We start from the raw sequence: 57,449 nt of genomic DNA on the forward strand, positions 1-57,449 counted from the left end.
CTCCCCTCCCCTCCCCTCCCCTCCCCTCCCCTCCCTCTGGAGAGCCGAATGTCGCACACCGCTGCCCGAAGATGGATCAGACGCGTCACCGCTCAGGTCCTTGCTGCCGGGCTTGCCGTCGCCGGTCTGGCGTCCCTGGACCGGCAGGAGCCGTCGGCGCCCCTGGCCGCCGAACCGGCAGCCGTCAGCACCAACCAAATAGGCGTCACCCCGCCGCCGATGGGCTGGGCGTCCTGGAACAGCTTCTTCAGCAGCATCGACCACAACGTGATCAAGCAGCAGGCCGACGCTCTGGTCTCTTCCGGGATGGCGGCGGCAGGCTACAAGTACGTCAACCTGGACGACGGCTGGTGGCAGGGCGACCGGGACGCGAACGGCAACATCGTCGTCGACGAGAACCTGTGGCCCGGCGGCATGAAGGCGATCGCCGACTACATCCACAGCAAGGGCCTGAAGGCCGGCATCTACACCGATGTCGGCAAGCAGGGCTGCGGCTACTACTTCCCCACCACCCGGCCCGCGGCCCCCAACACCGGTATGGAGGGCCACTACCAGCAGGATCTGGAGACGTTCCAGCGCTGGGGCTTCGACTACGTCAAGCTCGACTTCTGCGGCGGCCGGGTCGAGAAGCTGGACCAGGAGTCGACGTACAAGGCGATCTCCGCCGCGAACGAAGCCGCCTCGGCGGTCACCGGCCGCAAGCTGGTGCTGTCCTTCTGCGAGTGGGGCACCGGACTGCCCTGGAACTGGGCGACCGGCTACGGCGACCTGTGGCGCACCAGCGACGACATCCTCTTCTTCCAGCAGACGCCGGACCTGGCCAAGATGTACCGCAACTTCGACCAGGCCCTCCAGCCCGCGGCCCAGCACACCGGCTACGTCAACGACCCCGACATGATGATGGTCGGCCTGAACGGCATGACAGCCCAGCGCAACCGGCTGCACATGAGCCTGTGGTCGATCCTGGGCGCCCCCCTGCTCGCCGGGAACAACATGGCCACGATGACCACCGAGACCCGCGACATCCTCACCAACCCCGAGGTCCTCGCCATCAACCAGGACCCGCGCGGCCTGCAGGGCGTCAAGGTCGCAGAAGACACCCGGAACCTGCAGGTGTACGGCAAGGTGCTCTCCGGTACCGGCAAGCGCGCCGTGATGCTGCTCAACCGCACCGGCTCCGCCGCGAACATCACCGTCCGCTGGGCCGACCTCGGCCTGACCACCGCCTCCGCCACCGTGCGCAACGCCTGGACCCGCACCGACGCCGGATCGTTCGCCACGAGCTACACCACCTCCGTCCCCGCCAATGACGCGGTGCTCCTGACCGTCTCCGGCACCGAGGCCACCGGCTCCACGTACGAGGACACCACCACCGCCACCACCCCGACCTTCACCGGCGTCACCGGCGCCTCGGCAGGCACCAAGCTGGTTGATATCACCTACGCCAACGGCGGCAGCACCGCGCGCAAGGCCACCATCCAGGTCAACGGCCAGTACTTCTACCGCGTGGACTTCCCGCCGACCGGCTCGGCCACCACCTACCGCACCGTGTCCGTGCTCGCGCACCTGGCCAAGGGCGCAAACACGGTGAAGTTCGCGACGGTCTCCGGCAGCACCGCCCCCGACATCGACGCCCTGCGCGTCCAGAACATCCCCGGCACCGATGGTGTGGCCCTGAAGGGCACCGCCTCCAACCGTTGTGTGGACATCGACAAGAACACCTACGTCAACGGCACACAGGCCCAGATCTGGGACTGCTCCGGCGGACGCAACGAGACCTTCACCCAGACCTCGCGCGGCGAGCTCGTCGTGTACGGCAACAAGTGCCTCGACGCCGACAACAGCGGCACCACCAACGGCACCAAGGTCATCATCTGGGACTGCACCAACGGCACCAACCAGAAGTGGACCGTCAACTCCAACGGCACCATCACCAACAACCTCTCCGGGCTCTGCCTGGACGCCTCGAACGCGGCAACCGCCAACGGCACCAAACTGATCCTGTGGACCTGCAACGGCCAGAACAACCAGAAGTGGACCCTCACCTGACACCCGTCGCAGCATGACGTACCACCGGCGAGGACAGCCTGGAAGCGCCCTCGCCGGTCGGCGTCACCGCGACCTACCGACCGGATCGGCCGATCCACCGGGACCTCCCCCGCTCAGAGTGCAGAGAGCCGACCGTTCCGATGAGGGAGCTGAGGCTTCCACCCCTGCGCCAGCCGGCCGTCGCCGCGGCGCTGCAGCCGTCGCCCCCAACCCGGCTGCAGAGAAGGATCAGGCGTAGGGAGCCGGCGACGGCTCGGCGCGACAAGCATCAACGCCGGACACCACGTCTCTCCTCACGCCATCGGGTCGCCCGGGCGACTGCCCTGGCCGACAGGTCTTGGTCGGGCGGTGGTCCGCGTGTCTGACGGTGATGTCCGGGTGGTCGAGGGTGTTCGTGATCTCGGCCTCGCCCGATCCATTGACGGCGCTCTTGGCCCGCCTCTAGCTTCCCTCCACCATTCCGCACAATGTTCGCAATATCGAATGCTTGGTGACGTGAGTCCCCTGGACGCGCCGCCGCTGGAAGGGACTACCCGTGCTCCTCACCCCGCACCGCCGACGGTCGAGTCACCGCTGGACGATTCTCGGGGCAGCCCTGCTGTCTCTGGTCACGTCCCTGTCCGTCGTCGCCACACAGCCCACCGCCGCGGCCGATGGCAAGCCGTTCACCAACCCGGTCAAGACGCAGAAGGGCGCCGACCCGTGGCTGGAGTACTACAACGGCAACTACTACCTGGTGACGACCACGTTCACCAACAAGCTGCTCATGCGGAAGTCGCCCACCCTTGCGGGGCTGAGCACCGCCCCGAGCGTGGAGATCTGGTCGGACACCACCGCGGGCCGCAACGCCAACATCTGGGCACCGGAGATCCACTTCCTCGACGGCAGGTGGTACCTGTACTACTCGGCCGCACAGGCCGGTGCCACATGCTGTGACACCCAGCGCACGCACGTGCTGGAAAGCTCGGGCACCGACCCGATGGGCACGTACACCTACAAGAACATCCTCACAGACGACAGCCTCACCCCCGGCCCGGCCGCCGCCCAAGGCTGGCTGATCGACGCCAGTGTCCTCAAGCACGACAACAAGCTGTACCTGGTGGGCAGCGGAAAGATCAACGGGAGTACGCAGAGTCTGGCCATCGCCCCGATGAGCAACCCGTTCACGCTCAGCGGCCCCTTCACGATCATCTCCAGCCCGACTCTGAGCTGGGAGACCTCCGGCGGCCCGGTCAACGAGGGGCCCGAGCCGCTCTACCGCGACGGGCGGACCTTCCTCACCTTCTCCGCCTCCCACTGCCAGACCGCCGACTACAAACTGGGCCAGCTGGAACTCACCGGCAGCAACCCGCTCCTGGCCTCCTCCTGGACCAAGAAGCAGACGCCGGTCTTCCAGCGCAATGACGCCGCCGGGGTCTACGGACCCGGCCACAACGGGTTCTTCACCTCACCCGACGGCACCGAGAACTGGATCGTCTACCACGCCAACAACGCGGCCAACGCCGGCTGCGGCAACGCCCGTACCACCCGCGCGCAGAAATTCACGTGGAACGCCGACGGGACACCCGACTTCGGCACGCCGGTCGCCACGGGAACAACGCTGGCCGGCCCGTCCGGGGAGACCGCGACCACGCCGACCGCGTACACCATCGTCAACCGCAACAGCGGCAAGTGCCTCGACGTCGAAGGCGGCAACACCGCCGACGGCGCGAACATCTTCCAGTGGTCCTGCACCGGCGGCGCCAACCAGAAGTGGCGCATCGAGGACATGGCCGACGACACCAGCCGTCTGATCAACGTGGCCACCGGCAAGGTCGTGGACGTCGCCGGCTGTGCCTCCGCCGACGGCACCGACATCCGGCAGTGGTCCTGGCTGAACAACAACTGCCAGAAGTTCCGCCTGGTCTACACCGGCGGCGACTACGTGCGGATCGTCAACGCCGGCACGGGCAAGGTGGCCGACGTGACCAACTGCGGTACGGCCAACGGCGTCGACGTACGCCAGTGGTCGTGGCTGAACAACAACTGCCAGCAGTGGCGACTCGTGCCCACGACCGCCTGACCGCCCGGCGGCCCCGGGCACCCCAGGGCCGCCGGACCGCAGCACGGCCAGGGCTTCGGATCGGCCTGGTCAAGCCGGACTGGGACACTCTGGTCGTCGACGCGGAGGGCCTCGACACAAGTCGAGCGTTCACGGCTTCTGATGGTTTCCCCGGCAGGCCACGAACGTGACCGATGGCTCCCGGCTACGGGCACTTCCCCATCGTGACGGGCGTTGTGCTGGGCGCGCTGGGCCTGGCGGGCGTCGTCGCGGAGTCGGCAGTCGGGCACGGTCTCGGCTGGTCTCGGCGTTGTCCCTGTGCGGCGGGGCGACGCTGTACGTGGCCGGGCTGGCCGTGTTCAGCCGTATCACCGTCGGTCAATGGGGGCGTCTTCCGCCCCGCCGCGTCTGTGCCTGCTGCTCGCCTGGGCACCTGCAGCCTCTGCCCTCCCGCCCTGGCCGCGCTGGGCGGTGTGGTGGTGCTCCTGGCCAGCCTGGCTGCAGCTGAGATCTGGTGGTACGGATACGCGCCGGCGCGTCCGCCGCTGAGGGGAGCGCGCCACCTTGCGCTGTGCGGCAGGATGACAATGCCGGCTCCCGCATGCCGACTTGGAGCGGTAGCCGTCCCCGCGGAACCGGACCCCGCCGGGTCCGGTCTGCCACCGCAGTACGGGGCCATGAGCGGGCCACGGACGCCCCGACCTACCCGGAATCTCCCTGTTTCGCGCACGTGCTGTCGGCGCCGGGCGTCGGCTGTCGAATGGGGGAGTGTCTAATCAACGGCGGATCTGCTGATCAAGGAGAGACGCCAAGTGGGAGATACGACGATCGAGCACGAGTCCTTCGAGGAGTCGGCCGGTAGTGCGATGCCGTCGGCCGCGTCGGACGAACAGCTCTTCGCGATGCTGGTCGACCGGGCTCGCAGCGAGGGCCTGCAGCTGACCGGCGAGGGCGGGCTGTTGCAGATGCTGACCAAGCGTGTGCTGGAATCCGCCCTGGAAGGCGAGATCACCGACCATGGCGGCTACGAAAAGCACGATCCGTCCGGGAAGAACAACGGCAACAGCCGCAACGGCACACGGTCCAAGACCGTGCTGACCGATGTCGGGCCGGTCGAGGTGAGGGTGCCCCGAGACACCGCCGGCAGCTTCGAGCCGCAGATCGTCAAGAAGCGGCAGCGGCGCCTGGAGGGAAGGGCCGCAAGCGGTGGACCATGCGCTGGAAGGCCCCACTCAATGCCTTCCAGATCGCCTTCGAGGGCCGCCTGACCCCGAGCAACAACTGACCACTCAACAACCAAGACAGCCGTTGAATTGACACACCCGAGCCAGAACGAGTGCCCTGCCGGATCCGGGAAGATGCGTTAACTTCGCTGTCCGTCATCCGAGTCAAGCAGTGTGGCGCCCCGCTTGAGAACGTCGGTCTGACCTTGTTCCAGGTCCTTGACCTCCAGGTCGAGGTGGAACTGCTGAGGGTGAGCGGAGTCAGGCCATCGCGGCGGCTGATAGTTGTCCACGCGCTGGAAGGCCAGCACGAACCCGCCGTCGGTGTGGAGTGTCGCCCAGCCTTCCCCGAGCGACCACCGTGGATCCGGCTGGTTCACCACGCCCCCGAGAAGCGACCGGTGGAGGATCAGCGACCTCGGATGCCAAGCCAGTCTCTCCCCGACGTTGGTACGTCTCCTCCGCGTGCACGTCGAACGGTTCGGTGTGGCACCGGACGGCCGGCTGTTTCGGAAGCAGGCTGGACCAGCGGCCCCACTGGGGGAGTGGGACCGCTGGTCATCTCACTCGGGGGCGCGGGCCTGTGATGCGCGCCGAGTCTCGGCTGCGAGGTGCCGAATGGTCAGTTGTCGACCCAGAAGTGGCTGATCGTGCGGTTGTTGACTTCGACGGCCGTGTCCGCACGAGTCATTTTGAGGCACACGTCGTCGCCGTACTTGGCGCTCAGCAGTTCCTGGGAGTACGACTCGCAGGACCAGCCCGATATCCGCTGCCGGCTCCCCCACTTCAGGTCCTTGAAGTTCTTGATGCGCTGCGGCAAGGTCGTGGTGCCGACCTTGTCGGTCCTGTCGATCGCGCGCTGGCAGGCGATGCCGTCGGTCTTGGGCACCTCGATCACTCTGGACCAGATGACCTCTTGAGTGCCGCCGTTGTAGGTGCCGGCCCACCAGTTGCCGCAGATGCGTGACCCTGACTGGGCTTCAGCCATCCCGGGAGCCATGACCGTGAACATCGCCCCGGATGTCATGGCAATTGCCGCGAGCGTCGCTGTGCGGCGCTTCGTACGCTTCGTCTGCATGGGGTGCCTCCTTGCTCTTTCGAAAGCAGGTCAGATGCGGCCGTTGATGGCCCAGCCGACCTTCTTCTCCACGAACACGTTTCTGCTCCAGTTGCCGAACCTGGCGTTGCCGTTCCACTCGTAGGTGGTACCGGACTGGCAGCCCCGGTTCGTGCGGACCCAGCCGCCGGCCCAGTTGCCCTGGGTCCAGCGGCGGACCGCGATCATGACCGGCTGCGCGGTCTGCCCGGGCTTGGCGGTGACGCCGATGCTGACGTTCTTGGAGATCTCGGTGGTCTTCTGGTAGCCGACGACCAGGGGGAGCACGACGTTGTACCACTTCTTGCTCGGTGAACTGCTGTTACCGAGATCGGTGCCGCCGCCGATGGCCCAACCGGTGTTCACCGTCTCCGATTCCGACCACGAGTAGGGGCAGGGGTTGCCGTCGCGGGCGCACTGGGCCTTCGTGCCGCGCCATACCCAGTCGTCCCAGGTGTTGCGGGCCTTCTGGAGGGTGATCGCGCGGGTCACGTGCCCGCCTCCCGTGCCGGGGACGATCTTCGCGCCGTCGGAGTAGCTCTGGCTGAAGCAGGCGGTCGTCGCCGCGTTCGCCGTACCGGTCATGCAGACCGCCGTCGCGGCGACGAGAGTCCCGCACATCACAACGCGCTGCCAGATGGTCTTGCCGTTCACGTGAATCCCTTTCTGTGGCTGAAGTCAACTGCTGGTCAGATGCGGCCGTTGATGGCCCAGCCGACCTTCTTCTCCACGAACACGTTTCTGCTCCAGTTGCCGAACCTGGCGTTGCCGTTCCACTCGTAAGTGGTTCCGGACTGGCAGCCCCGGTTCGTGCGGACCCAGCCGCCGGCCCAGTTGCCCTGGGTCCAGCGGCGGACCGCGACCATGACCGGCTGCGCGGTCTGCCCGGGCTTGGCGGTGACGCCGATGCTGACGTTCTTGGAGACCGTGGTGGTCTTCTGGTAGCCGACGGTCAGAGGAAGCACGACGTTGAGCCACTTGCCGGTCGGCGAGGAGGCGTTACCGAGGGACGTACCGCCGCCCACGGACCAACTGACGGTCTTGCTCTCCGATTCGTCCCACGAGTAGGGGCAGGGGTTGCCGTCGCGGGCGCACTGGGCCTTCGTGCCGCGCCATACCCAGTCGTCCCAGGTGTTGCGGGCCTTCTGGAGGGTGATCGCGCGGGTCACGTGCCCGCCTCCCGTGCCGGGGACGATCTTCGCGCCGTCGGAGTAGCTCTGGCTGAAGCAGGCGGTCGTCGCCGCGTTCGCCGTACCGGTCATGCAGACCGCCGTCGCGGCGACGAGGGCCCCGCACATCACAACGCGTTGCCCGATACCTTTACCGTGCATTACTTTTCTCTTTTCTTCGCCCTATTACTGGAGGGTGACGTCCGAGTGTGTGCGGGATACGTGCCGCCCTCAGTACACCTGCGACCACACGGCGGCGTGACGGCCGTTCACCTGGCCGATGAGGTCCACCCTGTTCATCTTGTTGCAGGGGTCGGCCCCGTACTTCTGGTTGAACAGGTTGCCGGCCTCCTCACAGGTGTAGGCCCGGATAACCTGCCGAGGGTTCCAGGTCACCTTTCCCTTGTAGCCCGGCAGCTGCATATTGCCGATGCTGTTCGTGTGGTCGATGACGCGCAGGCAGATATTGAAGTCGACCTTGGGTACTTCCAGGACCTTGGCAACCCGTCCGACCGTCTTCCCGTTGACCCTCGCGTCCCAGTAATTCCCGCAGATCCGGGAGCCGGACTGCGCCTGGGCAGTGCCGGGCAGCGTGATCACCGCAGCCGCAACCGCAAGGCCCAGAATCGCCACGCGGGTGCCGGGGCGTACATTCGCCATTGTGCTTCCCTTTCGGTTCATGGAGCGGTCAGGGTCGAAGCGCGAACCCTCATGAAGCCGATGTCCCATCGCACTGCTCTCACAGTGGTTCCGTGCCGGACATCCGGCCTTGCCGCCCCAGGCTTTCCGGGCCGAAGTTGATTGGCACCCCCTGCGCCTACGGCAATCAACCCGGTTTTCAAGGCCTCGTTGTCCGGCACCACGCCCAGCCGCCGCGGCCAACCGAAAACGCCCGATTCGCCCCACAATAGGATGGTCGTATCGCAGAGCACCGCGTCAGGGAGACCACCGGATCCGGCGGCCGGAGGGTGATGGCGGCGGCCGGATTCACTAGGCATACGCAGATGACCGGCAGGGTGAGAGGCCGGGCGTATGTGAAATCCACGGCGCAGGGACGCCTTTACCCCGGCACAGTGCCGGGGTAAAGGCGTCCCTCAGTGGGCCGGGATGGAAGGAGCGCGCGAAGGAGTGCGCCGCCACGCTCACTTTTGCTTCTCTGATCCACGCCGGAGGGACGCGCGAATCAGCGCGTCCCGAAGCGGCCCGGGGCGGGGGTTACACGCGCCCCGACATGCTGCTCCACGCGGCGAAATCCCTGCCGGCGCTCCTCCCCGGAAAGCCGCCGTGCGCCGTTCTCACCGGGGAGGGAATCCAGGCCGGACCGAACTCGGCAGGCCCTACTCCAATTCCACGGGCTACGCCTTGACCGGCGCTTTCACCGGGGCCCGACAGGGGCTGGAAGGTGTGGCACTCGCCGTCTGCATACGTGGGCCGGCTTCGGTCACCTGGCGTCGGTCAGGGGGAATCCGGGCGGTGCCGACGTCTGCTGGAAGAGCCTCGTGGGGACCGCGTCGGCGAGGGTCTGATAACCGGCGGGGTTGAGGTGGAGGTGGTCGCCGACGTCGTAGGCGGGGGCGAGCCGACGGGGGTTCTGGGGGTCGCGGACCACCTGGTCGAAGTCGACGACGGCGTCGAAGCGGCCGCTGGTGCGGATCCACTTGTTGACTGCCTGCCGGGAGGACTCGTGGAGGCCGGCGGCATCGTCGTAACCGTTCCCCCCGAAGGGGGTGAGCGTGGCTCCGTAGACACGTATGCCCTGGGCATGCGCTCGGGCGATGATCTGCTGGTAGGCGGCGATGAGGTCGGCCGTGACCCGCTGCGCGGAGGACTCCGTCGTTCCGCCGGGGATGTCGTTGATGCCGTGGAAGACGAACAGCCAGCTGACGCCGCTCTGGGCCAGGACGTCGCGGTCGAGGCGGGCCAGGGCGTTGGGGCCCAGTCCGTCGTTGAGGATCCGGTTGCCTCCCGCCGCTTGGTTGAGGATCGCGATGTGGGAGGTGGCGGGCCGGGACTGGAGCCGGTTCAGGAGCTGGTCGGGCCACCGGTTGTTCATGTTGGTGGTGGACCCGCGTCCGTCGGTGAGGGAGTCACCCAGCATCACGGCCGCGGCGGTGGTGCGCGTGGACCACGCCTCCACGCCGCTGAGGAAGTACCAGTGATCGACCGGGGTGGCCCCCGGCAGGTCGCTGTCGCCGACATGGTCGCCGGCCAGCATGTAGGAGGTCGTTCTGGAGCCGGGGTGCGAGGTGATGGAGCTGGAGGCCTGGCCTTCGGCCAGGTAGAGCGTGACGGTCAGGTTGCTCCCCGGCCGGACCTCGAAGTCCAGCGGGTCGCTGACCCCCTGCGCGCCCTTGGCGATGGTGATGCCCGGGCGCCCGCCGAACGTCAGAGGGCGCGTGCTGCCGGGCACGACGGCGCTGACCCCCGCCCTGCCGTCCACCGGCAGTGCCACAGCGGCGGCGGTGATGGGCAGGTGCGTGCCCCCGAACGCGTTCGAGAGGCGTATCCGGGTGTACCGGCCGCCCACCGACACGCGCACCGTCTGGCGCAGGGTGGCGTCGGCGAGGACCCGGTTGCCCTGGGTGAACGGGGCGGGCGGCATGTTGGCGGGTTCGGTCAGCTGGGGCATGGCGGTCCAGGTGTTGACCCAGTGGGCGCCCTGCGTCGTCGGGGTGGGGTAGCCGGACGAGCGGGGCGCTTCGTCGCGCGCCGCGCCCGCCGCCGCGGGTGCGGCGAGACCCACGGCGGCCACCGTCGGGGTGACGATGGCGCTCAGCAGCGCTGATCTTCTTCTCATGAAGTCCTGCCTCCGTCTGTGCGGGCATGTGCTTCCGGCCGGTCAGGTCAGACGCGTGCTCTCCGGTGGACCGAGGTAGCTGTACTTCAGGCCGCCCGTGTCGATGACGATCTTGTTGAGGACCACGGTGGGGTCGACCATCCAGAACTTCAGGACGTGCCGTCCGGCGGTGTCGATGCGGTGCGTCGTGCTGGTGCGGTTGACGTTGTCCGCGGTGTTGCGGCCCCACTGGTTGTTCATGGTGGCGTCGCTGGAACCGGTGGCGGCGATGATGTCCACGCTCTGAGGCGCCCGGTCGTCGAAGGACACGGCGTAGCGCAGGCCGGGAGGGGACAACGCCGCGTTGCGCGGGGCGAGATGGGCCCAGACGGTGACTGTCCCGGTGGTGAAGAGACTGAGGTCGTACTCGAGTCGGGGCCCGGAGCCCACGGGCTGACGGGCGGTGGTGACGGGAAAAGGCGCCAGGCCGTCGCCGGTGCGGCCGATGCCGGGGATGCGGCGCCAGGAGACGCCGCCTGCGGGGATGGTGCGGGTGAAGTGCGCGGCCTCGATGGAGACGTAGCCGTTCGCCTCGATGAACCCGGACAGCTGAGACCGGGGGATACGGGGGTTGTCCACGGCAGCCTGCACGGTGACCGTCGTGCCCTCCGAACCGGTGATGGTGACCGGGACGCGGCGGGTGCCCTGGGGGACTCGGCGCCAGTCGACACCGAGGACGACCCGCTGCTCCGTGGTGACTGTGCCACGGGGCCGGTCGACGGTCAGCCAGGGCGCGCCGGTCGTGATGGTGTAGCTGAAGGGAGCGGCTCCGCGATTGAAGAGGTCGATGTACTGCTTCGGCTGCGTCTGGTAGGGGCTGAAAACGGGCAGAACCGCCTCGCCCTGCTCCTGTGGCCACCATCGCTCGGAGCCGTCGATTGCCACGCCCATGGCCGCCCCCGCCGGTACGGTGATCCGCCGGACGGCCGGGTAGATCTGGTCGGGCTGCGGAGGGTCGGCCCAGGAGGCGTTGGCCCCGTAGCGCTCCTTGTCGCCGTACCCGATGTGGGTCTGGGTCTGGAAGCCCTTCCATTTCCCGCCGGCGATCCGCTGGTTGAAACGGTCGGCGAGCGCGAAGTCGTCGGCCAGCCGGGCCTCGGCCGCATCGGCCAGGGCGTTGGTGCCGGACCTGCCCTGAGCGGCGTGGAGGAGGTTGGTGAACTGCGCCCGCCGCAGCAGGTACAGGTTCGCCGTGGCCGATACCGCGTATCCCCCCAGCTCGAACCACGCGTCCCGGTTGCTCGCGGGCAGCTTGGACGCGACTGCGTCGGCCCGTTTCGCCAGGTCCTGCCACTCCTGGGTGACCCGCTCGAGCTCCCGGTAGTCGGTCTGGCTGAAGGGGGTGGCCCGGTCGTTCGTGACGACCGCGGACGAACTCGCGGGATCCTTCGCGGGGTCGAGGGTCTGGCGGCGGTTGAGCAGCTCGGGTTTGCGGCGCGCCTGCAGTTGCTCGTAGCCGCGCAGCACCTCGGCGATGTCGCCGGCGAGCCGGCCGTCGAAGTTCTGCCGCACGAACCGCAGATCCCACTCCGCGAGTGTCTCGGGGCTCCACCGGCCGGGATCCCAGGCGTAGTCGAGGAAGAACTGTGTGGGCCGCTCGTTGCCCTTGACGTCGCCCGCGTTGGTCACCCACAGTGCGCGGCCGCCGTAGGCGTACGTTTGGTGGAGCTGGTCCCAGATGTTGGGCAGGGCGTTGGTGTCGATCCACTTGTAGCTGCGGCTGCCGCCCACGTAGTCGAAGTGGTAGTAGAGCCCGTAGCCGCCGGCGCGCGGGTCGGCGGCGGTGTCGGGCAGCTTGCGGACGTTGCCCCAGTTGTCGTCGGTGAAGACGACGGTGACGTCGTCGGGTGCGCGCAGCCCTCTGTCCCAGTAGCGCTGCACCTCTTTGTACATCGTCCAGACCTGGGGGATGGTGGTGACGTCCTTGCCGGTGACCTCGGCGAGGATCTTGCGCTGGGCGGTGATGATCTGCTGCATCAGTTCGATGCCGTCGCCGTCGCTGAGCGCGGTGTCGCCGTTGCCGCGCATGCCGAGGGTCACCACTCCCTCGAAGTCTTCGTCGACCATCCGCCGGATGCCGTCGCGCCAGTACGCCTTGAGGGCTTCGGCGTTGTAGCGGAAGGACCATTCGCCGGTGCCGCCGTAGGGGTCGTGCCCCGGGGTGACGACGGTGCCGTTGCTGTCCCGCACGGCGGCCTTCGCGTGGCGGTTCCATTCCTCGATGCCGCGCATCATCGGCGCCTCGTGGGACGTCCCCATCACGACGCCGTACTTCTTCGCGGTGGCGTGGTTGGCGGGATCGTCCTCGGCGAAGGCCCGGCCCCACACGGCCGGCCACAGGTAGTTGCCCTTCAGGCGCAGCAGCAGCTCGAAGATCTTCTCGTGGAACGCGGCGTTGAATCCGCCCGGGAAGCCCGGGGCCTTGCCGGGCCCGAACGTCGCGGGTGCCCAGGTGCCGAGGGCCGGGTTCTCGTCGTTGATGAAGAAGCCGCGGTACTTCACCGCCGGAGTGCCCTGGGTGTGCGCGCCGGGAAGGACGTACAGCGCGTCCCGGTGGACGGGCACGACGTCGTCCCAGTAGTGCCAGGGGGACACGCCGATGCCGCGTGACACGTCGTAGGCGCCGAAGACGGTGCCGCGCTGGTCGCTGCCGGCGATCACGAAAGCCCGCTCGACCCCCGGCAGCGGCCGGTCCACCACCGTCTGGAGGGACGTTTCCCACTTGCCCCGGACGGCGCTCACATCGAGTTTCCCAGCGGCGATGAGACGGTCGATGAGCGGGCTCCGGCCGATGGTCCCGATAAGGGCGATCTCCGGAGCGTTCGGTGCCTGATCCCGGACGAGGGCCGGCCGCACCCCGGTCACCCGCTGGATGTCGCTCTGCAGATCACCTGCCACGCGGACCACTCCCGGCCAGTCGTTGCCGCTGACCACCAGCGGCACCGCGCGACCGGAACGCACCAGGGGGAAGCTGCCCGAAGCCGACGTGAACGAGATGTACGCCCCGGGGTCGGTGGGACGCCCCGCGGTGCCGGCGGCAAAAGCCTCGCCGGCACACGCCGCCATGGAGGCGAGCGGGCCGGAAAGAGCGGCCGCGCCCGCGGCCCAGCCCAGTACCGCTCGTCTGCTCAGCGGGGATCTGCCGGCGTCGTCCATGCGCACTCCTGACTGCGAAACGTTAGGTGGGCAGTCCGAATCTTTAGAACGATCGAGCCTCGACTAGTTCACATACATAGACAAATGCCATGCCTGCGAACTTCCTCGGGGAATGTAGGGCCGCCCGCTCGCCTGGGTCAAGACGCTGGCGACGTGCGGTTTTACGCACTGTGGAGTCAGGCCTGTGCGCGCTGTGAACGAGGTGGTCAGTCCTGCATGTGTCGATCGGCGTCAGAAATTTTCGCCGCCGACGTGAGCGCTGAAGTGCGGAGCGGTCTTTACCTGTAGGCCACCCACAGTCTGTTCGCGTGAAAGGTTTCATCGCGTAGGGTCTCTCCGCCTGCGTCGGTTTCGTCGGCTGTGTGGAGGTAAGTGCGCATGGGTCGTCCCGAAAGACCCCTGGACCCGGCGGCGGGTCCCCTGGCCCGGTTCGCCCATGAGCTGCGCGAGCTGCGACGAGCGGCGGGCAGTCCTTCATACCGGCGGATGGCGGGGGCGTCCGGCTTTTCGGCGAGCACGTTGTCCGAGGCGGCGGCGGGCGAACGGCTGCCGTCCCTTCCCGTGGTGCGGGAGTACGTGCGCGCCTGCGGCGGCGACCCCGGCGAGTGGGAGGCCCGCTGGAAGGACGCCGAGGCCGAGGCGGCGGGGAAGGCTCGCGAGGACGACGAGGAACTCGTGCCGCCCTACCGGGGCATGGCCCGGTTCGAGACGGCCGACCAGGCGCTGTTCTTCGGCCGGGACCGACTGGTGGACGAGCTGCTGGAACTGGTGTGTGGGCACCGGTTCGCCGCGGTGTTCGGCGCTTCCGGCAGCGGAAAGTCCTCGCTGGTGCGGGCAGGGCTGATACCGCGCCTCCAGCGGCGGATCGAGGAAGAGGACCGGCCGGCACTGCTGCGGGTGGTGACTCCCGGCGACCGGCCGGCCACCACGCATGCCCGTCTACTGGCGCCGACGCAGGACGATCCGGAGAGCTGGTTGGTCGTGGACCAGTTCGAGGAGGTCTTCACCCTCTGCCGCGACCGGGCCGAACGCGCCCGGTTCATCGACTTGCTGCTCGCCGCCCGCAACCCCGGCAGCCGGCTGCGGGTCCTCATCGCCGTACGGGCAGACTTCTACCCGCGGTGCGGCGAGCACCGGGGTTTGGCGGACACGTTGTGCGGTGCCGGGCTGCTGGTCGGCCCGATGACAGCGGACGAGCTGCGGCAGGTGGTCGTCAAGCCGGCGCAGGAGGCCGGTCTCCTGGTGGAGCGTGCGCTGACCGCGCGCATCGTGGAGGAAGTCCTCGACGAGCCCGGCGCGCTGCCGATGCTCTCGCACGCCCTGCTGGAGACCTGGCGGCGCCGCAAGGGCAGGATGCTGGCCCTGGCCGCCTACGAGGCGGCGGGCGGAGTGCGCGGTGCCATCGCGGCCACCGCCGAGGAGACATACGAGCAGCTGACCGCGGACCAGGCGGCGGCCGCGCGGCGTCTGTTGCTGCGCATGGTCGAGCCGGGTCTGGGCACCCCCGACACCGGACGCCCGTTCACGCGGGCCGAACGGGCGGAGTGGACCTGCCCCCACCTGCCCGTCGTGCTGGAGGTACTGACCCGCGCGCGGCTGCTGACCGTCGACGAGAGCGGTGTCCGTCTCGCCCACGAGGCGCTGATCAGCGCGTGGCCGCGGCTGCACGGCTGGGTCGAGGAGGAACGTGAGCGGCTGCGCCGTCATCGCCGGCTGGCCGAGGACGTCCGCGCGTGGCTGGAACACGACCGGGACCCCGGCAGTCTGTACCGGGGCACCCGCCTGAAACGCCTGGAGGAGCTCTTCCCCGACCGCGAGCAGGACCCGTCGTTGACCGTGCCGGAACGGGAGTTCTTCACCGCCTCCCTGGAGGCCCGCGAGGCGGAGCGCAGGGCCGCGGCCCGTTCTGCGCGCCGGGCACGGACCGCGGTGGGCGTGCTGTCGGGCGTCCTCGCGGTGGCGCTGGTCGCCGGTCTGAGTGCCTGGGTACAGCACCAGGACAACCGGCGTCGCCGCACCGACGACGCGGCCCGCCGTGTGGCCGCCGTCGCCGACGCCCTGCGCACGACCGACCCGCGTACCGCGCAGCTGCTGGGTGTCGCCGCCTGGCGGGTGGCCGAGCTGCCGGAGACCCGGCGGGCCCTGCTGGGCTCACTCGGCCAGCAGGAACAGGACATCTTCTCCGATCCGGCACCGGGCGACGGCCCCTTCCGCGCTCTGACGGATTCCGGCCGCAGGCTGCTCAGCGTCGAGGGCCGTACCTGGCGGACCTGGGACGTCGCGCGGCACCGGCGGATCGCCTCGGGGACGCTGCCGCGGGACAGCACGGTGACCGGGGTGAGCCCGGACGGGCGGCTCCTGGCACTCGACACGGGCGACGCCGTACGTCTGTGGGACACGGCGGCGGGAATGTGGTTCGGGGGCCGGCTGCCCGCGTCCTCGTACGTGGTCTTCGCCCAGCACGACTACGTCGTCAGCAGCGCGGACGGCGCGCGGGTGCAGGTGCGCTCGATCTCGGACGGCAAGCTGCGGCGGCAGACGGACTCGGGTGGCACGGTCGTACCGAGCGAGGACGGGCGGCTGGTCGCGGTCTGCCCCGCAGGAGGCGGGCCCGTGCAGGTGCGGGACCTGGCGGGCCGGCGCGCACTGCACGGCGACTGGGAGCACGTCGGCGACGTCTGCCGAGAGGTGGGCTCGCTGCTGACGTTCGACGGCGGGCAGCGGTTCGCCGCCGTGACGGGAAGCGGGGTGCGCGTCTGGGACACCGGGTCGGGCAAGCAACTCGCCGATCTCGCCGACCCAGGGGTTACCCACGTCACCTTCGACAAGGACGGGAAGTTCCTGGCCACCGCCGACAAAGAGGAAGTCCGGGTGTGGCGGCTCGGCGTGGACGCCCCGGTGCACCGGCACTCCCTCAACAACGAACACCTCGACGGTGGCCTGGCGTGGGATTCCGCGCGCCCGGTGCTGCACTACCTCGAAGGCGGCGCCGTCCACTCCATGGACGTCGCGCAGGCCGTGACGTCCGCCTGGCGGGCCGAGCCGCTGGACAAGGTACTGCTCAGCCCGGACGGCCAGACCCTCGCCACAGCGCGGCGCACGGGTGGCTCGTACCGGTTCGAACTGCGCGACGCCCGTGACGGACACCTGCTGAAAACCCTGCCGACCACGCCCCTGCCCGTCTCTCACGACCCCTCCCGGCCGGTGCAACCGCAGGACACCCTCCCCCTCATGGCCTTCGCCCCAGGCGGCAGGACACTCGCCTACACCGTCTCGGCACCGGGCACCGACGCCTCGCCCCAGCCCCTGATGATCTGGGACATCGGCAAGGACCGAGCCCGCACGACCATGGACCTGGCCACAACGACCACGGCAGGCGCGGTGGTCACCATCGCCCTCGGCCCGGAGGCCCGCACGCTCCACCTCACGCGCACCACCGCTGTCGGAGAGACGAGCGACGAGACCTGGGACACCGCCCGCCGGCGCCGTACGAAAGCCGCCGCAGGCGACCTGTCCAGCGGGACCCTCGCCCTGAGCCCCGATGGACGGCTCCTTGTCGGCGACAACCACGTGGTCACTCTGCCGGACGGCGGGAGCACGGGACGAAACCTCATCCAGGGAAGCGACATCGAAGCCCTGGCCTTCTCCGAGGACGGTTCGCTGTTCGCCGCAGGGGACCAGACGGGCCGCGTCGCCCTGTGGGACGGCAAGCTGCGACAACGGACGGGTCTCCTGCCAAATGTCTTTCCCGCCCTCCCGGAAGGACACGCCGACGCGATCACAGACGCCATCACCGACGACGCTTCCGAGGCCGTCAGCGCGCTCGCCATCAGCCCCGACGGCCGCACGATGGCAGTGGGCGGCGAGGCCGGAAGCCTCCAGCTGTGGGACGTCGCAACCCAGCAGCCCCTCGGAGGCCTGCTCACGACCCCGGGCGAGGCGATCGACACCGTGGCGTTCGCAGCGGACAGCTCCGTGCTCTACGCGGGAAGCGCTCACGTGCCCCTCCAGCGCTACACGATCGAGCCGTCGAAGGCGGTCGCGTCGGTGTGCGCACGGTCGGGCGGTGACCGTCTGACGCCGGCGCAGTGGCGGACGTACGTGCCCGACGTGCCGTACCGCAGAGTGTGCGGCGATTGATTGGTCCGGCATTGAATTGCCTGGTGAGAGCGTTTTGATTGCTGTCCCGGAGCGGGTTGCCGGTCAAACGCCGAGCACCTGAGCGTGGTCATCGGGCCGGTCACCGCGGTGGTGCCGGCCAACCACCACAGGAGAAGAACGTCATGCGCAAGACGACGCAGCGCACCAGACGAGCGATCGCTCTGGGGCTCGCGGCCGCCGCCCTCGGCGGTGGCCTCACCCTCGGCAGCTCCGGCGCGGCCGTGGCCCAGCCCATCCCGCCATCGGGCCCGAACCAGAGCAACAACAACCCGCCGGCGGGGGTCTTCGGCAGCCAGGCTCAGCACCAGCCCGCGCCGCACGACATGACCCGGGGGATCGGCTACTGGTACGACCAGCAGTGGCCGAACTGGCACAACATCGGCGACCGGCAGTGGTTCCCCGGTCATCCTGTCCGGGACGCTCGGACCGGCCAGACCGTGCAGACCATCATCTACACCGGAGGTCGGTACCAGGATTACGACGGGCGACTGCGGGCGTTCATGAACGCCGGCCTGGCGGGGACGAGCAGCATCGGCTACCGGGGGACCTTCCAGGAGTACAACACGACTGTCTACACGGGGACGGGGAACAGCAACGTTCCCCGGCGCGACGCACGTCGGATCGTCCGGGCCCTGACCACGGGTGATGTGTGGTGGACGAATGACCACTACAGCACGTTCCACTACCTTGGCCGACTCTGAGCACTGACCCCTGGGCGGGCCGCACGCACGGCCCGCCGGGCAGGGGCCCAGACCATCGGATACGCCTCACGAACGGCTGCGGTGCAGCAGGGTTCCGAGACCGTATGCTCACGGACATGTCGATCGTCGCCACCCTCGCGGTGCTGGCCATAGCAGCGCTGCATTTCTACATCTTGGTCCTGGAGATGTTCCTGTGGACCACGCCCCGAGCCAGAGCCTCCTTCGGCACTACGACGGAGTTCGCCGCCTCCACCAAGGCTCTGGCCGCCAACCAGGGCCTGTACAACGGGTTCCTCGCCGCGGGCCTGGTATGGGGTGCGGTCACCGCCGATCCGGTCGGTTTCCAGGCGAAGGTATTTTTCCTGGTGTGTGTTGCGGTCGCCGGGGCTTATGGGGCGGCGACTTCCAGCCGTCGGATCCTGTTCATTCAGGCGGTGCCGGCGCTGCTGGTCCTGGCGCTGGTGGTCGCGGCCCGCTGAGCTTTCCTCACGGGCTCAGGACGGAGGTAGCCGCCGCCGACCACCCCCGTGGGTGTCCGCTGCGCGACCCTCGGCGAGGCTGCAGGGGGGTGATGCCTGGAGATCAGGGCCGAGCCCGTCGTGCGGCTTCTCATATGGCTGCTCATCGTTTTCCCCGGTGCCTTGGCGCGCCATGGTCCGGAAGGCGATGGGGGACTGGCCGGTGCGTTGCTGGAAGAACTTGCTGAAGTTGGTGGCGCTGGAGAAGCCGAGGTGTGTGGCGATCCGGGAGGCGGGCTGGTCGCCGTGGGCGAGTAGCCGCTTGGCTTCCAGAATGACCCGGCGGTCGATGTACTCCTTGGCGCTGACGCCGGCTGCGGAGAGTGCGGCGCGCGAGAGGGTGCGCGCGGAGTATCCGAGGGCCCGAGCGTAGTCGTCCAGGCGGCGGGGGAGGTGGGCGAGGCGCAGGACGAGGGCGGCCAGAAGGTGGCGCAGTACCGAAACGTGGGCCTCGACCGGCAATTCTCCCAGGGCCCGGAACTCGCCCCTGAGATGGTCGAGGGCCGTGGACAGGGCATCGTCTTCGGTCTCCGAGGTCAGGACGACTGGGGCGTACGGATCGTCCACTCGGGCGAGAGCGGAGGTGGCGGAGTCCAGGAAGCCTGGCTGGAACAAGATCAGGGTGCCCTCCGCCTGTGAGAGGCCGGTTCGTAAGGTGATGTCCGTTTCCAGCTGAGGTTGGAGCAAGGTCGCTGGTGGAGGTTCCGTCGACTATTGCTTCTCTGGGTGAAGTTGCCGCTGTCGGCCTCGGTGAGGATCTCGAGTTTGACCAGGCGTTTCAGCTTGGCGCGGGTTCCTTCGATGTTCTTCGGCAGCAGTTCGTGGCCGAGGGCTTCGCAGACGTCCTTGGCCCGTAGCGGCCCGGTCGCGTGGTTGAAGGCGGCGAGGATGCGGGGGTAGTCCGGGTGCTCTGGCAAGTCCGGCGTGGTGGCGGGGAGCCGGTCGGCGAGGCTGGTGAGGGTCTTGCGGGTGATCGCGAGGTCCCGGTGAGTCCGAGGCGGCTGGCCGGTTCGTCCACGGCGGCGCGCTCCTGGTCGGTCAGGTTCGCGCGTACGCCCAGGGAGATGCCCACGTCGGGGTCGTCGAGTGTCGGTGTCATCATGGCGGCGCCGACGAACGGGGTGGTGTCGGGCAGGCGCCTGCTCTATGGCCCTCGCAGGCGCCTCTACCTGCGTGTTACAGCACCACTCACATGTCGGCAGATCGTTGTGGAGCGTAGCGGGACCGCATGAAGTCCTGGCGGCGCCCATCCCCGCCAATAAGCGTGCCTTTCATCCCATTAGACCCCTTTCTTGTGATCTAGGACTATGTGTGCCGCACAGCCAATCCGACCAGGGGGACGGGGATGACTGAACGGATCGGCTCATGGGCGGAGGGGAGGGCTCGCGCCGCCGGGATCGTTGAACGACTCAATGTTCAGCGCCCTCTCGCCCTGGCTGCGGCGGCCAACCCCATGCTGGCAATCGAGCACCTCGGCTACGCTTTTGAGGCCGAGGCGCGCCACGTGATAGCGGACCGGCTACGGCTGGCCCCGACGACGGCGGACGGTTCACCGGGTGTCGCGATGAGGTAGCTGCCCTCGTGGGGCGGCGAGTTGATCCCGATGGAGTCGGCGATGTGCGCCAGCTCCTTGATGAACTCCCGGCCCTTGGGGCATCGACGTGAGACTGAAAGCCCGTTTCTCTCAGGCGGCTTCGCCGGGGACGTCGTGAGGATTGTCGATCGACCGTTCCAGGTACTCTCGGATGATGGCGGTGGCGGTTGTCAGCACATGCCGGATCTGCTGCTGGTGCGCATCGACGAGCTTGTGACGGTGGTGCACGTCAAGCCGCCGGGGCGGCCCCAGGAAGCGAAGTGCGCTGAGCAGTTGGGCCGGGAGCGGCGCTGTGCCTGCCCGGAGTGCTGGGACTTTCCCTGGAGAGCGGTTGTGCGGCCTTCGACTATTCTGTGCTCCTGGCCGGTCTTGAAGGAGGGTCCGTGGCTGGGAATCGCCCTCCCGCGTGGTTCACCCTCGGCGAGAAGGCGGTCCTGCGGACGGGCTCGGGCCCACTGCCTTGAGTGTCCGTAGAACCGGGGCCGTCTCCAGGCTGCTGATTGCCTTGACCGTGCCCAGGCCGTGGGTGAGGTAGTGGTACAGGGCTGCGGTGTCCCGGCATAGGGCGTGCGCCACGAGATTGGTGGGACCAGTGGTGTGGGCCACGAAAGCCAGCTCGTCATGACGGGCCAGGGATGCGGCCACCTCGTCGAGACGGGCCGGGGCGACCACCATCCACAACAGGACCTTGACACTGCCACCCAGGAGCGCGGGATCGATCTCTATGTCGAAGAAGATCGCCCCGCAGGCGCGCAGGTGATCCAGTCGGCGCGAGACCGTCGCCGGTGACCAGCCGGTGTCGGCGGCGAGTTCGGCGACGGCGGCCCGCCCGTCCCGTCGCAGCGCGTCCATCAGGGCGTGATCGGCGGGGGAAAGCTGCATCTGACGGTAGCGGTCCGGGGTCGGCGTCCCGCCGTACCCGGTGAACCTCGTTCCGCACAGCATCCGTTGCTGCTGCGGGGTCAGCGCGTTGGCGCTCATGCGCCATGGGGTGCGCCAGCCCAGGTAGCTGTGCAGCAGGTGGTGGGCGGAGACGGCCGTGAGTCCCACGCTGGGTGGCAGTTCGTGCAGGAGGAGGGAGTGACCGTGTGCGGTGCCCAGGGGGGTCTCCAGCACGGCGACGATCTCGGTGCCCCCGCCGGTGAGGTACACCCACGAGGTGTCCGGGCGGCGTACCAAGGCGTGCGCGAGGTCCAGGGCGGTCTCGGGGTCGGCGGTCAGTCGCAGCAGCCATTGTTCATGGCCCGTCAGCTGGTGGTCGGGCAGCCCGACGACGCGCAGAGCAGCTTGCTCGCGGAGCCGCTCGTAGCGGCGGGAGACCGTCTGCGGGGACACTGCCAGAACGGTGGCCAGCTGGGTGAAGGAGGCGCGCCCGTCGATGTGCAGCGCGTGGATCAGGGCGCGGTCGAGTCCGTCGAGCATTCGCACACCATCCTTCACGCACCCTGCGGCGCAGGATGAGACACACGGCCGCCGACGGGGAGGTGAAGCCCTTCCCTCGTCGGCGGGGGCGATGGGGATTCATCGCCACGGGCAACGGAATCGGTCAGTCCCTGATCACCGACTTGCAGCGCATCAGGAACTCGGCGAGGTAGCCGTCGTGCGGCAGCCCGGACTCCATCCAGTACGTCCGGTGGTTCCCCACGTACACGTTGCTGATCGACGGCTCCTCCACCAGCTCGGCCACCAGCCGGTCGTCGTGCGTGACCGCCGTCAGGACCAGGCTGTTCCGCAGGGGTGGGAGGCCCGCCTCGCGCGTCCAGGGCGCCACCCACACGCAGGGGAAGGGGAGTTCCACGGCGGCCTGCGGCGCGTCGGGCCGGTCGAGCTGGTGGACCGCGGCGCGCAGTACGGCGCTGCCGTCGCCGAGTTCGTCCAGCATGCCTTCGCCGCCGAGCCATGGCCTGGTGCCGCTCGCCTGGTGCAGCAGATGGGCTTCGAGCGCCTTGGCGGTGGCCAGCGGCTGGACGGGGAAGGCCGCCGCCGGATCTTCCGGGGGCAGGCTCGGGACGGCCGCCAGGCGTTCAGCGAGCGCGGCGCACAGCGGGGCGGGATCACCCTCCACGAAGAGGGCCGTCGTGTTGACGCAGCCCGTGCCGCCATGACCGCTCACCGAGTCGACGATCGTGTCGAGGTGCTCCCGCCAGTCCACCTCCCGGGTCAGCAGGATCTTCGACCGGCCCGGACCCTGGGTCAGCACCGACGGGTCGCTTGCGTACTTGCGCACCACGTCCTCACCGCCGTACACCAGCCCGAGGTCGGCGCCCCGCAACAGCGCGTCCGCGGTGGTGTGGTCGGTCGGCAGCAGCGCCACTTGGTCGTCGCCGAAGCCGGCCGCTCGGAGTGCCGTGACCAGTCGGTGAGGGGTGAATGGTTCGCGTCGGGACGGCCGTACGGCGACGCGGTAGCCCAGCGCGAGTGCCTCCGGCCACAGGCTGTGCGGCCCGGGATGGTTGCCGGCTGCGTGCACCGCGAACACGTTCCCGCTCCGGACCCACACCGCGCGCCCGGTGCGGGTCAGCGGATCGTCCCACCGGTGCACCGCCCCGGTCGGTCGGGCGTGCTCCACGCTGTAGTGGGCCTTGCGCAACCGTGCCGCGATGGCTGTTGCGGTGGCTTGCACCACGGAGATCGGTGTTCCGCCGACGCGGCTGACCCGGTAGGCGTACGCGTCGGGTGTCAGGCCGTTCAGGGTGGCGGTGGCGAAGAGTTCGGCGGCCCGGCCGATCATGCCGATCCGCTCGTCTGGCGCGGGGGTGGCGGCCCGGTGCATGGCCTTCATCGTCTGATCGACGAACAGGGGAGGTACGAGGCTGAGTTCGGCACTCTCCTGGCCCGCGACGTCGGTCACCGCCAGGCGGTTGTGGGCTCGGTACGGTCCTCGGGCGCCCAGGGCGTCGAGCGGGACCACGTCGGATCGGGGCGCGTTCATCAGTACACGCCCTCGATCACGTTCTCGTTCTCGAAGGTTGTCACCGCGGCGATGTCGGCCACCGCGTCGCCTGTGTGTCCGGCGAGCGGTTCGATCCGGGTCGCCGTGTCCCGCTCCAGGTTGTTGGGCAGGAAGAACGACTTGCTGACGTGGTGGACGAGGACGCGGCCTCGGTCCCCGTACCCGACGGGGCGCAGTGTTTCAGGATTGACAACGGAGAACGTGACGTACGGGCTGTACGGGTCGAAGACGCAGCCGGCGTCGTCCGGCAGGCCCGGGCGTTCGCCGGCGAAGCCGAGGATCATGGTGCTGCCGTAGTTCCCGCACAGGACGACGTCGGGAAAGATCTCGGTCTTGTAGAGGTAGCGGGAGTCGGGGTCCAGCTGTGTTCCACCCCAGCGGATCGCCCGCACCTTCTCGTTGACCAGCTCGGTCAAGTCGTCGCGCCGGGCGATGCGTTCGAGCAGCGGGGGAGTGATCGTCAGGACGCCGATGTCCTGTGTGCGCAGCACGAACGCGGCCTGGTCGACGAGGTGTTCGGCGTAGGCGTCCGCGTCGGCCCGGCGTCCGGCGGCGATCAGTTTCTTCACCCACCGCGGGTCGAGGTCGAGGGTGAACCCGTGCCGTCCGTGTGTGGCCGCGGACCTGCGGAAGTACTCGCCGACGATGTGCGGGCCGCTCGGCACAAGGCCGAGCCAGTCGACGCCCCGCTCGAAGCCGTGGGCGTCGAGGTTGAGGTTGCTCCAGTGGAGCATCCGCTCCAGCCAGTCCCGCAGCAGGACGACGCGCTTCGGTGCCCCGGTGGTGCCGCCGCTCTCGAACACTCCTACGACGTCGGGGGTTTGGCCGTACCCACGCGGTATGAGGTCCTGCGTGCGTACGTCCCGCAGCTCGGCCGCCACGTTGGGGAACAGGGTGAGGTCGTCGTGGGTCCTGATGTCGGTCAAGGGATCGAAGGGCAGGCTCTTGGCCCGTTCCAGCCAGAACGGCGATCCCGTCGGACCGAAGTGCCATGCCATGGCGGCACGGATCAGCTCGTCCGGCTCCGGCGGGATGTCGAGGGGGAGGTCGAGGACCTCGGTTGCAGCTCGCGACACTGGGACTCCTGACTCGGTGCGGAAGTGGGGCGGTTACGGAGCTACAGCTCGACGACGACGGCACCGATGTGCCGTCCCTCGATCACCTCCAGCAGGGTCCGCGGCGCGTTTTCGATGCCCCTGACGCGCACATGGGGGAAGGTGATCTCTCCCGCCCTGAGCCAGGCACCGAAGCGCTCGGTCCATTCGTCCCTGTCGTCGTAGTCGTCGGAGCTGAAGCCGCGCATCTCGATGCGCTTGTGGATGAGCGGCAGCGAGTCCAGCTCGACGGGCGCCGTGGTCCCGGTGCCGTCCGGGGCCAGCTGCCCCGACAGCGCGCCGATGAGCACGAACCGGGCGCCCGGGCGCGCCGCGTCCACGGCCGCCCGCAGCTGCTCGCCGCCGACGTTGTCGAAGTAGACGTCGATGCCGTCGGGTGCCGCCTTCGTCAACTGTTCGGCGAGCGGTCCCTCTCCGCGGACCACCACGTCGTCGTAGCCGAGTTCGGTGCGCAGCCGCTCGGCCTTCTCCCGCGAACCGGTACTGGCGATGACCCGCTCGGCCCCCAACTGCCGGGCGATGAGTCCGGCCATCGAACCGATGCCGCTGCCTCCGGCGGAGACGAACACCGTGTCCCCGGACCGGAGTTCGACCCCTCGGGTCAGCGCCGCGTACGCCGTCCACCCCTGCTGGAGGTGAGCGACCGGATCCGGCAGCACGGTACGGTCCAGCAGGGTGCACTCGGCTACCGGTACGAGGGCGTACTCGCGCCAGCCGAGCCAGTGGGAGACCAGGTCGCCCGGTCCGAAGCCGCTGTCCGCGGGGGCTTCGACGACTTCGCCGATCGCCGCGCCGACCAGGGTGTCGCCGGCGGTGAGCACCGGGAACGGGGTGTCCTGGGTCGCGCCCGCGATGAGGATGCGCAGGGTGGCGAAGACGTGGAAGAAGAGGTTGCGTACCAGCACCTCGCCCTCGCCGGGCGGCACGACGGGGGTCTCGACCACGCCGAAATGCTCCGGGCGGGGCAGCCCGGTCGGCTTGGCGAGAAGGCGGACTTCTCTCTGGGTGGCGGGCAGAACTGCCATGCACGCTCCTGAACTGGATGGACGTAGGGGAATCAAGCCCCGGAGCGCCGGTGGGACCCGGGGGGACTCCAGCGTGAAGTGATCACGCACGGCCGCTCCAGTCGCGACGGCGGACTGGAGCATTTCTTCCATCGAGGGCGCCCTGTTGAAGGAACCTCACACCGCGCGCCCGGCCTCATGCGCGGACGACGGTGTCGCCGACGACGTACGCGCACTCGGCGTGGTGTGGGAAATCGACACCAGGAGTGACCCCGATGGAAGGAATCCGCCATCTCCCGGCTCTGGCTGGAGCACCCCGTTTCCCCGCCCCACGCTGAGTCGTGGTCGGCCCCGAGGCCCTGCTCGCCGGGGCCGGGCCGGCGTGTCGACAACGGTGGAGAGGAACCCTCGATGACTGCTGAGCGTGTGCTGACGCCGACTCCCGCGGCGTACCGATGGCGGTGGCTGGCGCTCACCGCCCTGCTGCTCGGTGAGGCGATGAACCTGTTGGACGCGACCATCGTGCAGGTCGCCGCACCGAAGATCCACGCTGATCTGGGCGGGTCGGTGTCCGACATCCAGTGGTTCACAACCGCCTACACCCTGCCGTTCGCGGTGCTCTTGATCACCGGCGGTCGGCTGGGTGACATCGCCGGACGCAAGCGACTGTTCGTAATCGGTGTCACCGGATTCATGGTCGCGTCCGCCGCCTGTGCCGCAGCGCCCACGGTAGGGCTTCTGATCACCTTCCGGGCGGTGCAGGGAGCCGCGGCGGCCGTGATCATCCCTCAGACCATCGGCCTGATCAAGACGATGTTCTCCGGGCCCGAGATGTCCAAGGCCCTCGGCAGCATCGGGCCGGTGATGGGCCTCGCCGCCGTCTGCGGGCCGGTGCTGGGCGGCGTGCTCACCCACGCCGACCTGTTCGGCTCCTCGTGGCGTGCGGCGTTCCTGGTGAACATCCCCGTGTCGCTGGTCGTCCTCGCGATCTCGCCCCGGCTGATGGAGAACCGCGCCCCTAGGCGGCCCAGCCTCGACGTGACCGGCACGCTGCTGGCCATGGTCGGCATCGGTCTCGTCGTCTACCCGTTGATCGGCGCCGACCTGACCGCCCTGTCGGGCTGGAGCTGGGCGGCCATCGCGGCCGGGTTGTGCCTGATGGCGGTGTTCACCGTGCACCAGCGTGCAGTGGCCGCCGCCGGGCGCAGCCCGCTGGTGGAGCCGAGCCTGTTCGCCCACCGTGGTTTCCCGGCCGCCCTGGTGACGTCGATGTCCTTCTTCGCCGTCACCAACGGTCTGATGATGGTCATCGTGCTTCAGCTCCAACTCGGCCTCGGTACAGATGTGCTGAAGGCTGGGCTGACCCTCGCTCCGTGGTCGGTGGGCCTGGCCGTCGCCTCCTGGGTGGCCGGCGCCCACTTGGTCAGGCGCTACGGCCACCGCATGATGTCTCTCGGGCTGGCTGTTCTGCTGGTTGGTCTGCTCGCCGCCGTCGCCGTCTATCACGCGGCGGACCCGCACAAATATCCGACACTGCTGCTGTTCGCGCTCGGGATCGTCGGACTCGGGGTCGGCCTGTTCAGCCCGGCCTTCTTCACCATCGCCCTCAAGCCGCTGCAGCCGCAGGAGATCGGCTCGGCCGCCGGTCTGCTGAACGCGGTCCAGCACTTGGGCGCCACGCTCGGGGTGGCGGTCCTCGGCAGTGTCTACCTGGGCAGCGCCGATGACGGCGGTGCGCCGGCCGCCCTGCACGCTGTCCAGATCGCCTTCTGGGTCGCCGCGGCGCTGGTCGTGGCCAGCTTCGCGACCAGCCGGATGATGGTCGACAAGAACGCTCCGGCCGACGCAGGAGCGGGACATTAGCCGAGCACTTTCCCGCAAGGTGTGTGCGGCGGCCTCCGGGCCGCCGCTTCGGCGTGCCTGTGGCTTGTGGGCCACAGGACATCAGATCCGCGTGCGGGCCGGAGCGGGGGGCATTCTGGTGCGGGCCAGATCCGTGATGATGGGGCTCGCCGCTTTGAAATTCTGCAGGACCGGGCTGGTTTCGAGGGTGTGGATGGCGTCCAGGGAGCCCAGCCTCCGGGCCAGGTAGTGGTGCAGGTCGGCGGGGTCGCGGCACAGAGCCTGAGCCACCAGGTTGGTGGGGCCTGTCGTCGCGGCGACGTAGGCCAGTTCGTCGTGGCCGGCCAGTGTCGTCGCCACGTTCTCCAGGTGCGCCGGGCTCACCGACATCCAGAGCAGCGCCCTGGTGTTGGCGCCGAAGTGGCCGGTGTCGACCTCCACGTCGAAGAAGATGGCGGCGCCCGCCTGGAGATCCGCGAGACGACGCGCCACGGTGACCGGGGACCAGCCTGTCGCCTGGGCCAGCTCCGCGTGGGTGGCCCGTCCGTCCTTCTGTAAGGCGACCAGCAAGGCAGCGTCGCCTTCGGCGAGTTGGCGCGGCACGGGCACGTACGAGGTGTCGGCCGCCTCGTGCTCGCGCAGGACGCGCTGCTGCTCCTCGTCCAGTGTGTCGGCGCTGCGGCGCCAGTTCGTCGGACCGCCGAGGTAGGTGTGCAGGATGCAGTGCGCGGACACCGCGGTGATGTTGTTGGTGCGCGGAATGTCGCGCAGCAGCAGGGAGTTGCCGTTGCCCGCGCCGGGCTCGGTCGGCGTGTGGATGATCGCGACGATTTCGGTGCCGCCGGAGGTGAGTTTCACCCACGAGGTGTCCTGCCGGCGTACGAGCGCGTAGGCCAGGTCCTGAGCGGAACTCGCCGCCGCGGTGAGCCGTACGAGCCACTGCGTCTGACCCGCCTGATGGGGGTCCGGCAGTCCAACGACCCGTAAGGACGCCTCGGTGCGCAGCCGGCGGTAGCGACGGGCGACGGTCTGCGGCGAGACGTCGAGGGCGGCGGCGATCTGGCTGAAAGGTGCGCGGCCGTCGATGTGCAGTGCGTGGATCAGTGCACGGTCCAGGTCGTCCAGCATGCACACATCCTTCAGTAGAGGCCTGCTCCGTGGAATAAAGTTGAAGATAGCGCAGAGCACGCTACCATCGCAGCCGCAAGGCCCCAAGAATTCCATCAGTTCACCGCTCGGGTGAGAGAAGCCCGGGCATGGTGGGGGCATGTGCAGCGAACGGGTGGGCCATCTCTCGGCTCCCTTTCACGCCCCATCTACCAGGCAGTATTCAGCAATTTCGACGGAAGTTCCGTGTGCGGCGGTGGCCTACGTAGTCCCGCATCTTTTCGTTGAATTGAGCTCTTCTTGGGGAGGATTTTATGATGGAAGTGAAGGCACCCTCGGTCGGAGTGGGGCAGACCGCGCTCTTCATCGCCTGGATGCGGCAACTGGAAAGCGAACGTCGGGATGCGCTGTTCCGGGATCCGCTCGCCGCCGCGATGCTCTCGACGCTCTCCGAAGATCCGGTTCTGGCCGACGTGGCCGAGGTGATCAAGCAGACGCACCGAAGCGCGCAGGGCTTCCCCACGTACTTCGCGGTGCGCACGAGGTTCTTCGACGACGGGATCCTCGCCGGGGTCGGCACCGGAATCCGCCAGGTCGTCACGCTCGCCGCGGGGGTGGACGGCCGTACGGTACGGCTGGACCTGCCGGCTGGGACCCGTTGGTTCGAGGTGGAGCTGCCCGAGATGACGCAGTTCAAGGACGCCCTCATCGCCCGCTCCGGACTGCCCCTGGCGTGCGAGCGCCGAGGCGTCGCCGCCGATCTGCGCGAGGACTGGCAGTCGGCCCTGCGAGCTGCGGGTTTCGACCCGGCACAGCCGACGGTCTGGCTGGTCGAGGGCCTGCTGATGTACCTGACCAATGCGGCCGGGGAAGCCCTTCTCGCCGGCCTCACCGAGCTGTCCGCGCCGGGCAGCCGGCTCATGCTGGAGCACCTCAAGGCGGCCATGCTCGAGGAGGAGGGCAGGCCCGTGCGCGAACGGGTCGAGGAACAGGGCGCGCGCTGGCTTTCCGCACGCGACGACCTCGAGGGGTGGCTCGGCGGCCACGGCTGGCGGACCCAGGTGTACGCCGGCGACGACCCGCGCATCGGCCATGGGCGCAAAGTGGCCCCGCTCCCGGCCTGTTGGCTGGCGACCGCGGCGCTCACGGGCCAGGAGCCCTGAGCGAAATACTCTCGGGTGTGGCCGGTAATTCGGAATCCTGCATTCCACGGCCGACCCCGGAAATTCTCGCCATCTCCGGGATATTGGCCGAGACGCGCCGTGTGGCGCAGGTTTGCGGTAGGAGCCGTACGGGGAGATCGCCCGCATATGATCATCTGCGGTGTCTTTATCGGCGTTCCATCGCCCTGTTCATCGGGCGGATCGGTGACGGATTTTGATCCCCTTGCCTGTTGCTTACCGAAACTTTCCGTTCCAATGTCCGGAACGTGGGGTTCCCCCGGGAATTATGTTGCCCTCCTCTTTCGCGGGCCCATCCGGGAAATACCGCCCCGTCACTCGCCTCACGGACAGTAGAGGATTCGCATGTCTGACGACACCGCACGCACACAAGACCCCAAGGAGCCGCGTGCCCGCGGTGGCGGCCACTGCGTGGTGCTCGGGGCCAGCATCGCCGGCCTCTTCGCCGCCCGGGTGCTGTCCGACACGTTCGACCGGATCACGGTGGTGGACCGGGACGCGCTCACCGAGACGGACGAGAATCGGCGCGGTGTGCCGCAGGGGCGACACGCCCACGCGATCCTGCCCGCCGGCACTCGGGGTCTGCAGGAGATGTTCCCCGGCCTGCTCGAGGAGTTCGAGTCAGGTGGGGTCCCTGTCGTCCGAGAACCCACCGAGATGCACTTCGCGCCCGGCGGCCACCTGCTGTGCCAGGAGGGCCGTTACGTCGACCCCACCCCCACCTACCAGCCGACCCGGCCCCAGCTGGAGGGACAGGTCCGTACCCGGGTGCGGGAGTTGCCCGGTGTGAAGATCATCGACCGGTGCGAAGCCGCGGGGCTGCTCAGCACTGCGGGCGGAGCGCGCGTGACGGGTGTCCGCGTGGTGGAGCGCGAGGGCGGGGCGGCGCGGGAACTGGCCGCCGACCTCGTGGTCGACGCGACCGGCCGCGGCGGACGTACCACCCGCTGGCTGGCCGACCTCGGCTACGAACCGCCGCGCGAGGACAGGATCGCCGTCGACATCAAGTACGTCAGCCGCACCCTGCGGCTCGCGCCGGGCGCCCTCGGTCGCCGCAAGGTGGTGATCGTGGGGGCCGAGCCAGGCCGGCCGACCGGTGCGACCTTCCTCCAGCACGAGCAGGACCGCTGGATGCTCACCCTGATCGGCTACGGCGGACACCATCCGCCGACCGACCCCGCCGACTTCCTGGAGTTCGCCAAGCCCATCGTGCCCTCCGACGTCTTCGAGGCCCTGTGCGGCGCCGAACCTCTCGACGACCCGGTCGCCCACCGCTACCCGGCAAGCGTGCGCCGCCGTTACGAACGGCTGGAAAGGTTCCCCGGCGGGCTGCTGGTCTTCGGCGACGCGATCTGCAGCTTCAACCCCGTCTATGGCCAGGGCATGTCGGTGGCCGCGCTCCAGGCCGCCGCCCTGCGGGATTGCCTTGGCCAAGGGCGTGACCGGTTGCCGTACCGCTTCTTCCGGGCGGCCGCCCGCCGGATCGAGGTGGCCTGGCAGATGGCCGTCGGCAGCGACCTGGCCCTCCCCCAGGTCGAGGGAGACCGGCCGCTCCCGGTACGGCTGACCAACGCCTACTTCGAGCGGCTGCTGACCGCCGCCGAGCGGGACCCGGCGCTCACCCGGGAGTTCGTCAAGGTCAGCTCCCTGCTCTCCTCACCCCTGATCCTCCTCAACCCCGTCACTGTCGGCCGGGTCGTGCTCGGCAACCTGCGCCGCCCCGCTCGACAGCGCTGAGAAATCGGAATTCCGAAAACGCGGCACGAGAACGCTCCGCGTGGCTGAAAGCTGCCAATTTTCGGCATTCTGAATTCCCGGTGAATCGGAAATAGCACCCCTTGACTTCCCGGTTTTCAGGCCCCTAGCGTGCTACCCGACGAGAAACACGAAAGGAATGATTCGGAATGTCGAATTCCACGATCTCTGTCGATTCAGTCGCGAGCGAGGTGCTGATTCCCGACCGGGCGGAGCTCGTCGCACGGGCCGAAGGTCTGCAGGAACTCCTGTGGAAGGACGCCGTCGAATGCGAGCGTGAACGGCGCGTTTCCGACCGGGTTGTCGCCGCCATGACCGAGGCCGGGCTGCTTCGGCTTCAGACGCCGCGGCGGCTCGGCGGCTACGAGACGGACATGCACACCCTGCTCGACGTCGCCACCGCGCTCGGCCGGGGCTGCCCGTCCGCCGCCTGGATCGCCGGGGTCCTGAACGCCGGCAACTTCATGGCCGCCCTGTTCCCGGCGGCAGCCGGCGACGAGGTCTGGCGCGACACCCCGGACGCCCGCTGTGCGCTGGTTCTCGGGCTGCCCTCACCGGCTGTCGAGCCGGTCGACGGCGGTGTGATCGTCAGTGGCGAGTGGGCGTACGTCTCCGGCTGCCTGCACGCGCAGTGGGTCAGCGCCCTGATCGCCGTCCCCACCGAAGCGGGCCGGCCCGATGTGCGCTTCGCTCTGATGCCGGCCGACGAGGTCGCCATCAAGGACACCTGGTACTTCGCCGGTATGCGCGGCACCGGCAGTAACACCGTCGTGGCCGACCGGATCTTCGTACCCGACCGCCGACTGGTGCCGTACCTGCCGATCCTCAACGGCGAGACCGACGGCGTCGTCGATCCGGCGCTGCCCTACCGCAACAGCCTGACCGGCCTGTTCTCCATCGGGCTGATCGGTGCCCTGATCGGTGGCGCCGAGGCGGCTCTCGACTTCGTCCGCGACAAGGGCCACACCCGTCCCGTGGCCGGTTCCACCTACCGGAACCAGACGCAGTCGCCGACCTTCCAGCTGGACCTCGCCGACGCCACCTCGAAGATCGACATGGCGAAGCTGGTGGCCGCACGCATCGCGGACACCGTCGACGAACTCGCCCAGGCCGGCGTCAACGCCGACCTCACCCTCAGGGCCCGCAACCGGCTGGAGTCCACGCAGGTCGGACGGCTGTGCAGGGAGGCCGTGGACACCCTCCTCACCGCCCACGGCTCCTCCGCCTTCAACGAGTCCAACCCCCTCCAGCGGCTCTGGCGCGACATCAACGTCGGCAGCCGGCACGCCGGCTTCGGCATGGGCATCCCCGAGCAGGTCTACGGCCGGGCCCTCGTCGGCGGCGACCCGCGCGACATCAGCTTCATCGTCTGACCCTCCCACCCTCCAACCCATTCCTCACCCCACACAGCAGAGGACGTCCATGTCAAAGCCTCGAATACCCACCGACCAGACCGAACTGCGCGCCCACAACCGGGCCATCGTCGAGCAGTACATGAACACCCGCGGCGAGGACCGGCTCCGGCGCCACCTGCTGTTCACCGAGGACGGCACCGGCGGCCTGTGGACCACGGAGAGCGGCGAACCGATCGTCATCCGCGGCCGAGACCGGCTGGGCGAGCACGCCGTCTGGTCGCTCAAGTGCTTCCCCGACTGGGTCTGGACCAACGTCGAGATCTTCGACACTCAGGACCCCGACCGTTTCTGGGTCGAATGCGACGGAGAGGGAGACATTCTTTTCCCCGGATATCCCGACGGATACTACCGCAACCACTTCCTGCACTCGTTCCTGTTCGAGAACGGGAAGATAAAACAGCAGCGCGAGTTCATGAACCCCTGTCAGCAGTTCAAGGCCCTCGGAATAGAAGTACCGCGCATCGAGCGCGAAGGGATCCCCACCTGATCCGCCGGCCTGAACGCGCGGTATGCCATGACCCGAACGTAAATCCTCTCCACTTCACGGGGGCACTGTCGTGGGACACGCACTTACTGAAATCCAGCGGGCCAAGGCCCTGCAACAGCCCGATTGGCCCGACCTCGGACAGGTCCGGCGGGTGCGGGAGATCCTCAACTCCCGCCCGCCGCTCGTCAGGTTCGACGACGTCCACACCCTGAGGTCGCTGCTCGCCTCTGTCGCCGCGGGGGAGGCACTCGTAGTGCAGTCGGGAGACTGCGCCGAGGACCCGGAGGAGTGCACGCCGGGGCACGTACGGCGCAAGTCGGCCGTCCTCGACCTGCTGGCCACCACGCTGAAGATGCTCACCGGCAAGCCCGTACTGCGCGTCGGACGGATGGCCGGCCAGTTCGCGAAGCCCCGGTCGAACGACTTCGAGCAGATCGGTGACCTGGCGCTACCCGTCTACCGCGGGCACATGGTCAACAGTCCGGACCCCGACCCGGAGGGCAGGCGCCCCGACCCGCTGCGCATCCTCACCGGGTACATGGCGGCCGCCGACATCGTGGAACACCTCGGCTGGCGCGCCCCGGCGCTGCGCACCTGGCCGGGCATCGAACCCCTGGTGTGGACGAGCCACGAGGCGCTCCTGCTGGACTACGAGGTCCCGATGATCCGCGAACTCGGCGACTCCACGCGCTGGCTGGGCTCCACGCACTGGCCGTGGATCGGTGAGCGCACCCGCCAACTGGACGGCGCCCACGTCGACCTGCTGTCCGATGTGGTCAACCCGGTCGCCTGCAAGGTCGGCCCGAGTGTGACCCCCGAAGAGATCACCTCGCTGTGCCGGCGCCTGGACCCGCTGCGCGAGCCCGGCCGCCTCACGCTGATCTCCCGCATGGGTGCCGACGCAGTCGGCGAACGACTGCCGTCCCTGGTCGCGGCGGTCCGCTCCGCGGGCCACCCGGTGATCTGGCTGTGCGACCCGATGCACGGCAACACCATCACCGCACCCGGCGGCAGGAAGACCCGCCTGCTGCCCACCATGGCCCGCGAGGTTCAGGAATTCGGCCACGCGGTCGCGGCGGCCGGCGGGGTGGCCGGAGGGCTCCACCTGGAGACCACCCCGGACGACGTGACGGAGTGCGCCGTGGACGTCTCGGCACTCGGCCGGATCGGCGAACGGCACACCACCTTCTGCGACCCGCGCCTCAACTCCCGGCAGGCCGTCTCCCTGGTCACTGCCTGGGCCGACACCCTCTGACCCACGCCCCGCCGACGCGGCCACTCCGCTGGAAAGGAGCTGATCCCATGGCCGGCCTACCCCCCATAGAGTCGTACCCCCTGCCCACCGACGATCGCCTGCCCGAGAACGTGGCGGGCTGGACCCCGCATCCGGACCGCGCCGTCCTGCTCGTCCACGACATGCAGCGCTACTTCCTCCAGGCGCTCCCCGACCCCCTGCGCGGCGAACTCCTCCACAACGCCGCCGCGTTGCGCAAGCGCGCCACCGCCCTCGGCGTCCCGGTGGCGTACACCGCGCAGCCCGGCCGGATGACCGACGAACAGCGGGGCCTGCTCAAGGACTTCTGGGGCCCCGGCATGCGCACCGATGCGGCCGACCGCGAGGTGGTAGCGGAACTCACGCCCGCCGAGGGCGACTGGGTGCTCACCAAGTGGCGCTACAGCGCCTTCTTCCGCTCCGACCTGCTCGAGCGTATGCGGGCCGCGGGCCGCGACCAACTCGTGCTGTGTGGCGTGTACGCCCACGTCGGCGTCCTGGCCACCGCACTGGAGGCGTTCACCAACGACATCCAGACCTTCCTCGCCGCCGACGCCCTCGGCGACTTCTCCGAGGCCCACCACCGACTGGCCCTGGACTACGCGGCCCAGCGCTGCGCGGTGGTTCTCCCGTCCGCGGAGGTGTTCATATGAGCGCGTCGCACGGCCAGAACCCCCGAAACCCCGGCGATCTGCTGGGCCGTGTACTGGACCTTCAGGCACCCGCATTCGCTCTGCTACACCGTCCGGAGAGCGGCGTCCCCGACACCGTGGACGTCCTGGTCGGCGACGTGACGCTGCCAGAGACCCTGGCCGACATTCCTCTCACCGATCAGCCGACGCCCGACAGCGCGGGGACCGAGCACGATGTCCTGGTCGTAGCGCCCTACCGGCAGATCACCGAGCGCGGCTTCACGGCTCCCGACGACGGCGCACCCCTCATCGCCCTGTCCGTCATCAGCCAGGACCGGGTTTCCGTGCCAGAGCTCCTCCTCCGGCTCCCGGACGCGCCCACCTCCGTGACCGCCCTCGGCTTCGACATCGACGACGAGCAGTACGCCGAAACCGTGCGCCGCATCATCACGGACGAGATTGGCACCGGCGAGGGCGCCAACTTCGTCGTCAAACGCTCCTTCCTGGCCGAGATCAGCGGCTACTCACTCCGCGACGCGCTCGTGTTCTTCCGCCGGCTGTTGGTACGGGAGCAGGGCGTGTACTGGACCTTCGTCATCCACACCGGTGACCGCACCTTCGTGGGAGCCACCCCCGAACGGCACATCTCGGTGAGTGGCGGGACCGCGGTCATGAACCCGATCAGCGGCACCTATCGCTACCCGCCGGCCGGCCCCACGCTGGAAGGCGTCACCGAGTTCCTCGCCGACCGCAAGGAGACCGACGAGCTGTACATGGTCGTCGACGAGGAGCTGAAGATGATGGCCGGCGTCTGCGAGGGCGGCGGCCGTGTCCTGGGCCCCTATCTCAAGGAGATGGCCCGGCTGGCCCACACCGAGTACTTCATCGAGGGACGCACCGACCGGGACGTGCGCGAGATCCTGCACGAGACGTTGTTCGCCCCCACCGTCACAGGCAGCCCGCAGGAGAGCGCGGTCCGGATCATCCGCAAGTACGAGCCCGAAGGCCGCGGTTACTACAGTGGTCTGGCCGCGCTGATTGGTCGGGACGTGGGCGGTGAGCGATCCCTCGACTCTGCCATCCTCATCCGCACCGCCGACATCGACACCCACGGCCGAGTACGGATCGGGGTCGGCGCCACACTGGTCCGACATTCCGACCCACTGTCGGAGGTCGCCGAGACCCGCGCCAAGGCGTCCGGGCTCCTCAGCGCCCTGGAGAACGGACGTGCCCAGCGTTACGGCACCCACCCGGACGTCTGCGCGGCCCTGAGGCAGCGCAACAACGGCATCGCCCGGTTCTGGCTCGACGAGAGCGCCAGCCGACGGCCCGCAGTGACCGGGCTGGAGGGACTGAGTGCCCTGATCATCGACGCGGAGGACACCTTCACCGCCATGATCGGGCTTCAACTCCGCTCTCTGGGACTAAATGTGACGGTCCGTCACTTCGATGACCCCTATGCCTTTGGTGACCATGACCTCGTTGTGATGGGCCCGGGGCCGGGGGATCCCCGCGCGGCGGACGCCCCCAAGATTCGCAGCCTGCGCTCAGCGATCGACTGCCTGCTGGCCGAGCAACGGCCCTTCGTCGCCGTGTGCCTGAGCCACCAGGTGCTCAGCCTCGCCCTCGGCCTCGACCTGATCCGCCGGGACGTTCCGAACCAAGGCGTGCAACTGGAGATCGACCTGTTCGGCAGCCGGGAACGCGTCGGCTTCTACAACACCTTCGCCGCCCGCAACGACGAGGACAAACAGGACATCGCCGGGATCGGCGCCGTGGAGGTGAGCCGTGACCCGGAGACCGGCGAGGTACACGCCCTGCGCGGGCCCGGCTTCGCCTCGATGCAGTTCCATGCCGAGTCGGTGCTCACCGTCGACGGGCCGCGCATCCTGGGCCGCACGATCCAGGAGGTACTGGGCCGTGCGGGTTGACATCGCCTGGTGGGACCTCGACGGAACGCCGCAGACCATCGACTCCCTCCGGGAACACCTGAGGGACGGCGCGGTCGCCGCGTGGAGCGACGTACCGGGTCTGCGGCTGAAGTTCTGGATGGCGGACCGGCAGCGCAACCGGTGGGGTGCGGTGATGCTCTGGGAGGCGGACCGTCCCGCGGACCTGCCGCCCAACCGGGCCGCGCAGCTGATCGGCCGACCGCCCACCCACCGCACTCGCTTCGACGTCGAAGCCACGGTCGAGGGCATGCACATGCTGCCCCAACTCGGCGGACTTGGGCCCGTGTTCACGGCACCCACCTCAGCACCCGTGCGAATTCCGGGGGACATATCACCGTGCACGAATACATAGTCGTCGACGCCTTCGCCCGCACCCCGCTCGAAGGCAATCCCGTGGCGGTCTTCTTCGAAGCCGCCGATCTGACCACAGGCCTGATGCAGCGCATCGCCCGCGAGATGAACCTCTCCGAGGTCACCTTCGTCCTGCCGCCCGAACAGGGCGGAGACGCCCGCATCCGCATCTTCACCCCCGTCAACGAGCTGCCGTTCGCGGGCCATCCGCTGCTGGGCACCGCGGTGGCGCTGGGCCGCACGCTCAAGGAGGACCGGCTCCGGCTGGAGACCGCCATGGGCGTCATTCCGTTCGAAATATCGGACGAGGACGGTGTGTCGACCGTACGGATGCAACAGCCCGTCCCCACCTGGGAGCCGTACGCACACTGCGAGGAACTCCTGGCGGCGCTCGGCGTCGAACAGACCGTCGCGCCCGTGGAGATCTACCGCAACGGCCCCCGGCACGTCTTCGTGGGGCTCCCGACCGTCACGGCACTGTCCGCTCTCCGGCCCGATCACCGCGCACTCGGCCGCTTCCCGGACATGGCCGCCAACTGCTTCGCCGGCGCGGGCATCCACTGGCGGACCCGTATGTTCTCGCCCGCCTACGGCGTGGTCGAGGACGCGGCGACGGGCTCTGCCGCCGGCCCCCTCGCCATCCACCTGGCCCGGCACCGACTCGCCGCCTACGGGCAGCACCTGGAGATCCTCCAGGGCGTCGAGATGGGCCGTCCGTCCCTCATGCTCGCCACCGCCGAGGGCGCCGGCGAGACGGTCCGGTCGGTCGAGGTCGGCGGACACGGCGTCGTCGCCGCCCGCGGCACCCTCCACGTCTAGCGAGGAACGCGTGAACAGCAGCCGATTCGAAAGCCTCACCGGCGAAGTCGACCTGGACTTCCCCGAGTACGACGATCCGCCGGCCGAGCCGATGGCCCTCGTCCACCAGTGGATCACCGAAGCGACCGCACGCGAGGTGCGCGAACCACGCGCTCTGGCGCTCGCCACCGCCGACAGCCGGGGACGGGCCTCCAACCGCATCGTCTCCGTCACCGACATCACCGCTCGCGGACTGGTGTTCGCCAGCCACTCCACCAGCCAGAAGGGCCGGGAGATGACCGCCACCGGCTGGGCGTCCGGCCTCCTCTACTGGCGCGAGACGGGCCAGCAGCTCGTCCTCTCCGGCCCCGTGGCCCAGTTGAGCGACGCCGACTCCGACGCCCTCTGGTCCGGCCGCCCGATCCCCATGCACTCCATGTCCGCGGCCTCCCGGCAGAGCGAACCCCTGCGGGACGTGGCCGCCCTGCGCGCCGAGGCGGACCGCCTAGCCGCCCCAGGAGCCCCGCTGCCGCGCCCCGCCCGCTTCGTCGGATACCTGCTCGCCCCGGTCGCCGTGGAGTTCTGGTGCGCCGACTCGGACCGACTGCACCGCAGACTGCGCTACGACCGCCACGACCACGGGTGGCATACCAGCCACCTCCAGCCCTGACCCACTCGCCACCCGGAGGTGATCGCCTCATGAAAGGCTCAGCAGGCACTACCGGCGCAGCTCTGACGCACGCCTTGTCCAGGGTTCCCGGACCGGTGACCGTGGTCACGACCGTCGACGGCACCGGGCGGCGCCGGGGGTTCACCGCGACCTCCTTCAGCTCCCTGTCCCTGGATCCGCCCCTCGTCCTGGTCTGCCTGAACAAGACCGCCAGCACCCACGGGGCGTTCACGTCCGCCGACCGCTTCCTGGTCAACCTCCTGGCCCATGACCAGGAGGAGGTCGCGCTCCGCTTCGCCCGATCCGGCGTCGACCGGTTCGCCGAAGGAGACGTCGAAGGGGACATCGTGCCCTGCGAGCTGGGCCTGCCCGGCTCGCCGGGAGCGTGCGCCCGGGTCGCCTGCGCCCTGCACGCCGTCCTGGACGGAGGCGACCACAGCATCCTCGTCGGCCGCGTCCTGGACACCCACGTGGACGACGACCGCACGCCGCTCGTCCACTACGACCGCACGTTCACCCACCCGGCCGCCGCACTCGACCTGCCGGATCCGCTCCTGTCCCTCCACCTGGCGGACTGGTGAGAACCGGCATGGCCACCGCTGTGAAGGTCACCGTCGTCTACTACTCCGCGACCGGCCATGTCACCGACATCGCCCGCGAGATCGCCGACACGGCCGAGAAGGCCAGCGCCGAGGTCCGGCTCCGCCGGGTCGCGGAACTGGCCCCGCAGGAAGTCATCGCATCCCAGCCCGCGTGGGCAGCCAACGTGGCGGCGACCGCCGGCATCCCGCTCGCCACCGTCGAGGACGTCGTCTGGGCCGACGCCGTCCTCATGGGGTCCCCGACCCGGTTCGGCAACATCGCCGCCCAGCTCAAGCAGTTCCTCGACACCCTCGGCGGTGCCTGGAAGAGGGGCGAACTGGCCGACAAGATCTACAGCGGCTTCACCTCCACGGGCAGCCCGCACGGCGGCAACGAGTCCACGCTGCTCGCCCTCATGCACTCCTTCCACCACTTCGGCGGCATCGTCGTCGCCCCAGGGTTCACCCACCCGGACAAGTTCGTCGACGGCAACCCGTACGGCACCGCCCACCACGACGCGGGTGGCACCGTCCCGGTCGGCGACGTCACCCGCAATGCGGCCCGCGTCCAGACCGAACGCGTGGTGCGCCTCGCCAAGGCCCTCACCGCCGCCACCCTCTGACCCTCACCTCCCCCCCAGCAGGGCCGGAGAGTTCCGACATCCCCCGGGGAGCTCTCCGGCCCGACACCTTCACCCCCTCTCGTACGACCCTTCACAGCCAGCAGCCGCTGCGACCCCAGGGAGAGCCATGTCCCGCCGCCTGTTCACCCCGGAGTCCGTGACCGAGGGACACCCCGACAAGATCGCCGACCGGATCAGCGACACCATCCTCGACGCCCTGCTCACGGAGGATTCGCGCTCGCGGGTCGCCGTGGAGACCCTGATCACCACCGGACAGGTGCACGTCGCCGGTGAGGTGGCCACCACCGCGTACGCGGACATCCCCGGCCTGGTCCGTGACGCCGTCCTCGACATCGGCTACGACGCGTCCCAGAAGGGGTTCGACGGACGGTCGTGCGGGGTGTCCGTCTCGATCGGTGCGCAGTCCCCGGACATCGCGCGGGGGGTTGACGGCAGTGGCGCGGAGGCGGACCCGCTGGACGCCCAGGGCGCGGGCGACCAGGGCCTGATGTTCGGGTACGCCTGCGACGAGACACCCGAACTGATGCCTCTGCCCATCCAGTTGGCCCACCGGCTGTCGTACCGCCTCTCCCAGGTCCGCAAAAAGGGCATCGCGCCCTATCTGCGCCCGGACGGCAAGACCCAGGTCACCGTCGAGTACCTGGGCAGCCGGCCGGCCCGCCTCGACACGGTCGTCGTCTCCGCGCAGCATGCCGCCGACGTCGACCTGGACGGTCTGCTCACTCCCGACATCCGCAATCACGTCGTCGAACACGAACTGGCCCGGCTGGCGGCCGACGGCATCAAGCTGGACACCGAGGGCTACCGTCTTCTGGTCAACCCGACCGGCCGCTTCGAGATCGGCGGTCCGATGGGTGACGCCGGCCTGACCGGCCGTAAGATCATCATCGACACGTACGGCGGCATGGCCCGCCACGGCGGCGGCGCCTTCTCCGGCAAGGACCCGTCCAAGGTGGACCGCTCCGCGGCGTACGCGATGCGCTGGGTCGCCAAGAACGTCGTCGCCGCCGGCCTCGCCCGCCGCTGCGAGGTCCAGGTGGCGTACGCGATCGGCAAGGCCGAGCCGGTCGGCCTGTTCGTCGAGACCTTCGGTACCGCCGCCGTGCCGTACACAGCGATCGAGCACGCCATCCGACAGGTCTTCGACCTTCGCCCGGCCGCCATCATCCGCGACCTCGACCTGCTCCGCCCGATCTACGCCCAGACCGCCGCGTACGGCCACTTCGGCCGCGAGCTGCCCGACTTCACCTGGGAGCGCACCGACCGGGTCGACGCCCTGCGCGAAGCGACCGGGGTCTGACATGCGGATCGCAGTCACCGGTTCCATCGCCACCGACCACCTGATGACGTTCCCCGGCCGCATCGCCGACCAACTGCTCGCCGACCGCCTCGACCACGTCTCGCTGTCGTTCCTGGTCGACACCCTGGAGATCCGCGACGGAGGAGTGGCCGCCAACATCGCGTACGGCCTGGCCCAACTGGGCCACCGCCCGCTGCTGGTGGGGGCCGTGGGCGCGGACTTCACCCCGTACGGGCAGCGGCTGTCCGCGCTCGGCGTGGACACCTCCGGTGCCCACGTCTCCCGCACCCGCCACACCGCCCGCTTCCTGTGCACCACCGACCCGGACGGCAACCAGATCGCCTCCTTCTACCCGGGAGCGATGACCGAGGCCACCGACATCGACCTCGCCGACGTCGTACGCCGGGGCGGAGGCGTCGACCTCGTCCTCATCGGCGCCGACGACCCGGCCGCGATGCTCCGCCACACGCGCGCGTGCCGCGCCCAGAGCATCCGCTTCGCCGCCGACCCGTCCCAGCAGCTGGCCCGGCTCGGCGACACCAAGATCCGCGAACTCGTCGACGGCGCCGACCACTTGTTCACCAACGAGTACGAACACGCACTGCTGCTCGCCAAGACAGGCTGGACCCGCGCCGACGTCCTGCGTCGCGTCGGCGTGTGGGTCACCACCCTCGGAGAGAAGGGCAGTCGCGTCGAACGCGCGGATGAACCCGTGCTCGACGTCCCTGCCGTCCCGACCGCCGAGGCGGCCGACCCGACAGGCGCCGGAGACGCCTTCCGCGCCGGCTACCTGGCCGCCCTGGCCGCAGGCGAGGACACCGCCCGGTGCGCGCAGTCGGGCTCGGCACTGGCCGCCGAGGCCCTGTCCCGCATCGGCACCCAGACCTACACCACGAGCCCGACCCGACTGCGTGTGCTGACGACCGCAGCGTACGGACCGGAAACCCCGCCAGGAGGTGACACGGCATGACGGCTCCCGCCCTGGTGGCCGAGCGGGCCCGCAAAGACCCCGCCAAACTGATCGCGGCAGGTCACCGCTCGTACTCCTTCGAGTTCTTCCCGCCCAAGACCGGCAAAGGGCAGCGCGCGCTGTGGGACGCACTGCGCCGCGTCGAGCCCCTCAACCCGTCCTTCGTGTCGGTGACATACGGCGCCGGCGGCACCTCCCGCGAACGCACCACGGCGCTGACCCAGCGTATCGCCGAGGACACCACGCTGCGCCCGGTGGCCCACCTCACCGCTGTCGAGCACTCCATGGCCGAACTGCGCGCGATCATCGGCCGCTACGCCGATGCCGGCATCCGCGACATCCTCGCCCTCCGCGGAGACCCACCCGGAGACCCGCAGGGCCCGTGGATCCCCCACCCCCACGGCCTGCGGCACGCGGCCGAACTGGTCGAACTCGTCCGCCAGTGCGGCACCTTCAGCATCGGAGTCGCCGCGTTCCCGGAACGCCACCCCCGCTCACCCGACTGGGACACCGACATCCGCCACTTCATGGCCAAGTGCCGGGCCGGCGCCGACTACGCCATCACCCAGATGTTCTTCCGCGCCGAGGACTACCTCCGGCTGCGCGACCGACTCGCCGTCGCCGGCTGCGACACCCCGGTCATCCCGGGCATCATGCCCGCCACGCGCTACGAACAGATCGCCCGCTTCGCCCTCCTCAGCAATGCGACCTTCCCCGACGACCTCGCGCTGCGCCTGCGGACCGCTCAGTGCGACCCCGGCGAGTCCCGCCGCATCGGAGTCGACCATGGCACCGAACTCGCCCAGCGTCTGCTCGACGAGGGCGCCCCCGGACTGCACTACATCACCCTCAACCAGTCGTCCGCCGCCATGGACATCCACCGCGGACTGCGCCTGCCCGCACCGCCCCGCAACCCGGAGGCGTCCACATGACCACGGATACTGTGCCGCCCGGCACGACGACGACTCTCACCGCTCGTATCCCCGGCTCCAAGAGCCTGACCAACCGGCTGCTTCTGCTCGCCGCAGCCGCCGAAGGCACGAGCCGGATCCACGCCCCGCTGGTCGGCGAGGACACGCTCGCCTTCCGCGACGCGCTGACGGACTTCGGCATCCGTGTGGGGGCCGGCCCGCTGGAGGAGTACTGGGAGGTGACGGGAGCGGGCCGGGGCCCGACCGGCCGGGCCCGTCTGTGGTGTGCGGACGCCGGTACGGCAGTCCGCTTCCTGCCGCCCTTCGCCGCCACCGGCCGCGGCACCTTCCTCTTCGACGGATCCTCCCAACTGCGAGCCCGACAGACCGCAGCGACCTCTGCTGGAGGCGCTGCGTGGACTGGGAGCCGACATCGAGGCGGGTCCGGGCGACGGGCTTCCGCTGCTGATCCGCGCCGTAGGACTGGCCGGCGGGGAGATCTCGGTGGAGTCCTCCCCGAGCAGCCAGTACCTCAGCGGCCTTCTGATGGCGGCACCTCTGATGCGCAACGGACTCCAAGCCCGCGCCCCCGGCCTGGTCAGCCGCCCCTACGTCGACATGACGCTGGCGCTGATGCGGCGCTACGGCGCCGACGTCGCCGAGGAGGGGGACGGCAACCTGCGGGTCGAACCGGGGGCGTACACGGCCACCGACACGGTCGTCGAACCGGACGCCTCCACGGCTTCGTACGTCTTCGCCGCCGCAGCTGTGACGGGGCGCACGGTGACTGTGCCCGGCCTCGGCACGGGAAGCCTTCAGGGCGACCTCCGCTTCGTGGAAATCCTCGCGAAGGCGGGCGCCGAGGTGCGCGTGGACGCGGCCGCGACCACGGTGACCGGAACCGGACGACTGCGCGGGGGCTTCGCCGTCGACATGGGTGACATCTCGGACACCTTCATGACCCTCGCCGCGATCGCCCCGCTGGCCGACGCGCCGATCACGATCCACGGCATCGGACACGCGCGCCTGAAGGAGTCCGACCGCATCGCTGCCGTCGCGCAGAACCTGCGGGCCTGCGGCATCGACACCGCACAGGGTGCCGACTGGATCACCGTGCACCCGGCACGCCTCGCCCCACACGCATCGCCTGTTACCGCGATCATCGCATCGCGATGGCCTTCTCGGTGCTCGGCCTCACCGTGCCTAGCACGCTCACCCTGGATGACCCGCGCTGTGTGGCGAAGACGTTCCCGGGACTCCACCACGAGCTGCGGCGGCTCTTCCCCTGGTACGAACTGCCTGCCGGTAAAGATGAGTTGATCGAGGAGCACCGTTGAGCAGGTTGCGCTGGCTGACCGCGGGGGAGTCCCACGGTCCCGCACTCGTGGCGACGCTGGAGGGTCTTCCCGCCGGCGTGCCGATCACCACGGAGATGGTGGCGGACCACCTGGCCCGGCGCCGGCTCGGCTATGGACGCGGTGCGCGCATGAAATTCGAGCGCGACGAGGTCACCTTCCTCGGCGGCGTCCGGCACGGCCTCACCCTCGGTTCGCCGGTCGCGATCATGGTGGGCAACACCGAGTGGCCCAAGTGGGAGCAGGTCATGGCGGCCGACCCGGTCGCCCCGGAGATCCTCGCGGGTCTGGCCCGCAACGCGCCGCTGACCCGCCCGCGTCCCGGCCACGCCGACCTCGCCGGTATGCAGAAGTACGGCTTCGACGAGGCCCGGCCGATCCTGGAGCGGGCCTCCGCCCGGGAGACGGCGGCCCGGGTGGCGCTGGGCGCGGTGGCCCGGTCGTACCTGAAGGAGACGGCCGGCATCGAGATCGTGTCGCACGTCGTCGAGCTGGCCTCCGCCAAGGCTCCGCAGGGCGTGTACCCGACGCCGGGGGACGTGGAGCGGCTGGACGCCGACCCGGTGCGCTGCCTGGACGCGGACGCGTCGAAGGCGATGGTCGCGGAGATCGACCAGGCCCACAAGGACGGCGACACCCTCGGCGGTGTGGTCGAGATCCTGGCGTACGGCGTCCCGGTGGGCCTCGGCTCGCACGTGCACTGGGACCGCAAGCTGGACGCCCGTCTGGCGGGTGCGCTGATGGGCATCCAGGCGATCAAGGGCGTCGAGGTCGGCGACGGTTTCGAGCTGGCGCGTGTGCCGGGCTCGAAGGCGCACGACGAGATCGTGAACATGCCTGAGGGCATCCGGCGCGTCTCCGGCCGCTCCGGCGGTACCGAGGGCGGCCTGAGCACGGGTGAGCTGCTGCGGGTGCGGGCCGCGATGAAGCCGATCGCGACCGTGCCGCGGGCCCTGCAGACCGTGGACGTGACCACCGGCGAGGCGACCCAGGCCCACCACCAGCGCTCGGACGTGTCCGCGGTCCCGGCCGCCGGTATCGTCGCCGAGGCGGTGGTCGCGCTGGTCCTCGCGGACGCGGTGGCGGAGAAGTTCGGCGGCGACTCCGTCCCCGAGATCCGCCGCAATGTCCAGTCGTACCTCGACAACCTGACCATCCGATGACCGCTCCGACGATCGTGTTGGTCGGCCCGATGGGGGTGGGCAAGTCCACCGTCGGGCAGCTGCTGGCCGAGCGGCTCGGGGTCGGCTACCGGGACACGGACGACGACATCGTCGCGGCCGAGGGCCGGTCCATCGCCGAGATCTTCGTGGACGAGGGCGAGCCGGTCTTCCGGGGCATCGAGAAGCGGGCGGTCCACAAGGCGCTGGCCGAGCACGACGGCATCCTCGCCCCCGGTGGCGGCTCGATCCTCGACGCGGACACCCGTGCGCTGCTGGCCGGCCTGCGGGTCGTCTACCTCTCGATGGACGTCGAGGAAGCGGTCAAGCGCACCGGCTTGAACACGGGCCGCCCGCTGCTCGCCGTCAACCCGCGCAAGCAGTGGCGCGAACTGATGGAAGCCAGGCGTCACTTGTACGAGGGGGTTGCCACGGCGGTCGTCGCCACAGACGGCTGTGCCGCCTGCCAAGTCGTTGACAGGGTCCTCGCCGTACTGGCGGGAGGGCAATGGACGAATTCGCCGCGGAAGCTTCAACGAGTGGAAGGAACCGGCGATTTGTCCGCTCCAGCTGGCGCCCTGACCTGTGGCGCGGCAATGCTGAGTGAAGATCGATTACAGCGACCCGAGGAGAACCGATGAAGATCACTCGTCACCCTGCAGGCGCACCCTGCTGGGCGGACCTCGACACCCCCGACGTCGCCTCCGCCCGCGCCTTCTACGGATCCCTCTTCGGCTGGGAGACCCTCGAGCTCCCCGGCGGGTACGTGAACTTCGTGCTGCGCGGAGAGAAAATCGTGGGCGCGGTGAGGCTCAGGGAAGGGCAGGAGCACTCGGCCGGCTGGAGTGTCTACTTCATGTCGGACGACCTGAACGGGACGACCAAGGCCGTCGAGGAGGCGGGGGGCCGCGTGGTGAGCCCGCCCACGAAGGTGTCGGTCGCCGGCAGCGCAGCCGTCTACGAGGCCCCCGACGGTGCGGTGTTCGGTGCCTGGGAGCCGGACAAGCACACCGGCTCCGGACTGGTGCGCGAGCCCAGCACGCTGTCTTGGTTCGGGCTGAGCACACCAGATGTCGACGGCGCCAAGGCGTTCTACGCCCAGGTCTTCGGCTGGACGGCCGCCGTACCCCCGGCCGGGGGCGCTGTCGCTCACCTGACCTTCGTCGGCGGAGTCGCGGAGTTCGGCGGCATCACGAGCAGGCCCGAGGGCGCCGCTGGCTGGACCCTGCACTTCGGTGTCGCAGATGTCGACAGCGCGTCTGCCACAGCGGTCGCACTGGGCGGCACCGTCGTCTCCGAGCCCGCTGAGGCACCTGGCGTCGGACGCATCGCCGTACTCAAGGACCCTGCGGGTGTGACGTTCGCCCTTGTCCGGCACGCCTGACGGCGGCGGGCCGCCCCGGTGGGCCTGTGATCCCCACCGGGGCGGAGCTGCTCATCGGGACGCTGCTCCTCACCGCCTCGGCACCTTGATCACTTGCGCGCATCCTTCAACCAGCCGGTCCGGCATGGAGGAAACCCGGCAGATCGGCCGCACAGCTCGCGCGTGCCCCGATCTCATGAGCACGATCTCCCTGTCGGTCCAGGACTTTCGTACGCGAAGGGAGGTGGTTCGCCGTGCAGAGCGAACCTCCCAGTCAGTCCTCGCGTGCCGTCGCCCCTCACCCGGGCATGCCGTGACTGCCCACGGCTGAACCTCATCCGGGCGGTTTTCGGGCTCCGGTACGCGTCTTCGAGCCGGAGAACGTCCCAGCCATCCCGTTGAGGTGAACTTGCCATGACGTACACCCAGCTGCCCGACGAACTGCCCACCGAGCTCCAGGAGGCACTGGAGCGCCATGACCTGCGCGACGCCCAGCACCTGCTGGGCCGGCGCGCGCCGCACGTGATCGCTGACGATTTGGCCCGGATGGGCGCCGTGGACGCGGTTGTCACGTTCCGGTTGCTGGGCAAGGACCAGGACAGCCGCCACGTCGCCGAACTGGACCGCCGGGCGCGAGAAATGCTGCGCGCCATAGGCTGACCACAGGGCAGGTCCGCAGCTGCGGACGGCGGCTGCCGAACAAGCGACGCGGTGGGAGAGGAGCGAGCGCCGATGGCAACGTACGAAGTCGAGTCGATCGCAACGGTCGTCGGGGGCCATACTCGCGTTCAGGACGACTACCAGGGCGGGGTCAAATCGATCATCCGACTGAACGACGCCTTCCCGCTCGAAACGCTGCAGGGGATCGAGGAGTTCTCCCACCTCACGGTGACCTGGCATTTCCACCTGGCGCGACCAGAGGACGTTCAGCTCCACGCGCGCAGCCCACGAGGAAACCCGATCTGGCCGGCGACCGGTACTTTTGTCCACCGCAACCACCGGCGCCCCAACCAACTGGCGATCAGCTACCCGCGACTGCTCAGGGTGGACGGCCGGGACCTCCTCGTCACCGACCTGGACGCCGTTGACGGAACTCCTGTCCTCGATGTCGCGCCGTACTTCCAACAGATGGGACCCCGAGGCCCGATCCGTCAGCCAGCCGCGCCGGGCGAGATGCTGGCCACCTACTGGCTTGATGCCTCGAAGCGTCCGTAAGCCGCCCCGCAGTCCCTCGTTGCTCGCAAGAGCGATCATCGGAACCTGCCCGCGGGGATGCGGAAGGGTGCACCACATTGTCCGGCCGTCCTTACTGACACCTCGCCCGCCACGCCCTCGACGATCCGGATCACCTGCGGTGCCCCGTCGCGCGGCGGCATGAAGTCCAGGACGCGGACCGAACCGGCCGGTGTGCGCCACACCGATTCGAGAACGAGCGAGTCACCGCAGTACCGGCGCTCGGCGACCACTCCGGAGCCGGACCGGTCAGCATGCGCGGCCGGAGCGATCCGCCAGGTGCTGTGTTTCTGTGTGCCGAGCAGACCGGCGAAGACGGCCGGCGAGTCGAAGCGGGGCAGGCACAGCCAGTCGATCGAACCGTCGTCGCAGACGTGGGCGTTGGTCTGCATGTCGCCGATCAGGCCGTACTGCTCGATACGCGGAAGGCGTTTCATCGTGTGGATCTCCGTAGGCCCCGCGACTCCGGGGACGGCTTCAGGTCCGCCGAAGCGGCCAGGGGCAGTTGGCGATGTGTTGCGAGATCGGAAGCTGTCAAACGACGTCGTTGGTCTTGGGCAGGGAGATTCCGATGGAGTCCGGCGTGAAGCCCTGCTGCATGGGGACGATCGGGTCACCAAGGGCACGCAGGCACAGACGGTCGCCGGAGAAGCCGGCCCGGGCGTGCAGCCAGCGGTGGTTGTCCAGGAGGTACCCCTGGCCCGGCTCGAGGCGCAGGCGCCGCTGGCATCCTGTGATCGCGCGCCGGACGAACGGCAGTTAGGGGTGGACGATCGGGCTCCACCGAGCCAGGCCGTCCTGCCGAAGGCGGACGGATACACGCCCGTCGGTGTGGACGGTGAAGATCTGCGACGGGTGTCCGGCGCCGGCGCCGAAGTAGGCGGTCCGGGGCTTGGAGAGCACGACGGCCGCGTCCCGCCCCTCGGCGCACAGGCTGGCGAGGACATCGTGCCCGTCGGCCAGCAGCACCTCACCGCCGTCGTCGGCGGGGCGCAGGCAGACGAGCAGCATCAGCCGCGGCGGATGGGGCACGCCGGCGCGTTCCGTGTGTGCCTCCAGCTCGCCGTGACCGAGTCCGGCAAAGCCGACGCGGTGCGCATGGGTGCCCGTGTCGTAGATGGCGGTGAGCCCGTCGGGGCCGCTGTGGGGGTGCGGCGCGATCCGCATCAGCCGTTCGGCGAAGGCGAGTACCGCTTGGCGGGACAAGAGCCCGTCGACGGTCACCAGGCCGGTGTCCTGGAGCCGGGCAGCGCAGGCATCCGCAGCGTGCGGTGCTCGGACGTCAACGTAGTGGGACGCGAAGAGCGTGGCGGAGCGAGCGGGGGCAACGCGCATCGACGTGCTCCTTGGATCGGCTTCTGTGCGGACAGACTGGGAAGTCGCCGGGGCCCGGGTAAAGCGACTGATTGTCGACTCGGGCAAATCGCCCAGCTCAGGCGCATGTTGTGCGCACCGTGCTACGTTCCGAGAGCCGGGATCACACACCCCAGGACGAGGACCGCGATGACGTACACGCCGCCCCTGTGGCCTGTCTCCGTGAAGGGCGTTGCCCTCGACGCGCAGCATCGCGTGCTGTTGCTCAAGAACGAGCGCGAGGAGTGGGAACTGCCCGGCGGGCGCCTGGAGATCGGGAACTCCGATGGCGCTGTGCCCACCGATGACAGCCCGGAGTCGGCGGTGGAACGAGAGATCCACGAAGAGACCGGCTGGGTGGTGAAAGCCGGACCTCTGATCGACGGAGGCGTGTGGATCTTCGAGCCCATCCCCGGCCGGAAGGTCCTGATCGTCACCTATGGCTGCACGGTGCTCACACCCGATCAACCGCCTGTCGTCAGCCATGAACACAAGCAACTCGGCATGTTCACCGCCGAGGAGGTACCGACCCTCAACATGCCAGAGGGCTACAAGCGGGCCGTGGCCACGTGGTACCGCCGCGACGCCGTCGGCCTGGACGACTACGAGCGGATGTAGCCAGCCGTGGTCGGGGGAGAGTTCGCAGGGGGCCCAAGTCGTGACGCCGTTGGATCCCGCCCATCGGCGGTGCATGCCCAGTGGCACTGGGCGACACCGCAGGCCCAACTCGTACTGGCGACAGGGGATCTGGCCCCCATCCTGCGCTTCTACAGGCGGGTGCACGGACTGAACCAGACCGAGCTCGGTGAACTCCTCGGCTACGACAAGACCTACATCTCCGCGCTCGAACTCGGGAAGCGCAGCCTGGACGACGTAGGGTCCCGGCGCCGTGTCTGCGAGTATCTGCGCCTGCCGCCGCACGTCCTCGGAGTCACGGACGTGGCCGGCACCGACCACCGGGCCATGGTGCAGTTCGGCGAGTCCACCGTCCGGCTCGCCGAGATCGCCAGGCAGTCCGGACACGCAGCCGAGGCTGTCTCCGAGCTCTGGCCGCTGGTCGCCCGGCTCGAAGCCCGTGTCGAGGACGGGCACACCGAGCGAGACGTCCTCCACCTGCTCGCCCGTGCCCGAGTAGGGCTCGGCGTCGCGCTGGGCAACGTCCTCCCGGAAGAGAGACTGGGTACGGCGGCCCGTTGGACCGCCAAGAGCCTGGATCTCGTGGAGTACTTCAAGGAGCCGGCGCTGACGTCGTACGCACTGCGGATGCACGGGAACGAACTGCGTAAGGCACGTCTCGTCGGCGCCGCAGTGGAACGTCTTTGCCGCGCCGCTGCCCTCGCGCCGGACGACGACACCCGTGCCGCCGTTCTGCCGCTGTTGGCCCGGGCGGCCGGCGCGTTGGGCAACGGGGAGCTGTTCGACCGAGTGATGCGCGAGACGGAAGACCTGCTCTCCTCGGTGGATCACACCAGTCTGTTCAACCCCTTCTCGCTGCATGAGATCCGGCTTCGGGGACTGATCGCCACTGGACAGGTCGACACGGCCATACGGCTGGTCGAGCACAGCCCGGTGCTCACCACGACGGTTGCGCCCCAGTGGCGGGTGATCGAGCTGGTGACCGTCGCACACGTGCAGCTGCTTGCCGACGACCGCGGCGGCGCGGTGGAGTCCTTGGACATCGCGGTGCGGGAGGCGGTGGTGCAGAGGCTTCCGCACCAGCTTCAGCGCATCATGCGAACGGCCACGGGTCGCCTGCCCGAGATCCACGACACCGCCGCACAGGCTCTGGATCGCATGCGTTGCGAGATGGCGGCCTGACCTGATGGCGTGCTCGCCGGCATCAGCACGTGGGCCCAACACCGTCCCGGTCCTTCGTCGTGTGGAATGTGGAACTCCAGACAACCGGGCCAACTCCTGCGTTCCCAGAGCAGAATTGATGCGCTGGTGATGCATCCATGTGGCATCGACGGGCATGACCTGGGTGTCTGCCGCGTCCTGGACGTTGAAGGATTTCGGGGGCTATGCCATGGCACGTAGACGGCAGAGGCTTGCCCAGCGGCGCCAAGCGATGGGCCTGACGCAGGAGGGCCTGGCCGAACACCTCGGCGTGGATCGCTCCACTGTCGTGCGCTGGGAGGCGGGCACGGCGTCGCCACGGCCTTGGATGCGTCCACGCCTCGCCGAGACACTCGGGGTCTCGGTCACCGAACTCGTCGAGCTGTTGAAGCGGGAGACCGCCCCAGCGCATGGGATCCCCGCGCTTCACGAGCCGATGCCCTCCGGCTCTGCCCACGTCGACCTCGCGTCTGTGGCGGAGCTCCGGCGCGAGTACGACGAGCTCGCGGCCTCGTACGATCGGGCCCCCTCGGCGAGCTTGCTGGCGAAGGGGGGAGAGCAGCTCAGCCTGATCACCCTCAGGCACGGAAGGGCCCGCGTGGGCGAGCGGAGAGAGAGCTACTCGCCCTCCGTGCTGATGTGCTCACACTCATGGGACAACTCGTCTGGGACGCCTCACAGAGGCGGGACCACGTCACAGCACGTGGCTTCTACGACGAGAGCGTCGTGGTCGCCCGGCGCCTGCGAGATCACACCCTCGAAGGACGCGCGCTCCTGAGGACGTGCTACGTCGAGCTCTATGGCGCCCAGGACCCGCGGAGCGGCCTGGGCCTGGCCCTCCAGGCAGCCGACACCGCTCGGACCACCAGCCCAGCCGTCACCGGGCTGGCACTCCTCCATGCCGGGGAGGCGCACGCCATGCTCGGCGAGGCGAGCGACTGCGAGAAGGCTCTTGCCCGGGCCCAGCAGCAGTTGGAACAGACTGACGGGATGGACGCGGCCGCCGATCTCGTGTCCTCGACTCAGTTCGGCCGCTTGGCCGGGTCGTGCTACCTCTCACTGGGGCACCACCGGCGGGCACAGAGGTTCCTTGAGGCGACGGCCGCGGAACTGCAAGATCGTCGGAAGTCACGCGCGATCGTGCTGGGAAACCTTACCTTCGCCTACATGGCAGGGCGAAATCGACGGGGCCGTGGCTACGCTGTCCGAGGCCATCACCGAGTTGGAGAGGACACGGGGCGGCGGAGGACTGAACGTGGTCTTCGGCGCTGCTCGTGAGCTGGGGCCCTGGCGGCACGAGCGAATCGTCTCCGACGTTCACGACCGGCTGTTCGCTCTCATGACGACGGCGTAGGAGTGGGGAGACCTGGATGCCAGCGATGCAAGACGATGCCAAGCACCTCGTACGGACCCAGGTGTGGAACGCGCTCGACGCGGCCGGCGCGGTGTACGACGACACTGCCCACGGCCGCATCCCGAACTTCCGCGGCTCGGAGGAAGCCGCCGCCAGGCTGGCTGAACTGGAGCGCTGGAAGGATGCCGTCGTCGTCAAGGCCGTGCCGGACAAGGCCCAGCTGCCGGTACGAGCACGCGCCTTGGAGGAAGGCAAGCTCGTCTACATGGCCGTTCCGAAGCTGGCCTCCGCCAAGCCGTTCTACCTGCTCGATCCCGCCGTCTTGGACGTGCCGGCTATCGAGGCAGCGACCACCAAGGTAGCGGCCACGATCGCACCCACTGTCGAGGTCGACGCCCTGCGGCCGGTGGATGTTGTGGTCCTGGGTAGTGTGGCCGTCAATCGAGACGGTGCCCGTATCGGCAAGGGGGCCGGTTACTCGGACCTGGAGTTCGCGCTGCTCACGGTGGCGGGGTTGGTGGGGGCAGACACGCTGGTCGTCACCACCGTTCACTCGCTACAGGTGATCGACACACCTATCCCGGTTACGGATCACGACGTGAACGTCGACCTGGTGATCACACCGGATGAGGTCATTCCGTGCACTTCGCCGCGAAGGCCAGGAGGAATCTTCTGGGATCACCTCGACGAGAGCAAGATCGCTGAGATCCCCGCGCTACAAGCGCGGGTGAAGAGCGCTGATGCTTGAGGATTGCGGCAGACCTAGTAGATCTTCTGCTGCTCCAGCCACTTGAGCACGTCGGTCTTCTTGTAGAGAACCTTGGCGTTCCTGCCACGACCCAGCTTGTAGCCCTTCAGCCCAAGCTTCGAGGCTTCTCTGTAAACCCAGCTGGTGGACATGCTGAGCAGCCTTGCAACCTCGGATGTGTCGATGAGGACAGGCTCCACTCGGCGGCTGTCGGCCGTCGGAATGGATCGACGGGAGACTTCGTCGGAATTGTTCATTGGGTTCAAGGTCGGCTTGCTCCTTGATATCGACCGGAAGCCCGGTTGGGGTGTGGGATCGACAGATTGGGCGGCGCCCGTCGCGTGCCACCGCCAAGCGTCACCGCGAGGGCGAAACAATGATCAGAGGAATCGCCGGTTTGGCTAACCGGCGATGAGCGGCTATGTTGCGCGCCGCCGGATTCGGCGACGGTTCTTGATCAACTCACGGTCAGGTAGTCAAGCCCTGCTGTGGCGATCGTCACGAGGGTCTTCGGGGCCCGTTGCGTACGCTGATCGCGGCTGTCCGTGACGGGCAGCCCGGAGGCGTGAGGACGCCTCGGGCACCCTTCCCGGCTCCTGATGCACCATCAGAAAAGTCAGCATTCGGTCAGCATGAGTCCTGAAAAACCTAGGGAAAGCTGCCCGAACATGCGACTCGCTGTAAGGTGTGGAAACAGCCCTTGACCTGCAAAAACGCAGGCAGGGAGCCTACTTGCGGGAGTACACCGATGTTGCGCACCATGTTCAAGTCCAAGATCCACAGAGCCACCGTCACCCAGGCCGACCTGCACTACGTGGGATCCGTGACCATCGACGCCGACCTGCTCGACGCCGCCGACCTGCTGCCCGGCGAGCTCGTGCACATCGTGGACATCACCAACGGCGCCCGGCTGGAGACGTACGTCATCGAGGGTGAGCGCGGCTCCGGCGTGATCGGGATCAACGGGGCCGCGGCCCATCTCGTCCACCCCGGCGACCTGGTGATCATCATCAGCTACGCGCAGGTGACGGACGCCGAGGCGCGGGCACTCACCCCCCGGGTCGTGCACGTGGACCGCGACAACCGGATCGTGGCCCTGGGCGCCGACCCGTCCGAGCCGGTACCGGGATCGGACCAGCAGCGCAGCCCGCAGGCCGTCCGGGCCTGACCGACGTACAGGGGACAGGAGCGTGTTCATGAGCGACCCGGAGATGCGTGACGACCGGGCGGCGGGCCGTCTGGAGGCCGTGGCCGACGGTGAAGTCGTCGGCCGCATCGAGTACTTCGTGCTCGACAGCCCCGAGCGCGCGCTCGTGCCCGTCCACACGATCGTCGAGCCGGCCCACGAGGGCAAGGGCATCGCGGGTTCGCTGGCACGCGAGCTCTACGCCCTCGCCGGACGGGAGCACAGTGCGGTCGCCCCGCTGTGTCCCTACGTCGCGAAGTGGGCCGAACGCCATCCCGACGAGGCCCCGCCGGCCGGCGAGGACGTGCTGACAGCGGCGAAGGAGTGGCTGAGAGCCCATCCCGGGCGTTTCTGACGAGGGACCGCGCGCCTGCGCACGGTGGCGGGGGTAGCGGGGGACCGCCCCGCTACCCCCATCTGGCTCTCTTCCCGTCCTGCCGGGGAGTGACTGGCGAGGCACGCGATGGGTAGGCGGGGGAGTAGTCCAGAGCCGGAGTCGAGCGACTGGCTGGAGGACCTCATGACGAACCCGTACCCCGACCCCGTGCCGCCGGCACCGACACCGGGCCCGGATCCCCAGCACCCGGAGCCACACCCGGATCCGGTGCCGAACCCGCAGCCCCCGCCGGGCCCGGAGCCGACTCCGCCCGCGCCGCCGGCCCCCACGCCCCCGCCGGGCCCGGAGCCGACCCCGCCGCCTCCGCCGGCCCCCACACCGCCGCCGGGTCCCACCCCGCCGGCGCCGCCGGGTCCCGACCCCGTGCCGGGCCCGAACCCGTCCCCGATCCCCCCGGGACCGGAACCCGTACCCAATCCGGAGCCGGGACCGCCGCTGTCCTGAGCCCGGGCACGACAAGGGGCGGTGGACGGCCACACGTGCCGTCCACCGCCCCTTGTCGCTCCTCGGCGGGCAGTGCCTACGCAGGAGACAGTGCCTACGCGGAGACCTCCGACCGGTCCTGCCCCCACAGCGTGTGGAACGACCCGTCCCGGTCCACCCTCCGGTACGTGTGCGCACCGAAGTAGTCCCGCTGCCCCTGCGTCAGCGCCGCCGGCAGCCGCTCCGCGCGCAGGGCGTCGTAGTAGGCGAGCGCCGCGGCGAACCCGGGCGTCGGCACGCCCTGCCGGGTCGCGGCGACCAGCACCTCGCGCCAGTCGTCCTGGGCGTCCGCGATCTCCTGCGCGAAGGTGGCGTCCGACAGCAGGCTCGGCAGGTCCGGCCGGGCGTCGTACGCGGCGCGGATCCGGTCCAGGAACGCCGCGCGGATGATGCAGCCGCCGCGCCACAGCGCGGACACCGCGCCGAGGTCGATGTCCCAGCCGTACTCGGCGCGGGCCGCGTCGATCTCGTGGAAGCCCTGCGTGTACGACACGATCTTCGACGCGTACAGCGCCTGCTCGACGCGGTCGGCGAACGCCCCGGCCTCCGCCTCGCTCAGCGGCTTCGCCTTGGGACCGGCCAGCTCCCGCGAGGCCTCCCGCAGCGCCGCGTGCCCGGACAGCGAGCGCGCGAACACCGCCTCGGCGATGCCCGACACCGGCACACCCAGGTCCAGCGCGATCTGCACGGTCCAGCGGCCGGTGCCCTTCTGCTCGGCCTGGTCCACCACCACGTCCACGAACGGCTTGCCCGTCGCCGCGTCCACGTGGGACAGCACCTCGGCCGTGATCTCGATCAGGTACGAGTCCAGACGCCCCCGGTTCCAGGTGCGGAAGATCTCCGCGATCTCGGCGGGGGAGTACCCGGCGACCTCGCGCAGCAGCTGGTACGCCTCGCCGATCAGCTGCATGTCCGCGTACTCGATGCCGTTGTGCACCATCTTCACGAAGTGCCCGGCGCCGTCCGGACCGACGTGGGAGACGCAGGGCGAACCGTCGGCCGCCTTGGCCGAGATCTTCTCCAGCATCGGGCCCAGCGAGTCGTAGGACTCCTTCGGGCCGCCCGGCATGATGCTCGGCCCGTTCAGCGCGCCCTCCTCGCCGCCGGAGACGCCCATGCCGACGAAGTGGATGCCCTGCTCGCGCAGCTCGCGCTCCCGGCGCCGGGTGTCCGCGAAGTGCGCGTTGCCGCCGTCGATGATCATGTCGCCGGGCTCCAGCAGCGGAGCGAACTCCCGGATCACCGCGTCGGTCGGCTCACCGGCCTTCACCATCACGACCAGCCGCCGCGGCCGTTCCAGCGCTGCCACGAAGTCCTTCGCGGACTCGCACGCGACGAACTTCCCCTCGCCGCCGAACTCCTCGACCAGGGCGTGCGTGCGCGAGGGCGTCCGGTTGTGCACCGCCACCGTGTAGCCGTTGCGGGCGAAGTTGCGGGCGAGGTTGCGGCCCATGACCGCGAGACCCGTGACGCCGATCTGCGCTGTACTGCTCATT

49 protein-coding genes and 4 pseudogenes are annotated in these 57,449 nt (G+C 69.2%); 35 read left to right on the forward strand and 18 right to left on the reverse strand.

The window, feature by feature from the left end; translation table 11 throughout:
* Positions 1–48 precede the first annotated feature (48 nt).
* From IE255_RS14060 to IE255_RS14070, 3 genes and pseudogenes are all read left to right on the forward strand, one after another.
* Positions 49–2,049, forward strand: coding sequence for an RICIN domain-containing protein (locus IE255_RS14060; protein ID WP_190050558.1), 2,001 nt, complete (start codon positions 49–51; stop codon positions 2,047–2,049).
* 535 nt (positions 2,050–2,584) lie between these two features.
* A complete protein-coding gene (locus tag IE255_RS14065) occupies positions 2,585–4,111 on the forward strand; it encodes a family 43 glycosylhydrolase (RefSeq protein WP_190050559.1) in 1,527 nt (508 codons plus the stop codon).
* A gap of 845 nt (positions 4,112–4,956) precedes the next feature.
* A pseudogene (locus tag IE255_RS14070) lies at positions 4,957–5,283 on the forward strand (transposase); the annotation flags it as partial.
* A 170-nt stretch (positions 5,284–5,453) separates the two neighbouring features.
* On the opposite strand, the gene IE255_RS14075 reads toward IE255_RS14070, so the two are convergent.
* The 7 genes from IE255_RS14075 to IE255_RS14105 all read right to left on the reverse strand — a co-directional run bounded on the left by IE255_RS14075 (position 5,454) and on the right by IE255_RS14105 (position 13,570).
* A complete protein-coding gene (locus IE255_RS14075; RefSeq protein ID WP_190050765.1) occupies positions 5,454–5,747 on the reverse strand; it encodes a VOC family protein in 294 nt (97 codons plus the stop codon).
* Positions 5,748–5,935: 188 nt separating this feature from the next.
* Positions 5,936–6,391: a hypothetical protein gene (locus IE255_RS14080; protein ID WP_190050560.1), complete on the reverse strand. Its 456-nt coding sequence runs from the start codon at positions 6,389–6,391 to the stop codon at positions 5,936–5,938.
* 30 nt (positions 6,392–6,421) lie between these two features.
* Positions 6,422–7,063, reverse strand: a complete 642-nt coding sequence (locus IE255_RS14085; RefSeq protein ID WP_190050561.1) for a hypothetical protein — start codon at positions 7,061–7,063, stop codon at positions 6,422–6,424.
* Between the two features lie 35 nt (positions 7,064–7,098).
* Complete coding sequence (locus tag IE255_RS14090; protein ID WP_229906392.1) at positions 7,099–7,671, reverse strand: hypothetical protein; 573 nt, start codon at positions 7,669–7,671, stop codon at positions 7,099–7,101.
* A 138-nt stretch (positions 7,672–7,809) separates the two neighbouring features.
* The gene (locus IE255_RS14095) at positions 7,810–8,238 is read right to left on the reverse strand and encodes a hypothetical protein (RefSeq protein ID WP_229906393.1); all 429 of its coding nucleotides are present in this window, start codon (positions 8,236–8,238) and stop codon (positions 7,810–7,812) included.
* A gap of 781 nt (positions 8,239–9,019) precedes the next feature.
* Positions 9,020–10,375, reverse strand: coding sequence for an SGNH/GDSL hydrolase family protein (locus IE255_RS14100; RefSeq protein WP_190050564.1), 1,356 nt, complete (start codon positions 10,373–10,375; stop codon positions 9,020–9,022).
* A gap of 42 nt (positions 10,376–10,417) precedes the next feature.
* The gene (locus IE255_RS14105; protein WP_190050565.1) at positions 10,418–13,570 is read right to left on the reverse strand and encodes a glycosyl hydrolase 115 family protein; all 3,153 of its coding nucleotides are present in this window, start codon (positions 13,568–13,570) and stop codon (positions 10,418–10,420) included.
* A 486-nt stretch (positions 13,571–14,056) separates the two neighbouring features.
* On the opposite strand from IE255_RS14105, the gene IE255_RS14110 reads away from it, so the two are divergent.
* The 3 genes from IE255_RS14110 (at position 14,057) to IE255_RS14120 (ending at position 18,911) form a co-directional block, all read left to right on the forward strand.
* Positions 14,057–17,710 carry a WD40 repeat domain-containing protein gene (locus IE255_RS14110; RefSeq protein WP_443732523.1) on the forward strand — a complete coding sequence of 1,218 codons (3,654 nt, stop codon included), beginning with the start codon at positions 14,057–14,059 and terminating at the stop codon, positions 17,708–17,710.
* 143 nt (positions 17,711–17,853) lie between these two features.
* Positions 17,854–18,432 (forward strand): hypothetical protein, encoded by a 579-nt coding sequence (locus tag IE255_RS14115; protein WP_190050567.1) that lies wholly within the window; start codon positions 17,854–17,856, stop codon positions 18,430–18,432.
* Positions 18,433–18,548: 116 nt separating this feature from the next.
* Entirely contained in the window at positions 18,549–18,911 is a 363-nt protein-coding gene (locus IE255_RS14120; protein ID WP_190050568.1) for a DUF1304 domain-containing protein, read from the forward strand.
* A gap of 15 nt (positions 18,912–18,926) precedes the next feature.
* Here IE255_RS14120 and IE255_RS14125 read toward each other — a convergent pair whose 3' ends face one another.
* From IE255_RS14125 to IE255_RS14150, 6 genes and pseudogenes are all read right to left on the reverse strand, one after another.
* Positions 18,927–19,517 carry a helix-turn-helix transcriptional regulator gene (locus tag IE255_RS14125; RefSeq protein ID WP_373309601.1) on the reverse strand — a complete coding sequence of 197 codons (591 nt, stop codon included), beginning with the start codon at positions 19,515–19,517 and terminating at the stop codon, positions 18,927–18,929.
* A 50-nt stretch (positions 19,518–19,567) separates the two neighbouring features.
* Positions 19,568–19,942, reverse strand: a pseudogene (locus IE255_RS14130) (hypothetical protein); the annotation flags it as partial.
* A gap of 1,013 nt (positions 19,943–20,955) precedes the next feature.
* Positions 20,956–21,966 (reverse strand): Lrp/AsnC family transcriptional regulator, encoded by a 1,011-nt coding sequence (locus IE255_RS14135; protein WP_229906394.1) that lies wholly within the window; start codon positions 21,964–21,966, stop codon positions 20,956–20,958.
* A gap of 124 nt (positions 21,967–22,090) precedes the next feature.
* A complete protein-coding gene (locus tag IE255_RS14140) occupies positions 22,091–23,476 on the reverse strand; it encodes an aldehyde dehydrogenase family protein (RefSeq protein ID WP_190050571.1) in 1,386 nt (461 codons plus the stop codon).
* Entirely contained in the window at positions 23,476–24,573 is a 1,098-nt protein-coding gene (locus tag IE255_RS14145; protein WP_190050572.1) for an acyl-CoA synthetase family protein, read from the reverse strand. The genes IE255_RS14140 and IE255_RS14145 overlap by 1 nt, the downstream gene beginning before the upstream one ends.
* A gap of 41 nt (positions 24,574–24,614) precedes the next feature.
* The gene (locus tag IE255_RS14150; RefSeq protein ID WP_190050573.1) at positions 24,615–25,637 is read right to left on the reverse strand and encodes an MDR family NADP-dependent oxidoreductase; all 1,023 of its coding nucleotides are present in this window, start codon (positions 25,635–25,637) and stop codon (positions 24,615–24,617) included.
* 390 nt (positions 25,638–26,027) lie between these two features.
* Here IE255_RS14150 and IE255_RS14155 point away from each other — a divergent pair, with 390 nt between their 5' ends.
* Positions 26,028–27,479, forward strand: a complete 1,452-nt coding sequence (locus IE255_RS14155) for an MFS transporter (RefSeq protein WP_190050574.1) — start codon at positions 26,028–26,030, stop codon at positions 27,477–27,479.
* 81 nt (positions 27,480–27,560) lie between these two features.
* Here the strand turns inward: IE255_RS14155 and IE255_RS14160 are convergent, their stop codons facing one another.
* Complete coding sequence (locus IE255_RS14160) at positions 27,561–28,586, reverse strand: Lrp/AsnC family transcriptional regulator (RefSeq protein WP_190050575.1); 1,026 nt, start codon at positions 28,584–28,586, stop codon at positions 27,561–27,563.
* Positions 28,587–28,879: 293 nt separating this feature from the next.
* On the opposite strand from IE255_RS14160, the gene IE255_RS14165 reads away from it, so the two are divergent.
* From IE255_RS14165 to IE255_RS14265, 21 genes and pseudogenes are all read left to right on the forward strand, one after another.
* A complete protein-coding gene (locus IE255_RS14165; protein ID WP_229906395.1) occupies positions 28,880–29,728 on the forward strand; it encodes an SAM-dependent methyltransferase in 849 nt (282 codons plus the stop codon).
* 363 nt (positions 29,729–30,091) lie between these two features.
* The gene (locus IE255_RS14170) at positions 30,092–31,483 is read left to right on the forward strand and encodes an FAD-dependent oxidoreductase (RefSeq protein ID WP_190050576.1); all 1,392 of its coding nucleotides are present in this window, start codon (positions 30,092–30,094) and stop codon (positions 31,481–31,483) included.
* A gap of 167 nt (positions 31,484–31,650) precedes the next feature.
* On the forward strand, positions 31,651–32,874 hold the full coding sequence (locus tag IE255_RS14175; RefSeq protein WP_190050577.1) for an acyl-CoA dehydrogenase family protein: 1,224 nt from the start codon (positions 31,651–31,653) through the stop codon (positions 32,872–32,874).
* 49 nt (positions 32,875–32,923) lie between these two features.
* Entirely contained in the window at positions 32,924–33,403 is a 480-nt protein-coding gene (locus IE255_RS14180) for a PhzA/PhzB family protein (RefSeq protein WP_190050578.1), read from the forward strand.
* 70 nt (positions 33,404–33,473) lie between these two features.
* Entirely contained in the window at positions 33,474–34,658 is a 1,185-nt protein-coding gene (locus IE255_RS14185; protein WP_190050579.1) for a 3-deoxy-7-phosphoheptulonate synthase, read from the forward strand.
* A gap of 47 nt (positions 34,659–34,705) precedes the next feature.
* Positions 34,706–35,329 carry an isochorismatase family protein gene (locus IE255_RS14190; RefSeq protein ID WP_190050580.1) on the forward strand — a complete coding sequence of 208 codons (624 nt, stop codon included), beginning with the start codon at positions 34,706–34,708 and terminating at the stop codon, positions 35,327–35,329.
* Positions 35,326–37,239 carry an anthranilate synthase family protein gene (locus IE255_RS14195; RefSeq protein WP_190050581.1) on the forward strand — a complete coding sequence of 638 codons (1,914 nt, stop codon included), beginning with the start codon at positions 35,326–35,328 and terminating at the stop codon, positions 37,237–37,239. The genes IE255_RS14190 and IE255_RS14195 overlap by 4 nt, the downstream gene beginning before the upstream one ends.
* On the forward strand, positions 37,229–37,612 hold the full coding sequence (locus tag IE255_RS14200; protein WP_190050582.1) for a hypothetical protein: 384 nt from the start codon (positions 37,229–37,231) through the stop codon (positions 37,610–37,612). The genes IE255_RS14195 and IE255_RS14200 overlap by 11 nt, the downstream gene beginning before the upstream one ends.
* On the forward strand, positions 37,597–38,430 hold the full coding sequence (locus IE255_RS14205; RefSeq protein WP_190050583.1) for a PhzF family phenazine biosynthesis protein: 834 nt from the start codon (positions 37,597–37,599) through the stop codon (positions 38,428–38,430). Before IE255_RS14200 ends, IE255_RS14205 begins: the two co-directional genes overlap by 16 nt.
* A 10-nt stretch (positions 38,431–38,440) precedes the next feature.
* Positions 38,441–39,079 carry a phenazine biosynthesis FMN-dependent oxidase PhzG gene (gene phzG, locus IE255_RS14210; protein WP_190050584.1) on the forward strand — a complete coding sequence of 213 codons (639 nt, stop codon included), beginning with the start codon at positions 38,441–38,443 and terminating at the stop codon, positions 39,077–39,079.
* A 29-nt stretch (positions 39,080–39,108) separates the two neighbouring features.
* Positions 39,109–39,660, forward strand: a complete 552-nt coding sequence (locus IE255_RS14215) for a flavin reductase family protein (protein ID WP_190050585.1) — start codon at positions 39,109–39,111, stop codon at positions 39,658–39,660.
* A gap of 8 nt (positions 39,661–39,668) precedes the next feature.
* Positions 39,669–40,283 (forward strand): NAD(P)H:quinone oxidoreductase, encoded by a 615-nt coding sequence (gene wrbA, locus IE255_RS14220; RefSeq protein WP_190050586.1) that lies wholly within the window; start codon positions 39,669–39,671, stop codon positions 40,281–40,283.
* Positions 40,284–40,410: 127 nt separating this feature from the next.
* Complete coding sequence (metK, locus tag IE255_RS14225) at positions 40,411–41,604, forward strand: methionine adenosyltransferase (RefSeq protein ID WP_190050587.1); 1,194 nt, start codon at positions 40,411–40,413, stop codon at positions 41,602–41,604.
* Position 41,605: 1 nt separating this feature from the next.
* Positions 41,606–42,574, forward strand: coding sequence for a carbohydrate kinase family protein (locus tag IE255_RS14230; protein ID WP_190050588.1), 969 nt, complete (start codon positions 41,606–41,608; stop codon positions 42,572–42,574).
* Positions 42,571–43,506 carry a methylenetetrahydrofolate reductase [NAD(P)H] gene (metF, locus tag IE255_RS14235; protein WP_190050589.1) on the forward strand — a complete coding sequence of 312 codons (936 nt, stop codon included), beginning with the start codon at positions 42,571–42,573 and terminating at the stop codon, positions 43,504–43,506. The genes IE255_RS14230 and metF overlap by 4 nt, the downstream gene beginning before the upstream one ends.
* Positions 43,503–44,822, forward strand: a pseudogene (aroA, locus tag IE255_RS14240) (3-phosphoshikimate 1-carboxyvinyltransferase). Before metF ends, aroA begins: the two are co-directional and overlap by 4 nt.
* On the forward strand, positions 44,819–46,003 hold the full coding sequence (aroC, locus tag IE255_RS14245) for a chorismate synthase (protein WP_190050590.1): 1,185 nt from the start codon (positions 44,819–44,821) through the stop codon (positions 46,001–46,003). The pseudogene aroA and the gene aroC overlap by 4 nt, the downstream one beginning before the upstream one ends.
* Entirely contained in the window at positions 46,000–46,641 is a 642-nt protein-coding gene (locus IE255_RS14250) for a shikimate kinase (protein WP_190050591.1), read from the forward strand. Before aroC ends, IE255_RS14250 begins: the two co-directional genes overlap by 4 nt.
* Positions 46,638–47,384, forward strand: a complete 747-nt coding sequence (locus IE255_RS14255) for a VOC family protein (protein WP_190050592.1) — start codon at positions 46,638–46,640, stop codon at positions 47,382–47,384. Before IE255_RS14250 ends, IE255_RS14255 begins: the two co-directional genes overlap by 4 nt.
* Positions 47,385–47,777: 393 nt before the next feature.
* Positions 47,778–48,023 (forward strand): hypothetical protein, encoded by a 246-nt coding sequence (locus IE255_RS14260; RefSeq protein ID WP_190050593.1) that lies wholly within the window; start codon positions 47,778–47,780, stop codon positions 48,021–48,023.
* 72 nt (positions 48,024–48,095) lie between these two features.
* Positions 48,096–48,578 (forward strand): SAM-dependent methyltransferase, encoded by a 483-nt coding sequence (locus tag IE255_RS14265; protein WP_190050594.1) that lies wholly within the window; start codon positions 48,096–48,098, stop codon positions 48,576–48,578.
* Between the two features lie 83 nt (positions 48,579–48,661).
* Here the strand turns inward: IE255_RS14265 and IE255_RS14270 are convergent.
* A pseudogene (locus IE255_RS14270) lies at positions 48,662–49,033 on the reverse strand (trehalase-like domain-containing protein); the annotation flags it as partial.
* Positions 49,034–49,355: 322 nt separating this feature from the next.
* Positions 49,356–49,931, reverse strand: a complete 576-nt coding sequence (locus IE255_RS14280; protein ID WP_190050595.1) for a TauD/TfdA family dioxygenase — start codon at positions 49,929–49,931, stop codon at positions 49,356–49,358.
* 168 nt (positions 49,932–50,099) lie between these two features.
* On the opposite strand from IE255_RS14280, the gene IE255_RS14285 reads away from it, so the two are divergent.
* The 5 genes from IE255_RS14285 to IE255_RS14300 all read left to right on the forward strand — a co-directional run bounded on the left by IE255_RS14285 (position 50,100) and on the right by IE255_RS14300 (position 53,887).
* Entirely contained in the window at positions 50,100–50,567 is a 468-nt protein-coding gene (locus tag IE255_RS14285) for an NUDIX hydrolase (protein WP_190050596.1), read from the forward strand.
* Between the two features lie 6 nt (positions 50,568–50,573).
* Positions 50,574–51,767, forward strand: coding sequence for a helix-turn-helix domain-containing protein (locus tag IE255_RS39160; RefSeq protein ID WP_229906397.1), 1,194 nt, complete (start codon positions 50,574–50,576; stop codon positions 51,765–51,767).
* Positions 51,768–51,975: 208 nt separating this feature from the next.
* Positions 51,976–52,563, forward strand: a complete 588-nt coding sequence (locus IE255_RS39165) for a helix-turn-helix transcriptional regulator (RefSeq protein WP_267974958.1) — start codon at positions 51,976–51,978, stop codon at positions 52,561–52,563.
* 414 nt (positions 52,564–52,977) lie between these two features.
* On the forward strand, positions 52,978–53,139 hold the full coding sequence (locus IE255_RS39170; RefSeq protein WP_229906398.1) for a hypothetical protein: 162 nt from the start codon (positions 52,978–52,980) through the stop codon (positions 53,137–53,139).
* A 16-nt stretch (positions 53,140–53,155) separates the two neighbouring features.
* Entirely contained in the window at positions 53,156–53,887 is a 732-nt protein-coding gene (locus IE255_RS14300) for a 5-formyltetrahydrofolate cyclo-ligase (RefSeq protein ID WP_372487577.1), read from the forward strand.
* Between the two features lie 14 nt (positions 53,888–53,901).
* Here the strand turns inward: IE255_RS14300 and IE255_RS14305 are convergent, their stop codons facing one another.
* Positions 53,902–54,144, reverse strand: a complete 243-nt coding sequence (locus IE255_RS14305) for a helix-turn-helix domain-containing protein (RefSeq protein ID WP_190050597.1) — start codon at positions 54,142–54,144, stop codon at positions 53,902–53,904.
* A 491-nt stretch (positions 54,145–54,635) separates the two neighbouring features.
* Here IE255_RS14305 and panD point away from each other — a divergent pair, with 491 nt between their 5' ends.
* Both panD and IE255_RS14315 read left to right on the forward strand, forming a co-directional pair.
* A complete protein-coding gene (gene panD, locus IE255_RS14310; RefSeq protein WP_190050598.1) occupies positions 54,636–55,055 on the forward strand; it encodes an aspartate 1-decarboxylase in 420 nt (139 codons plus the stop codon).
* 28 nt (positions 55,056–55,083) lie between these two features.
* Positions 55,084–55,428 (forward strand): GNAT family N-acetyltransferase, encoded by a 345-nt coding sequence (locus IE255_RS14315; protein WP_190050599.1) that lies wholly within the window; start codon positions 55,084–55,086, stop codon positions 55,426–55,428.
* A 580-nt stretch (positions 55,429–56,008) separates the two neighbouring features.
* Here IE255_RS14315 and gnd read toward each other — a convergent pair.
* On the reverse strand, positions 56,009–57,448 hold the full coding sequence (gene gnd / locus IE255_RS14320; RefSeq protein ID WP_190050600.1) for an NADP-dependent phosphogluconate dehydrogenase: 1,440 nt from the start codon (positions 57,446–57,448) through the stop codon (positions 56,009–56,011).
* Position 57,449: the final 1 nt, after the last annotated feature.

It is taken from the genome of Streptomyces lomondensis (assembly GCF_014651035.1).
Lineage (GTDB): Bacteria > Actinomycetota > Actinomycetes > Streptomycetales > Streptomycetaceae > Streptomyces > Streptomyces lomondensis.

What these genes read in the sequence shown, in the direction of transcription:
- IE255_RS14060 (WP_190050558.1), top strand. Translation starts at nt 49, where the DNA reads ATGTCGCACACCGCTGCCCGAAGATGGATCAGACGCGTCACCGCTCAG.
- IE255_RS14080 (WP_190050560.1), bottom strand. Translation starts at nt 6,391, where the DNA reads ATGCAGACGAAGCGTACGAAGCGCCGCACAGCGACGCTCGCGGCAATT.
- IE255_RS14090 (WP_229906392.1), bottom strand. Translation starts at nt 7,671, where the DNA reads ATGACCGGTACGGCGAACGCGGCGACGACCGCCTGCTTCAGCCAGAGC.
- IE255_RS14095 (WP_229906393.1), bottom strand. Translation starts at nt 8,238, where the DNA reads ATGGCGAATGTACGCCCCGGCACCCGCGTGGCGATTCTGGGCCTTGCG.
- IE255_RS14100 (WP_190050564.1), bottom strand. Translation starts at nt 10,375, where the DNA reads ATGAGAAGAAGATCAGCGCTGCTGAGCGCCATCGTCACCCCGACGGTG.
- IE255_RS14105 (WP_190050565.1), bottom strand. Translation starts at nt 13,570, where the DNA reads ATGGACGACGCCGGCAGATCCCCGCTGAGCAGACGAGCGGTACTGGGC.
- IE255_RS14110 (WP_443732523.1), top strand. Translation starts at nt 14,057, where the DNA reads ATGGCGGGGGCGTCCGGCTTTTCGGCGAGCACGTTGTCCGAGGCGGCG.
- IE255_RS14115 (WP_190050567.1), top strand. Translation starts at nt 17,854, where the DNA reads ATGCGCAAGACGACGCAGCGCACCAGACGAGCGATCGCTCTGGGGCTC.
- IE255_RS14120 (WP_190050568.1), top strand. Translation starts at nt 18,549, where the DNA reads ATGTCGATCGTCGCCACCCTCGCGGTGCTGGCCATAGCAGCGCTGCAT.
- IE255_RS14135 (WP_229906394.1), bottom strand. Translation starts at nt 21,966, where the DNA reads ATGCTCGACGGACTCGACCGCGCCCTGATCCACGCGCTGCACATCGAC.
- IE255_RS14140 (WP_190050571.1), bottom strand. Translation starts at nt 23,476, where the DNA reads ATGAACGCGCCCCGATCCGACGTGGTCCCGCTCGACGCCCTGGGCGCC.
- IE255_RS14150 (WP_190050573.1), bottom strand. Translation starts at nt 25,637, where the DNA reads ATGGCAGTTCTGCCCGCCACCCAGAGAGAAGTCCGCCTTCTCGCCAAG.
- IE255_RS14155 (WP_190050574.1), top strand. Translation starts at nt 26,028, where the DNA reads ATGACTGCTGAGCGTGTGCTGACGCCGACTCCCGCGGCGTACCGATGG.
- IE255_RS14160 (WP_190050575.1), bottom strand. Translation starts at nt 28,586, where the DNA reads ATGCTGGACGACCTGGACCGTGCACTGATCCACGCACTGCACATCGAC.
- IE255_RS14165 (WP_229906395.1), top strand. Translation starts at nt 28,880, where the DNA reads ATGATGGAAGTGAAGGCACCCTCGGTCGGAGTGGGGCAGACCGCGCTC.
- IE255_RS14170 (WP_190050576.1), top strand. Translation starts at nt 30,092, where the DNA reads ATGTCTGACGACACCGCACGCACACAAGACCCCAAGGAGCCGCGTGCC.
- IE255_RS14175 (WP_190050577.1), top strand. Translation starts at nt 31,651, where the DNA reads ATGTCGAATTCCACGATCTCTGTCGATTCAGTCGCGAGCGAGGTGCTG.
- IE255_RS14180 (WP_190050578.1), top strand. Translation starts at nt 32,924, where the DNA reads ATGTCAAAGCCTCGAATACCCACCGACCAGACCGAACTGCGCGCCCAC.
- IE255_RS14190 (WP_190050580.1), top strand. Translation starts at nt 34,706, where the DNA reads ATGGCCGGCCTACCCCCCATAGAGTCGTACCCCCTGCCCACCGACGAT.
- IE255_RS14195 (WP_190050581.1), top strand. Translation starts at nt 35,326, where the DNA reads ATGAGCGCGTCGCACGGCCAGAACCCCCGAAACCCCGGCGATCTGCTG.
- IE255_RS14215 (WP_190050585.1), top strand. Translation starts at nt 39,109, where the DNA reads ATGAAAGGCTCAGCAGGCACTACCGGCGCAGCTCTGACGCACGCCTTG.
- wrbA (WP_190050586.1), top strand. Translation starts at nt 39,669, where the DNA reads ATGGCCACCGCTGTGAAGGTCACCGTCGTCTACTACTCCGCGACCGGC.
- metK (WP_190050587.1), top strand. Translation starts at nt 40,411, where the DNA reads ATGTCCCGCCGCCTGTTCACCCCGGAGTCCGTGACCGAGGGACACCCC.
- IE255_RS14230 (WP_190050588.1), top strand. Translation starts at nt 41,606, where the DNA reads ATGCGGATCGCAGTCACCGGTTCCATCGCCACCGACCACCTGATGACG.
- metF (WP_190050589.1), top strand. Translation starts at nt 42,571, where the DNA reads ATGACGGCTCCCGCCCTGGTGGCCGAGCGGGCCCGCAAAGACCCCGCC.
- IE255_RS14250 (WP_190050591.1), top strand. Translation starts at nt 46,000, where the DNA reads ATGACCGCTCCGACGATCGTGTTGGTCGGCCCGATGGGGGTGGGCAAG.
- IE255_RS14255 (WP_190050592.1), top strand. Translation starts at nt 46,638, where the DNA reads ATGAAGATCACTCGTCACCCTGCAGGCGCACCCTGCTGGGCGGACCTC.
- IE255_RS14260 (WP_190050593.1), top strand. Translation starts at nt 47,778, where the DNA reads ATGACGTACACCCAGCTGCCCGACGAACTGCCCACCGAGCTCCAGGAG.
- IE255_RS14265 (WP_190050594.1), top strand. Translation starts at nt 48,096, where the DNA reads ATGGCAACGTACGAAGTCGAGTCGATCGCAACGGTCGTCGGGGGCCAT.
- IE255_RS14280 (WP_190050595.1), bottom strand. Translation starts at nt 49,931, where the DNA reads ATGCGCGTTGCCCCCGCTCGCTCCGCCACGCTCTTCGCGTCCCACTAC.
- IE255_RS14285 (WP_190050596.1), top strand. Translation starts at nt 50,100, where the DNA reads ATGACGTACACGCCGCCCCTGTGGCCTGTCTCCGTGAAGGGCGTTGCC.
- IE255_RS39165 (WP_267974958.1), top strand. Translation starts at nt 51,976, where the DNA reads ATGGCACGTAGACGGCAGAGGCTTGCCCAGCGGCGCCAAGCGATGGGC.
- IE255_RS14300 (WP_372487577.1), top strand. Translation starts at nt 53,156, where the DNA reads ATGCCAGCGATGCAAGACGATGCCAAGCACCTCGTACGGACCCAGGTG.
- IE255_RS14305 (WP_190050597.1), bottom strand. Translation starts at nt 54,144, where the DNA reads ATGAACAATTCCGACGAAGTCTCCCGTCGATCCATTCCGACGGCCGAC.
- panD (WP_190050598.1), top strand. Translation starts at nt 54,636, where the DNA reads ATGTTGCGCACCATGTTCAAGTCCAAGATCCACAGAGCCACCGTCACC.
- IE255_RS14315 (WP_190050599.1), top strand. Translation starts at nt 55,084, where the DNA reads ATGAGCGACCCGGAGATGCGTGACGACCGGGCGGCGGGCCGTCTGGAG.
- gnd (WP_190050600.1), bottom strand. Translation starts at nt 57,448, where the DNA reads ATGAGCAGTACAGCGCAGATCGGCGTCACGGGTCTCGCGGTCATGGGC.